At 63.1% G+C, this 56,842-nt stretch carries 53 protein-coding genes (1 of these 53 cut by a window edge); 29 read left to right on the top strand and 24 right to left on the bottom strand.

Annotated elements, in window-relative coordinates; genetic code table 11:
* On the top strand, positions 1 to 633 hold the 3' portion of the coding sequence (gene recF / locus P7228_RS10735; RefSeq protein WP_278015239.1) for a DNA replication/repair protein RecF. Its footprint begins 444 nt before the window's first position; 633 of the gene's 1,077 nt are visible here — the last part of the coding sequence; the start codon falls outside the window, past its left edge; the stop codon is at positions 631 to 633.
* A 4-nt stretch (positions 634 to 637) separates the two neighbouring features.
* Here recF and P7228_RS10730 read toward each other — a convergent pair whose 3' ends face one another.
* On the bottom strand, positions 638 to 1,360 hold the full coding sequence (locus tag P7228_RS10730; RefSeq protein ID WP_278015238.1) for an arylesterase: 723 nt from the start codon (positions 1,358 to 1,360) through the stop codon (positions 638 to 640).
* Positions 1,361 to 1,380: 20 nt separating this feature from the next.
* Between P7228_RS10730 and P7228_RS10725 the strand changes: the two genes are divergently transcribed.
* Complete coding sequence (locus tag P7228_RS10725) at positions 1,381 to 2,073, top strand: ABC transporter ATP-binding protein (RefSeq protein WP_278015237.1); 693 nt, start codon at positions 1,381 to 1,383, stop codon at positions 2,071 to 2,073.
* A complete protein-coding gene (locus tag P7228_RS10720; RefSeq protein ID WP_278015236.1) occupies positions 2,070 to 4,589 on the top strand; it encodes an ABC transporter permease in 2,520 nt (839 codons plus the stop codon). The genes P7228_RS10725 and P7228_RS10720 overlap by 4 nt, the downstream gene beginning before the upstream one ends.
* Before the next feature lie 3 nt (positions 4,590 to 4,592).
* Here the strand turns inward: P7228_RS10720 and P7228_RS10715 are convergent, their stop codons facing one another.
* The gene (locus P7228_RS10715) at positions 4,593 to 5,048 is read right to left on the bottom strand and encodes a DUF805 domain-containing protein (RefSeq protein WP_278015235.1); all 456 of its coding nucleotides are present in this window, start codon (positions 5,046 to 5,048) and stop codon (positions 4,593 to 4,595) included.
* A 118-nt stretch (positions 5,049 to 5,166) separates the two neighbouring features.
* Entirely contained in the window at positions 5,167 to 7,833 is a 2,667-nt protein-coding gene (locus P7228_RS10710; protein WP_278015234.1) for a TonB-dependent receptor, read from the bottom strand.
* Positions 7,834 to 8,099: 266 nt separating this feature from the next.
* Between P7228_RS10710 and typA the strand changes: the two genes are divergently transcribed.
* Positions 8,100 to 9,923: a translational GTPase TypA gene (typA, locus tag P7228_RS10705; RefSeq protein WP_278015233.1), complete on the top strand. Its 1,824-nt coding sequence runs from the start codon at positions 8,100 to 8,102 to the stop codon at positions 9,921 to 9,923.
* Positions 9,924 to 9,969: 46 nt separating this feature from the next.
* Positions 9,970 to 10,446: a MaoC family dehydratase gene (locus P7228_RS10700; RefSeq protein ID WP_278015232.1), complete on the top strand. Its 477-nt coding sequence runs from the start codon at positions 9,970 to 9,972 to the stop codon at positions 10,444 to 10,446.
* A gap of 22 nt (positions 10,447 to 10,468) precedes the next feature.
* Here P7228_RS10700 and P7228_RS10695 read toward each other — a convergent pair whose 3' ends face one another.
* From P7228_RS10695 to P7228_RS10685, 3 genes are read right to left on the bottom strand one after another with little or no spacing between them, the layout of a single operon-like run.
* A complete protein-coding gene (locus tag P7228_RS10695) occupies positions 10,469 to 11,125 on the bottom strand; it encodes a TadE/TadG family type IV pilus assembly protein (RefSeq protein ID WP_278015231.1) in 657 nt (218 codons plus the stop codon).
* Entirely contained in the window at positions 11,104 to 11,736 is a 633-nt protein-coding gene (locus tag P7228_RS10690; protein ID WP_278015230.1) for a TadE/TadG family type IV pilus assembly protein, read from the bottom strand. Before P7228_RS10690 ends, P7228_RS10695 begins: the two co-directional genes overlap by 22 nt.
* A complete protein-coding gene (locus tag P7228_RS10685; protein ID WP_278015229.1) occupies positions 11,733 to 13,280 on the bottom strand; it encodes a TadE/TadG family type IV pilus assembly protein in 1,548 nt (515 codons plus the stop codon). The genes P7228_RS10690 and P7228_RS10685 overlap by 4 nt, the downstream gene beginning before the upstream one ends.
* 392 nt (positions 13,281 to 13,672) lie before the next feature.
* Between P7228_RS10685 and P7228_RS10680 the strand changes: the two genes are divergently transcribed.
* The gene (locus P7228_RS10680; RefSeq protein ID WP_278015228.1) at positions 13,673 to 14,050 is read left to right on the top strand and encodes a VOC family protein; all 378 of its coding nucleotides are present in this window, start codon (positions 13,673 to 13,675) and stop codon (positions 14,048 to 14,050) included.
* Between the two features lie 105 nt (positions 14,051 to 14,155).
* On the top strand, positions 14,156 to 14,830 hold the full coding sequence (locus P7228_RS10675) for an extensin family protein (protein ID WP_278015227.1): 675 nt from the start codon (positions 14,156 to 14,158) through the stop codon (positions 14,828 to 14,830).
* A 50-nt stretch (positions 14,831 to 14,880) separates the two neighbouring features.
* Here the strand turns inward: P7228_RS10675 and P7228_RS10670 are convergent, their stop codons facing one another.
* The 7 genes from P7228_RS10670 to P7228_RS10640 form a co-directional block, all read right to left on the bottom strand.
* Entirely contained in the window at positions 14,881 to 15,510 is a 630-nt protein-coding gene (locus P7228_RS10670; RefSeq protein WP_278015226.1) for a response regulator transcription factor, read from the bottom strand.
* Between the two features lie 177 nt (positions 15,511 to 15,687).
* Positions 15,688 to 16,431 (bottom strand): proteasome-type protease, encoded by a 744-nt coding sequence (locus P7228_RS10665; RefSeq protein WP_278015225.1) that lies wholly within the window; start codon positions 16,429 to 16,431, stop codon positions 15,688 to 15,690.
* A gap of 4 nt (positions 16,432 to 16,435) precedes the next feature.
* The gene (locus P7228_RS10660; RefSeq protein ID WP_278015224.1) at positions 16,436 to 17,251 is read right to left on the bottom strand and encodes a transglutaminase family protein; all 816 of its coding nucleotides are present in this window, start codon (positions 17,249 to 17,251) and stop codon (positions 16,436 to 16,438) included.
* Positions 17,251 to 18,195, bottom strand: a complete 945-nt coding sequence (locus P7228_RS10655) for an alpha-E domain-containing protein (protein ID WP_278015223.1) — start codon at positions 18,193 to 18,195, stop codon at positions 17,251 to 17,253. Before P7228_RS10655 ends, P7228_RS10660 begins: the two co-directional genes overlap by 1 nt.
* Positions 18,195 to 19,622 carry a circularly permuted type 2 ATP-grasp protein gene (locus P7228_RS10650; RefSeq protein ID WP_278015222.1) on the bottom strand — a complete coding sequence of 476 codons (1,428 nt, stop codon included), beginning with the start codon at positions 19,620 to 19,622 and terminating at the stop codon, positions 18,195 to 18,197. Before P7228_RS10650 ends, P7228_RS10655 begins: the two co-directional genes overlap by 1 nt.
* Before the next feature lie 67 nt (positions 19,623 to 19,689).
* A complete protein-coding gene (locus P7228_RS10645; protein WP_278015221.1) occupies positions 19,690 to 20,463 on the bottom strand; it encodes an alpha/beta hydrolase in 774 nt (257 codons plus the stop codon).
* A 63-nt stretch (positions 20,464 to 20,526) separates the two neighbouring features.
* The gene (locus tag P7228_RS10640) at positions 20,527 to 21,081 is read right to left on the bottom strand and encodes a DUF3617 family protein (RefSeq protein WP_278015220.1); all 555 of its coding nucleotides are present in this window, start codon (positions 21,079 to 21,081) and stop codon (positions 20,527 to 20,529) included.
* A gap of 100 nt (positions 21,082 to 21,181) precedes the next feature.
* Between P7228_RS10640 and uvrB the strand changes: the two genes are divergently transcribed.
* Together uvrB and P7228_RS10630 are read left to right on the top strand one after the other, a co-directional pair.
* Positions 21,182 to 23,365 carry an excinuclease ABC subunit UvrB gene (gene uvrB / locus P7228_RS10635; RefSeq protein WP_278015219.1) on the top strand — a complete coding sequence of 728 codons (2,184 nt, stop codon included), beginning with the start codon at positions 21,182 to 21,184 and terminating at the stop codon, positions 23,363 to 23,365.
* A gap of 216 nt (positions 23,366 to 23,581) precedes the next feature.
* Positions 23,582 to 23,881, top strand: coding sequence for a hypothetical protein (locus P7228_RS10630; protein ID WP_278015218.1), 300 nt, complete (start codon positions 23,582 to 23,584; stop codon positions 23,879 to 23,881).
* A 3-nt stretch (positions 23,882 to 23,884) separates the two neighbouring features.
* On the opposite strand, the gene P7228_RS10625 is transcribed toward P7228_RS10630, so the two are convergent.
* Complete coding sequence (locus tag P7228_RS10625; RefSeq protein WP_278015217.1) at positions 23,885 to 24,439, bottom strand: hypothetical protein; 555 nt, start codon at positions 24,437 to 24,439, stop codon at positions 23,885 to 23,887.
* 141 nt (positions 24,440 to 24,580) lie between these two features.
* Here P7228_RS10625 and P7228_RS10620 point away from each other — a divergent pair, with 141 nt between their 5' ends.
* The 5 genes from P7228_RS10620 (at position 24,581) to P7228_RS10600 (ending at position 29,638) form a co-directional block, all read left to right on the top strand.
* On the top strand, positions 24,581 to 26,041 hold the full coding sequence (locus tag P7228_RS10620) for an amidohydrolase family protein (RefSeq protein WP_278015216.1): 1,461 nt from the start codon (positions 24,581 to 24,583) through the stop codon (positions 26,039 to 26,041).
* Between the two features lie 53 nt (positions 26,042 to 26,094).
* Positions 26,095 to 27,600 (top strand): S10 family peptidase, encoded by a 1,506-nt coding sequence (locus tag P7228_RS10615; protein ID WP_278015215.1) that lies wholly within the window; start codon positions 26,095 to 26,097, stop codon positions 27,598 to 27,600.
* Positions 27,601 to 27,726: 126 nt separating this feature from the next.
* Positions 27,727 to 28,443, top strand: a complete 717-nt coding sequence (locus tag P7228_RS10610; protein WP_278015214.1) for a hypothetical protein — start codon at positions 27,727 to 27,729, stop codon at positions 28,441 to 28,443.
* Positions 28,444 to 28,532: 89 nt separating this feature from the next.
* Positions 28,533 to 29,033 carry a MarR family winged helix-turn-helix transcriptional regulator gene (locus P7228_RS10605; protein ID WP_278015213.1) on the top strand — a complete coding sequence of 167 codons (501 nt, stop codon included), beginning with the start codon at positions 28,533 to 28,535 and terminating at the stop codon, positions 29,031 to 29,033.
* A gap of 35 nt (positions 29,034 to 29,068) precedes the next feature.
* A complete protein-coding gene (locus P7228_RS10600; RefSeq protein ID WP_278015212.1) occupies positions 29,069 to 29,638 on the top strand; it encodes a hypothetical protein in 570 nt (189 codons plus the stop codon).
* Here the strand turns inward: P7228_RS10600 and P7228_RS10595 are convergent.
* Positions 29,616 to 31,664 (bottom strand): protein-disulfide reductase DsbD family protein, encoded by a 2,049-nt coding sequence (locus P7228_RS10595; protein WP_278015211.1) that lies wholly within the window; start codon positions 31,662 to 31,664, stop codon positions 29,616 to 29,618. The two genes, P7228_RS10600 and P7228_RS10595, sit on opposite strands and share 23 nt — an antisense overlap.
* A gap of 28 nt (positions 31,665 to 31,692) precedes the next feature.
* On the opposite strand from P7228_RS10595, the gene P7228_RS10590 reads away from it, so the two are divergent.
* Complete coding sequence (locus P7228_RS10590; protein ID WP_278015210.1) at positions 31,693 to 32,907, top strand: UbiH/UbiF/VisC/COQ6 family ubiquinone biosynthesis hydroxylase; 1,215 nt, start codon at positions 31,693 to 31,695, stop codon at positions 32,905 to 32,907.
* A 14-nt stretch (positions 32,908 to 32,921) separates the two neighbouring features.
* On the opposite strand, the gene P7228_RS10585 is transcribed toward P7228_RS10590, so the two are convergent.
* From P7228_RS10585 to hemC, 3 genes are read right to left on the bottom strand one after another with little or no spacing between them, the layout of a single operon-like run.
* Positions 32,922 to 33,824 (bottom strand): MICOS complex subunit MIC60, encoded by a 903-nt coding sequence (locus P7228_RS10585; RefSeq protein WP_278015209.1) that lies wholly within the window; start codon positions 33,822 to 33,824, stop codon positions 32,922 to 32,924.
* Positions 33,825 to 33,882: 58 nt separating this feature from the next.
* The gene (locus P7228_RS10580; protein WP_278015208.1) at positions 33,883 to 34,560 is read right to left on the bottom strand and encodes a uroporphyrinogen-III synthase; all 678 of its coding nucleotides are present in this window, start codon (positions 34,558 to 34,560) and stop codon (positions 33,883 to 33,885) included.
* A complete protein-coding gene (gene hemC, locus P7228_RS10575) occupies positions 34,557 to 35,501 on the bottom strand; it encodes a hydroxymethylbilane synthase (protein ID WP_278015207.1) in 945 nt (314 codons plus the stop codon). Before hemC ends, P7228_RS10580 begins: the two co-directional genes overlap by 4 nt.
* Before the next feature lie 44 nt (positions 35,502 to 35,545).
* Between hemC and tsaD the strand changes: the two genes are divergently transcribed.
* The 11 genes from tsaD (at position 35,546) to P7228_RS10520 (ending at position 47,905) form a co-directional block, all read left to right on the top strand.
* A complete protein-coding gene (gene tsaD, locus P7228_RS10570; protein ID WP_278015206.1) occupies positions 35,546 to 36,592 on the top strand; it encodes a tRNA (adenosine(37)-N6)-threonylcarbamoyltransferase complex transferase subunit TsaD in 1,047 nt (348 codons plus the stop codon).
* Positions 36,589 to 37,596 (top strand): NAD(P)H-dependent glycerol-3-phosphate dehydrogenase, encoded by a 1,008-nt coding sequence (locus P7228_RS10565; protein ID WP_278015205.1) that lies wholly within the window; start codon positions 36,589 to 36,591, stop codon positions 37,594 to 37,596. Before tsaD ends, P7228_RS10565 begins: the two co-directional genes overlap by 4 nt.
* Positions 37,593 to 39,125 carry a lipopolysaccharide biosynthesis protein gene (locus tag P7228_RS10560; RefSeq protein ID WP_278015204.1) on the top strand — a complete coding sequence of 511 codons (1,533 nt, stop codon included), beginning with the start codon at positions 37,593 to 37,595 and terminating at the stop codon, positions 39,123 to 39,125. The genes P7228_RS10565 and P7228_RS10560 overlap by 4 nt, the downstream gene beginning before the upstream one ends.
* Before the next feature lie 160 nt (positions 39,126 to 39,285).
* Positions 39,286 to 41,001: a vWA domain-containing protein gene (locus P7228_RS10555; RefSeq protein WP_347402836.1), complete on the top strand. Its 1,716-nt coding sequence runs from the start codon at positions 39,286 to 39,288 to the stop codon at positions 40,999 to 41,001.
* 50 nt (positions 41,002 to 41,051) lie between these two features.
* Positions 41,052 to 41,792, top strand: a complete 741-nt coding sequence (locus P7228_RS10550) for an OmpA family protein (protein WP_278015203.1) — start codon at positions 41,052 to 41,054, stop codon at positions 41,790 to 41,792.
* Positions 41,793 to 41,925: 133 nt separating this feature from the next.
* Positions 41,926 to 42,453 (top strand): hypothetical protein, encoded by a 528-nt coding sequence (locus P7228_RS10545; protein ID WP_278015202.1) that lies wholly within the window; start codon positions 41,926 to 41,928, stop codon positions 42,451 to 42,453.
* Between the two features lie 69 nt (positions 42,454 to 42,522).
* Complete coding sequence (locus tag P7228_RS10540) at positions 42,523 to 42,882, top strand: response regulator (protein WP_278015201.1); 360 nt, start codon at positions 42,523 to 42,525, stop codon at positions 42,880 to 42,882.
* A 99-nt stretch (positions 42,883 to 42,981) separates the two neighbouring features.
* Positions 42,982 to 44,808 carry a gamma-glutamyltransferase family protein gene (locus P7228_RS10535; RefSeq protein WP_278015200.1) on the top strand — a complete coding sequence of 609 codons (1,827 nt, stop codon included), beginning with the start codon at positions 42,982 to 42,984 and terminating at the stop codon, positions 44,806 to 44,808.
* A gap of 88 nt (positions 44,809 to 44,896) precedes the next feature.
* Entirely contained in the window at positions 44,897 to 46,072 is a 1,176-nt protein-coding gene (locus P7228_RS10530) for an acyl-CoA dehydrogenase (RefSeq protein ID WP_278017751.1), read from the top strand.
* A gap of 181 nt (positions 46,073 to 46,253) precedes the next feature.
* Complete coding sequence (gene maiA / locus P7228_RS10525; RefSeq protein WP_278015199.1) at positions 46,254 to 46,898, top strand: maleylacetoacetate isomerase; 645 nt, start codon at positions 46,254 to 46,256, stop codon at positions 46,896 to 46,898.
* The gene (locus tag P7228_RS10520) at positions 46,895 to 47,905 is read left to right on the top strand and encodes a fumarylacetoacetate hydrolase family protein (protein WP_278015198.1); all 1,011 of its coding nucleotides are present in this window, start codon (positions 46,895 to 46,897) and stop codon (positions 47,903 to 47,905) included. Before maiA ends, P7228_RS10520 begins: the two co-directional genes overlap by 4 nt.
* A 4-nt stretch (positions 47,906 to 47,909) precedes the next feature.
* On the opposite strand, the gene P7228_RS10515 is transcribed toward P7228_RS10520, so the two are convergent.
* The 6 genes from P7228_RS10515 to ald form a co-directional block, all read right to left on the bottom strand.
* Positions 47,910 to 48,491 (bottom strand): GNAT family N-acetyltransferase, encoded by a 582-nt coding sequence (locus P7228_RS10515; RefSeq protein WP_278015197.1) that lies wholly within the window; start codon positions 48,489 to 48,491, stop codon positions 47,910 to 47,912.
* On the bottom strand, positions 48,488 to 49,330 hold the full coding sequence (gene fghA / locus P7228_RS10510; RefSeq protein WP_278015196.1) for an S-formylglutathione hydrolase: 843 nt from the start codon (positions 49,328 to 49,330) through the stop codon (positions 48,488 to 48,490). Before fghA ends, P7228_RS10515 begins: the two co-directional genes overlap by 4 nt.
* A complete protein-coding gene (locus tag P7228_RS10505) occupies positions 49,330 to 49,830 on the bottom strand; it encodes a prolyl-tRNA synthetase associated domain-containing protein (protein WP_278015195.1) in 501 nt (166 codons plus the stop codon). The genes fghA and P7228_RS10505 overlap by 1 nt, the downstream gene beginning before the upstream one ends.
* Before the next feature lie 3 nt (positions 49,831 to 49,833).
* Positions 49,834 to 50,190 carry a cupin domain-containing protein gene (locus P7228_RS10500; protein WP_278015194.1) on the bottom strand — a complete coding sequence of 119 codons (357 nt, stop codon included), beginning with the start codon at positions 50,188 to 50,190 and terminating at the stop codon, positions 49,834 to 49,836.
* Positions 50,190 to 51,302, bottom strand: a complete 1,113-nt coding sequence (locus P7228_RS10495) for an S-(hydroxymethyl)glutathione dehydrogenase/class III alcohol dehydrogenase (RefSeq protein ID WP_278015193.1) — start codon at positions 51,300 to 51,302, stop codon at positions 50,190 to 50,192. Before P7228_RS10495 ends, P7228_RS10500 begins: the two co-directional genes overlap by 1 nt.
* Before the next feature lie 84 nt (positions 51,303 to 51,386).
* Positions 51,387 to 52,469, bottom strand: coding sequence for an alanine dehydrogenase (ald, locus tag P7228_RS10490; protein WP_278015192.1), 1,083 nt, complete (start codon positions 52,467 to 52,469; stop codon positions 51,387 to 51,389).
* Positions 52,470 to 52,587: 118 nt separating this feature from the next.
* Between ald and P7228_RS10485 the strand changes: the two genes are divergently transcribed.
* From P7228_RS10485 to P7228_RS10475, 3 genes are all read left to right on the top strand, one after another.
* On the top strand, positions 52,588 to 53,070 hold the full coding sequence (locus P7228_RS10485; protein ID WP_278015191.1) for an Lrp/AsnC family transcriptional regulator: 483 nt from the start codon (positions 52,588 to 52,590) through the stop codon (positions 53,068 to 53,070).
* A gap of 92 nt (positions 53,071 to 53,162) precedes the next feature.
* Positions 53,163 to 54,611: an NAD-dependent succinate-semialdehyde dehydrogenase gene (locus P7228_RS10480; RefSeq protein ID WP_278015190.1), complete on the top strand. Its 1,449-nt coding sequence runs from the start codon at positions 53,163 to 53,165 to the stop codon at positions 54,609 to 54,611.
* A 960-nt stretch (positions 54,612 to 55,571) separates the two neighbouring features.
* On the top strand, positions 55,572 to 56,842 hold a 1,271-nt coding region (locus P7228_RS10475), incomplete at its 3' end, for a hypothetical protein (RefSeq protein ID WP_278015189.1).

Here is a 56,842-nt window from a genome sequence, read left to right as displayed (position 1 = left end):
CAACATGCCAGCCGCGTTTCCCGGTTCGAAGCCGCCTTGCGCGAGAGAAACAGGTTGCTCGAACGCGGTGGCGACAGCACCTGGCTCGACGCGATCGAGGCGCAGGTCACCGAGCACGGCGAACGCGTCGCCTTCGGGCGGTCACAACTGGTTGCCGCGCTCTCGGACGAATTATCGGCCCTGCCCGACGGCCCCTTTGCGAAGCCCATCCTGACCTATCGGCCAGGAGGCCCAACCGAGTTCGAGGCCCTCCGCGCCGAATTCCGATTACAGCGTGGCCGCGATCGCGCCGCCGGGCGCGCGCTCACCGGTCCGCAGCGCGACGAACTCGAGGTGATCATGGCCGGGAGCGGGCAATCCGCCGCAGCCTGTTCGACCGGCGAACAGAAGGCCATGCTGATCGCCATGACATTGGCCCACGCGGTTCTCGCGGCCGAAGGTCGCCCTGGCGTCCTGCTGCTCGACGAAGTCGCCGCGCATCTCGATCCTGTGCGCCGCAGCGCACTGTTCGACCGTCTTCGTCAGGGCCGCGCGCAGGTCTGGTTGACGGGCACGGAGGAAGGGCCGTTCGCAGAGATCGTCGACGAGGCGGCAGTCTGGCGTGTGGCAGCGGGAACGGTGGAGCGGCTGTAACGCATCAGTCCAGCGCGTCTTCGACCTCGTCCACGGTATCAGTCACCAGTTCCTCGATACCCTCGACCGTCGGATGAATACGGTCGCTCTGGAACAGGTTCCTCTTGGTATAGATCGATTCGAGGAAGAAGGGCACCAGTTCGGCGTCATGCTCGTTTGCCAGTTCGGGATAGATGTCGTCGAATTCCGAGGAAAAGACGGAACCCAAATTGGGCGGCGAGCGCATGCCCATCACGAGGACGTCAATGTCGCGCTTGCGGATTTCGGTCAGGATTGCGTCGAGATTGGCGCGGGTTTCGGTAGGCGGCAGGCTCCGCAAGATATCGTTACCGCCCAATTCCACGATGACGAGGTCGGGCTTCACTGCCTGGGAGTCGAGCGTGTAGGCAATTCGCTGACGACCGGCGGCGGTTGTATCCCCCGAGACCCCCGCATTGACCACGATGGCGTTGGTACCGCGTGCGCGCAGGGCATTCTGGAGTTTTGCCGGATAGCTGTTCTCAAGCCCGACGCCGTAGCCAGCGAAGAGACTGTCGCCGAACGCGAGGATCCGCTTCTGCGGCCCCATCACCGGGACTTCCTGCTCGACACCAGCGAGGGCACCGTCTTCCACTGCTTCGGCAGGGGCTTCGCTGCCACATGCCGCCAGTGCGAGCGTCGCCGCCGCTACCAAAACCTTCGACCAATCGCCGATCACCATCTGCAAGCCTCCTTGTGCGGAGGCCATGCCTATGCCAACCAGCGAGCGTGACAAGTCCCTCTCTCGCGATTTCCGCCCGAAACCTGACCCTGACCCTCGGAACCAAGGCCGCTCCGGTCGAAATTCTGCGTGGGATCGACCTCGATGTCCATGAAGGAGAGGTGGTTGCCCTGCTCGGCCCCTCCGGCTCGGGCAAGAGTTCGCTCATGGCCGTCCTATCCGGACTGGAACGAGCGAGTTCGGGATCGCTCCAGGTCGCAGGCCAGGATTTCTCTACGCTCGACGAAGACGCGCTGGCCTTCGCCCGGCGTGGCCGGATCGGCATCGTTCTGCAGGCATTCCACCTCCTGCCGACGATGACCGCAGCCGAAAACGTCGCGACGCCGATGGAGCTTTCGGGCGCGGAGGGCGTTCGCGCCCGCGCCGAGGAGGAGCTTAAGGCGGTCGGTCTCGGCCACCGGCTCGATCATTATCCGACCCAGCTATCGGGCGGCGAACAGCAACGCGTCGCCATCGCCCGCGCCACGGCTCCCCGTCCCACGCTGATTTTTGCTGACGAGCCGACCGGCAATCTCGACGCTGCCACCGGCCACGAGATCATCGACCTGCTGTTCAACCGGCGCGAGGAGACCGGTGCAACGCTGCTCATCATCACGCATGATCCGGAACTTGCCGAACGGTGCAAGCGAGTGATCAGCATGGCCGACGGCAAGATCGTATCGGACAATCGCTCCGCATGACGGAAAACCTTCCCTGGAGCGCGGCCTGGCGGATCGCGCGGCGCGATCTCAATGCCCGTTTCCGCGGCCTGCGCCTGCTGCTGGTGTGCATCTTCCTGGGCACCGCCGCTCTCGCAGCGATCGGTACGCTGAGCGCGGCGATCGAGCGCGAATTGGCGACACGCGGGCAGGAATTGCTCGGCGGCGATCTCGAAATCGAAGTCTGGCAGCGCGACCTCTCCGACGAGGAAAAGGCGGCGTTGACCGAGTATGGTGCGATCTCGGGCGGTACGCGCTTGCAGGCAATGGCCACCACCGACGAAGCGGCAGCACCGGTCGAGCTCAAGGCCGTCGACGAACGCTGGCCGCTCTACGGAACTCTGACCCTGGCCGACGGTCGCACAATGGCAGCGCCCACCGGCAATGATGCGTGGCTGGGCCAGGGTGCCATCGACCGGCTCGATATCAAGCTCGGCGACCGTTTTACGGTCGGCACGATCGAACTCGTCGCGGCAGGGATCATCGGCAATGAGCCCGACAGGCTTTCGGAAGGATTTCAGCTCGGCCCGACTGTAATCGTCGCCGAAGATGTCCCAGCGCGAGCGGGACTGCTGGCCCCCGGCTCGATGTACCAGAGCAAATACCGCATCGCTTTCGATCCGCAGCGCAATCCCGAGAATGTGCAGGAGGCGCTGGCGGAACAGTTTCCCAACGCCGGGTTCGATTTCCGCACACGCGACCGCGCCTCGCCCGGAGCCGACCGGTTCGTCCAGCAGATGAGCGATTTCCTGACCCTTGTCGGACTCGCGGCGCTGGTCATCGCCGGCATCGGGATCGGCGGAGGCGTGACTTCCTATCTCGAGGCGCGCCGCACCAGCATCGCCACGCTCAAGGTGCTGGGTGCCAGCAGCACCGATATCCTGCGCATCTACGCGCTCCAGATCGCGGCGGCAGCGCTGGTCGGGAGCGTCGCCGGGATCGCAACCGGGATCCTAGTGACGCCGGTACTCGGCGCGGCGCTGGAAGGCCTGCTGCCGGTCGAGGCCGGTCTGATCCTCGATCCAAAAGCGCTCCTGCTCGCCGGTGCCTATGGCGTCCTCGTCGCCTTCACCTTTGCGGCAACTCCGCTGCTGCGCGCACGGCAGTTTCCAGCCATGGCGTTGATGCGCGCAAGGATTTCCCCCCTCGCCCGAGATCGCCGTGCGATCGCCTGGACCGCTGGCGGCGTGGTGGCGATCTGCGCCCTGGCCTTGTTCACGACCGCCCAGCCCCAATTGGCGGCGGGCTTCCTCGCGGGGGCTGCTGGAGCACTGCTGCTGCTGGCGCTAATCGCTCTCGGTATCCGGACCCTCGCCCGGCGGCTGCCGCGAAGCAGCAATCCAATCATGCGCAATGCGCTCGCCAATCTGCACCGCCCTGGTGCCTCGACTGCGGCATTGGTCACGGCGCTCGGCTTCGGACTGGCGAGCTTCGTCCTGCTGGCGGGCGTCCAGAGCGCGATCGACGGCAATATCCAGAAGCGGGTGCCGCAACAGGCGCCAGACTACTTCGTTCTCGACGTACCGCGCGATCGCGTCGAAGCCTTCGAAGGCCTGGTCCGCGAGCGATCGCCCCATGCCGATATCCGGACAGTGCCTGCGCTGCGCGGAGCCGTGCTGGCCTTTGGCCCGCGCGACCGGATGACCCGCGTCGCCGAGATGGAGGAAATTCCCGAGGGCGCCTGGCCGCTGCGAGGCGAGCGCGGCCTCACCTATGCCGATGAGTTGCCCGACGGCAATGTCGTGACCGAGGGTGAATGGTGGTCAACAAACCACTCCGGCGAGCCATTGCTATCGATCGACGAGGAGTTTGCCGAGGCGGCTGGCATTGCGATCGGCGACTACATCACCGTTGGCGTCCTCGGCGTCGAGAAGACCGCGCGCGTCCACAATTTCCGCCGGATCGACTGGGAGACGATGGGCTTCAACTACGTCTTCGTCTTTTCTTCCAATGCGCTTGACGATGCCCCGCACAATCTGGCGGCGACGATCGAACTGCCTGATGATGCGATGAGCGGCACTCTGTTGCGCGATCTCGTTCGGGAGTTTCCTTCGAGCTCGGTCATCGAGGTAGGCCAGGTGCTGACCGAAGCGCGCACGATCCTCGAACAGGTGGGGCTTGCGACTCTTGCTGCGGCATCGGTAGCGGTCCTGGCCGGTCTTGCAGTGCTGCTCGGCGCGATTGCGGCGGCGCGGGCCGCACGCACCTATGACACCGTGGTGCTAAGGGTTCTCGGGGCCAGCAGACGGCAAATCCTGTTGATGCAGCTGGCCGAATATGGGCTGTTGGCGCTGCTCCTGGCAGGGGTCGCTCTGGCGCTCGGCAGCACGCTTGCCTGGGTGATCGTCACGCAGTTGTTCGAGTTCGACTGGTTACCCGATTGGGGCGCCGTACTGGCGGTGCTCGCGCTGGGGTTGGCGCTGGTGCTCGGCTTTGCCCTGGCCGGCTCGCTCCCCTTGCTGAGAGCGAAACCAGCACAGGCGCTACGCGAACTCTAGGCGTTATTCGAAGACATCCGCGCTGGTCGGGTTCTTCGGATCCGGGCCGAAACGGTTCGGTCCCGGCGTACCGGGCAGCGCCATGATGACGAGCAACGCGATCGAGACGATGAACCCGATGTAGGGGATCATCCCGCCGACGAGGAAGCCGAGATACCACCAGCCCGACATATCGCGGTCATGGAACCGGCGCACGGTCACCGCGATCGAGGGGATAAACACGGCGAGCACCCACAGCAGCACGAGAATACCCAATCCTCCGCCGAAGATTGCGCCCATCGTTTCCATCTCGCTCGCATCCGGATCAGCCACCGCAGCGAGCCCCGCTCCTCCGAGGGAGACCAGCAGCAAACCCATGATCACGACCACGTTGAGCAGCGTGAACAACCAGTATTCCTTGCGCCGCGAGCGACCCTGAAAATCGAAATACCGCTTAAACGGCAGGAACATGTATTCCATCGAGAATTCCCCTCCGGTTCGATCTGCGCTGGAAGCGACCACAAAAACACCAGCACTGCAACGAGAAAGGGGCCGGTTTTCACCGACCCCTTTCCGAATGCATCTGATCTCAGGCTGATCAGAACTTGTAGCGGATCGTCCCACCGTAGGTGCGCGGCGCATCGGTGTAGCCCGAGATCGACTGGGTCTGCGCGACCGAATCGAACACGCCGGTAACGTTCCGGTCGTCGAGGATGTTGCGACCCCAGATCGTGAATTCGAGCCCCATGTCCATCGCGTAGGTAAGCGACGCGTTGAGGTTATTGACCTCGTACTGGAACGCGCGTGCTGCCGCGAAGGCCGGTCCGAAGTCGATCGGATTGCCGGCTGCATCGCGCACGATGTAGTCGAGCAGGCCATCGTCGGGCACCTGCGTGGACTCATAGCCATAGTCGGCTCGCAGGATGAGGCGGTCGAAATTGGCCAGTTCCTGATCCCATTGGAAACCGAACACGGCCCGCAGTTGCGGGATGTCGGGGATTTCCTGACCCGACACGTCGCCCAGCGGCGATCCTACATAATTCTCGAAGATGGAATCGAGATAGGTCACTGCCAGGCTCAGCGTGAGCTGGGGAATCGGGTTTACCCGACCGTCGAACTCGATGCCCTTGGTCTCGCGCGAACCCGCGTTGCCGAGGATGAAGCCGGTTCCGGTAAAGGTGTTGTCCTGGAAGTTCTTGAGCTTCTGCAAGAACAGCGTGAGATTGGCCGAAGCGTATTCCCAGTTGCCCTTGAGGCCCAGTTCCCAAACTTCCGATTCCTCTGGGAATGCGAAACGCGAACCGGCCCGCAGATTCGGAACCGCGAGCCCCGCATTCCGAAGTGCCGTCACATCTGCCGCAGTCGGGCTGCTGTCGCGAGAGAGGTTGAACGAGGCACCCTTGTAGCCGGTCGACCAGCTCGCATAGCCATTGAGCGTCGGCGTGATGTCGTACGCAAGACGCACCGTCCACGACATATCGTCATCACTGAAGGAGCAATCCTCGACCGAATTGGGGCAATTCTGGAATGGCCGCAGGAACTGCAGTGACTGGAAACCGAGCAACGGTGCAGTCTGTGCATTCACGCCCGCGACAACCTGCTGGTATCCGGCCGGGAAATTGGTCTGGAAGAAGGCGATCTGCGCCGGGGTCGCCAGCGTTCCCGGGGGGTTAAGCCCGAGCAGGCCGCCGACTGTCTGCGCGATGAAGAAATTGTTGAGCCCGGTGATCGCACCAGGGATGTCCACCGACGAGAACAGGTCGGTGCTGACCGAGTCGGTCACGATGCTCTTCTTGTCGTGGGTGTAGTTGGCGCCCAACGTCAGGACGAGACCGTCGATGAATTCGAAATCGACGTTCCCGAAGATCGAATAGGCTTCGTTCTTCTGCTCGATCGCATTGAAGAAACCCTGCCCCGCTTGCCAGAAGGTGTTTGGCGGAGCCCCGAAAGTCGCTTCGATCGAATTGGCCGTCTGCGTATTGCCCGTCAGGTCGCGGATCAGCAGGTCGACATAGCCGCGGAAGTCCGAACCGTAGATGATCTGGTCGGCGGTATCGACGGTTTCGTCGAAGTAGTAACCACCCAACAGGAAATTGACCGGGCCGTCGAAGTTCGAGGCCAGCCGGAGTTCCTGAGTGAAGGTGTCGAGCTTGGCCTGGCCAATGTTCGCGCCGGTCGCCAGTGCCGCGCTGGTGAAGTCGACATCCTGATCGGCGTTCATCTTGGTTTCGCGATAGGCGGTGATCGAAGTCAGCGTCAGAGTATCGCTCAGATCATAATCGATCTGGCCCGACAGGCCCCAGTTCTTGATCTTGTTGAACGGGACTACGTCGGAATAAACCTCGTCGGCATCTGGCACGCCGTTGAAGTCATTGACCTGGCCGCCGAGCAACTGGATAGCTCCGGTCGCAGCCGAGGGACGCAAGTTGAAAGCGGCGCAGCAGACTTCGTCGATCTCGTCATAGTCGGCAATGAAGCGGACCTTGAGCGCCTCGCCATTGTCGAACATCACCTGCCCGCGGCCGAACCAGCGGTTGCGATCGTTGACGTCCTGGCCGTTGAAGAGATTGGTGACGTAACCGTCGCGGCGGTTGTAACCGCCGGCAAGACTGGCCGCGATGTTGTCGCTGAGCGGACCGGTGAGGTAGCCCTTCACCACAATCGCGTCGTAATTGCCGTAACTCGCTTCGACACTGCCGCCAAAGTCGAACGAAGGCTCCTTCGTCACAAGCGAGATCACACCGGCGCTGGCGTTCTTGCCGAAGAGGGTCGATTGGGGACCGCGCAGCACTTCCACGCGCTGGATGTCGGGCAAGTCGCTGATCTGTGCGATCGAGCGGCTGCGATAGACACCATCGACGAACATGGCGACCGACGGTTCAAGCCCGATGTTGTTGCCGCTCGTGCCGAAACCACGCACCGAGAAGGTCGTAGCGAACTGGCTCTGGCTCTGGCTCACAGTGAGCGAGGGAACGACGGACGAGAGATCGGCCACGTCGCGAATCTGGGCGCGTTCGATCGTCTCGGCGGTCGTGACGCTGACAGCGACTGGGGTTTCCTGCAGCGTCTGTTCGCGCTTGGTTGCAGTAACGATGATGACATTGCCAAAGCCGTCGTCGGAATCCTCGGCTGCGGCTTCTTCGGCTGCATCTTCAGCTTCGTCCTGAGCCTGGGCGACTGCGGGCAGGGACATGGCGACTGCGGCTGTACCGGCCAGCAGTGCAAAGCGGGTGGAACCGGCGACCCCGGTCTTTATCGAACGCATGGAAACTCCTCTCAAAATAGTGACTTGCCGCCGAAGCATCCCCACGTGCCTTAAGTCCGCGACAAAGCTCTGCTGGGATAGGCTGCGGGGGAAATCATCACAAGGTGCAATGGAATCATAGGGGTGGGCGAATCCCACCTGTTGCAACACCGTCACACCTCAATTCGGGCCGCGAAGCTTGCCGATCCGGCCCACCCCTGCTAACCGCGCCCGCGATTGTGCGACGCAACAATGTGCGGCGCCCTCCCATATCTACAAGGCCCCTTATGTCCCGCTCCCTTCGCAACGTGGCGATCATCGCCCACGTCGACCACGGCAAGACCACGCTCGTCGACCAGCTGTTCCGCCAATCCGGCACTTTCCGCGACAACCAGCGCGTGGAAGAGCGTGCCATGGATTCCAACGACCTCGAGAAGGAGCGCGGGATTACCATTCTCGCCAAGTGCACCTCGGTCGAATGGAACGGCACGCGGATCAACATCGTCGACACTCCTGGCCACGCCGACTTCGGTGCCGAGGTCGAGCGCATCCTCAGCATGGTCGACGGCGTCATCCTGCTGGTCGACAGCGCCGAGGGCGCGATGCCGCAGACCAAGTTCGTGACTGGCAAGGCGCTGGCCCTGGGCCTGCGTCCGATCGTCGTCGTCAACAAGATCGACCGCCCCGATGGTCGCCCGCAGGAAGTGCTCGACGAGGTATTCGACCTGTTCGTCAGCCTCGATGCCAACGACGAGCAGCTCGATTTTCCCGTGCTTTATGCCTCGGGCCGGGACGGCTATGCAAGCGAGGACCAGGAAGCGCGCAGCGGCACACTCGATCCGCTATTCGAGCGGATCGTTGCGCACGTACCGGAGCCGGGCCTCGACACCAGCGGCCCCTTCTCCTTCCTTGCGACGCTGCTCGACCGCGACAACTTCATGGGCCGCGTACTAACCGGCCGCGTCCAGTCGGGCACGATCAAGATCAACGATCCGATCCACGCGCTCGATATGGACGGCAAGGTCGTCGAAGTCGGCCGCGCCACCAAGCTGATGAGCTTTGACGGGCTCGAACGCGTTCCGGTGGAAAGCGCACAGGCCGGCGATATCATCGCGCTGGCCGGTCTCGAGAAGGCTACCGTTGCCAACACCATCGCCGATCCCGCGGTGAAGGAACCGATCGCAGCGCAGCCGATCGATCCGCCCACGCTGGCGATGCGTTTCGCGGTCAACGATTCTCCTCTCGCCGGACGCGAGGGCAGCAAGGTCACGAGCCGCATGATCCGCGATCGCCTGTACCGCGAGGCGGAAACCAATGTCGCCATTCGCATCACCGAAAGCGAAGACAAGGACAGCTTTGAAGTCGCCGGTCGCGGCGAGCTCCAGCTCGGCGTGCTGATCGAAACCATGCGCCGCGAAGGCTTCGAGCTTGGCATCAGCCGCCCGCGGGTGCTGTTCCGCGAAGAAGGCGGCCAGCGCATGGAACCCTACGAAACCGTCGTCATCGACGTCGATGACGAGCACTCGGGCACGGTCGTCGAGAAGATGCAGCGCCGCAAGGCCGAGCTGGTCGAAATGCGTCCGTCGGGCATGGGCAAGACGCGCATCACCTTCTCCGCGCCCAGCCGCGGCCTGATCGGCTATCACGGCGAGTTCCTGTCGGACACGCGCGGAACCGGGATCATGAACCGGTTGTTCGAAAGGTATGGCCCCTACAAGGGTCCGATCGAAGGCCGCATCAACGGCGTGCTGATCTCCAACTGCGGCGGCGAAGCGGTGCCCTATGCGCTGGGCGCACTGGAGGAGCGCGGCGAGCTGTTCATCGGCGGTGGCGCGAAGATCTACGAAGGCATGGTAATCGGCGAGAACGCCAAGCCGGAAGATCTCGAAGTCAACCCGATGAAGTCGAAGCAGCTCACCAACTTCCGCTCGACCGGCAAGGATGACGCCATCCGCCTCACTCCGCCGCGCCGGATGAGCCTCGAGCAGGCCATTGCCTATATCGACGACGACGAGATGGTCGAAGTGACGCCGGAATCGATCCGGCTACGTAAGGCAATCCTGTGCCCGCACGAGCGCAAGAAGGCCCGGCGGAAGATGGAAACGGCATAGACGCAGCGCGCTTGTAAGCCTGTCATCGCCGCGATAGCTTCGCGCGATGACAGGCGAGCTTCCCCCGATTTACGGCACACACCGGCTCGTACCACAGCGTGGTTTCGCCGAGCTGCAAGTGGGGGAGCGATTTCCGCTGCCCTCACGCACGCTGGGGGATGGCAACTTCGCCGCGTTCCAGGCGGTCAGTCTCGACAACCACCCGATCCATTACGACGCCGAATACTGCCGGTCACTGGGCCATCCGGGCCCGCTTGCCCACGGGCTGCAAGTGCTTTGCTTTACGGCGGCTGGCGCCGGAACGTTCCCGCATTTGGTCGGCGAAGCGCTGATCGGCATGATCGAGGTCAGCGCGAAGATTCTCAAGCACGCCTATCCGGGCGACACGCTCTATCCGTGCCTCGAGATCACCGAACTGACGCCGCAACGCACGACCGGGGTGGTGAAGATGCGAGCGACCGTCGAGAATCAGCACGGCGAGCGCGTGCTCGATGGCGAGCACAGCTATTTGCTGAAGCTCTGACGACTCTCGACCGGTAGTCCGCTCAATCGCAGGTCAGCTGCGTCAGGCTCTGCGTGTTGGTGATATTGTTGTTCATCCGGCCGCGGACGTTGAACGCGCTTTCGTAGCGGATCTGGGGAGGCGTGAACCAGCCCGTCCCGACAATCGGCTGGTAGTCATAGGTCGCCTCGACGAACATCACCGCAGTGTCCGGCAGCGCCATGATCTGATTTCCGGGTTCACCCAGACCGTCGGGCAATGAGTCATCGTCCGCCCCGTCCCCCTGCACGCCATAAGCCGGATCGATATCGAGGTCGCCCCAGCAACGCTGCCAAACGATCGTCTGTCCTTCGTTGCCGCCGTTGCGACCATTATGTTCCAGCGACGACAGGACAAGCCGTCCGTTTTCCTCGAATTCGATGCCGGATCCAATGACCCCGGCCCCGGCGAAAACTTCATAGACGTGCGCCTCGTCGACCCCGGAGGTGGTTCGGCCGGCATTGTCGGCCACTGTCATGGCAAGATGGCTTACACGAAGGTGCGCCAGCGCGAGATTGGCTGTCTCGATCCCGACGAGGATCAGGACGAGGAATACCGGGGCAGCATAGGCGAATTCGATAAAGGCAACGCCGCTGTCTTCGCGCCAGATACGACGCAGGAGGTGTCTTGCCCGCGCGATCATGGCGTCGGCACCGCGCACAGGACTGCCGGCGTACCCTGATTGGAATAAGGCTGGTTGCGGATTGCCGTCTCGAGCTCCATCTCGATCTTCTCCGACACGCTGACGAATTTGTGCAGCGGAACGAGGCGCGGCATGCTGATGTCGGCAGTATAGAACACGACGTCATTGGCCCCGCCGATCCCCGACGTGCCCGAGTCCGTATCGAACTCGCCATTGTCGTTGAGATCTTCCCAGCAGTCGCCATCTTCCTCATCGAACTGGCCATTGCCGTTGAAATCGGACATCAAAGTTTCCGGATTGCCGATATCCGAGAAATCGAAGTAGCTTTTCTGGGAAACCTGGATGTCGGCGTCGCGCGCGATCGTACCAGCGATTTCGCGCACAAGGTTTGCGACCTGCTCCTCGACCGTGTCGCCCTTGTAGGCAAGCTGGGGATCCTCCACCGCCGCGAGACGAGCCGCGTCATTGAGCGCGCCCTGCATCAGGCTGCGCGTGTACTGCTGGTATCCCAGGTCGACGCCGCCCAGGATGATTGCCATCAGCGGGATCGAAAGCAGCGCAAACTCGACGATCGTGGCGCCGCTCTCGTCCTTCGCGAACCGGGCTAGCAGGTGGTCTTTACCGGTCATTTCGTGAGCCTCAGATTGCCGATACCCTGGCCGATCGAGGTGAATTTATCCTCAAGATCGGTCCCGTCGCTCTCGAAGAAGTGCGAGGAGCTGGTGGCGCAATTCAGGTGGTCGGCGTTGGTCGGAACGTCCAGCGTCACGACCCATACGGTGATGCCCATCGATTTCGCCAGCGTGCAGAGGTTGCGGAACCGCTCGCGATGGTTTGCGGTGGTCTCGACGGACGCCCCGGCATTGTCGGCATAGACGCCGCTACCCAACAGCCGGTTCTGGTAGCGCTCGAGCCCGAACGACGAGTAGTGCATGTTGGTGCCGTAGGTGTAGCCATCGGTGAAGTAGATGATGTGCACGTTGATCGGGATATCATCGACCTCTTTGGGATTGGTCGCGGCCAGGAAGCCGTCGCGCGACGAGAAGCGCAGACCCCACAGCATGCCGATATCCGAGTAGGTACCGCCGACGACCCGGGCGGTTGCCTCGTCGACCGCAGTCTCAAAGGCGCTTTCAGAGTCGTAGGTCGCAAAGGACTTGGCTTCCGATACGCAAGCGTCCCACCACTCGCCTTCCATCGTCACCGGCTCGTACCGGCCGAACTGCTTGTCGACGTCCACCGCGTTGCCGGGCGTTTCGTTGATGTCGTCCAGCGTCATCATGGTGGTGATGGTGAACTGGCCGTCATTATAGGAGGTGCCGACGGTCGGGCGTTCCTCGATGCAGCCATTGCCGCTGGTGCGGAAGCCCTGGATGATCGCGTTCTCGTTGGCAGCGCCGTTCTGGCCGTTGTTGTAGTAGGAGTCTTTCGGTCCCACCAACCTACGGCCGACCGGCGTCGTGGTGCAGGTGGTGACACCCTTCGACTTGGTGCAGGTCTGCATGTTCAAGTCGACAAAATATTGCGGGCGAACGATATCCTGGTTGGACAGGTTGCGAGCGACATTGACCGTTTGCGAAAACGGGACGAAGCCGTACCGCGTAATCGAGCCGCCAGTCCCGGTATCGAGCGCACGATAAAGGCCCATCACGCCCTCGCGCAGCAGGTCGATCTTGGGCACGCCGCCCCCGGTCGACGGTTCGTTGAGCATCGAACTGGTCACGTCGAGCACCAGCATCACGTCATTGTGACCGAGATCGCGCGTGGCATCGCAGGCGACCGAGATGTCGATGGAATCGTATCCGACCATATACATAATAGTGGTGGGCACGGTTCCGGTTGCGCTCCCAATCAACATGGTCGGGTCATTGGGGTCCTGGTCGATCGAAAACTGGACGTTATCGACCCCGTTGGTGCCAGCCGGGAAGTTGAAGTTGAAGAACTTGCGGGCCTCGGCCTCGGTATCCGTCGTCCAGCTGGTGCCGATCATGGCCAGTCGCCCGGCCAATGCGCCAGCGTCGCAAGCGTTCTGCATCTTGTTGCGCGCCATGTAGGTGATGGACGCATCGAGCCCGCTGCCGATCATCAACAGGATCGGCACGAGGGCTGCGGCGAACATCATCAACGCGTTGCCTGCAGTATCGCGGGCGAGATTGCGTAGGAACTGGCTCATATCTAGAACTCCGGAACTGCCCGCGAGTTAGCGATTTAGTCTTACCAGCCTGTAAAGGACTGCAGCCCGCGGAAACGCGCGATTCGGGTCGCGCGGAGCCGATTTTTTCGGCCGCGTATTTTCGTAGCGCCTGGTTAACCATCGTCAGGCGCGAAACAGGCGGGATTGCTGCGTGACCCGCACTTCCGACCGACTGTTGGTTAACGGATTGAGCCCGCTTTCCGGGGTGATAAAATTTTACATCCTCGGGCGCCGTTTTTCGCTTGGTGGAGGGCCCCGGCGCGTCGAATCGGGGCGAACTCGATTCTCTTTCGCGGCGCGGACATTGCCTTTGCCAAGACCTCTATCGCGCAGTAGCGTGGTCGCGCATTCGCAGATTGGTGGAGGTTCGAATGGCCAAGATAACCGGGCTCGGCGGAGTGTTCTACGTGGTCAAGGATCCCGAGGCGACGCGCGCCTGGTATCGCGACAAGCTAGGCATCGATGGCGCATATGGACCCCAGTTGCCGTGGTCGGAAGAAACCAAACCCAACCCCTATTCGCTGATCAGCCACTTTACTGATGCGCAATATCTCAAGCCCGGCAATCCGCATTTCATGATCAACCTGCGCGTCGACGATCTCGACGGCTTCGTTGAGGGCTTGCGCGCAAAGGACGTCGAAGTGCTCGACACCGCCGACGAAGGCTATGGCAAGTTTGCCTGGGTGCTCGACCCGGATGGTGTGAAGATCGAACTGTGGGAGCAGGTTGCCGAAGAACTGCCCAGCTAGGCGCTACAGTCGGCCGGTCGCCCGGGGCCCACGACGCGTCTCATGCCAGGCGCACCTGCGGCGATGTTAGGATTTCGTTAACCATAATATTGCAGGCTCGCCGCCATGAACACGCGCGCGATCCTGATTTGTGCCCTTCTCGGCCTGACCGGCTGCGGGATGGTCCCTGCCGGGGACTCGCAGCCGACACGTCGCTCGAGCGCTCCCGTATCGGCGCCTGCGCCGGTTGCAGTCACCAAGGAAGCGCAGATGTGCCTCGCGGGATTGGGTGAAACGGGCAGCCGTTTCTCTCCCCTCCCCGACCGCTACTACGGAGCGGGATGCCAAGCGGTGAATTCGGTCCAGTTGTCCGCGCTCCAAGGAGACCGCGGGCAATTCGGATTGAGCAATATCGGCCCGGTCACCTGCCCGACTGCGCAAACCCTGTCGGGCTGGGCTCGCTTCGGGGTCGATCGCGCAGCGCGCCAGATACTCGGCAGCCCGCTTGCAAGAATAGAGACCATGGGCAGCTATTCGTGTCGCAACGTCGCCGGAACCTCGCGTCGCTCGGCGCATTCGCAAGCCGCCGCAATCGACGTCGCCGCCTTTGTGCTCGAAGATGGGCAGCGGATCGAGGTGAAGTCGGATTGGAGCGAGGGCAGCGCGAAAGAGCGCGAGTTCCTGCGTGTGGTCCACCAGAGCGCCTGCAAGCGCTTCGGCACCGTGCTCGGCCCCGATTACAACGCGGCGCATCGCGACCATTTTCATCTGGAACATGGTGACGGGCGGTTCTGCCGCTGACCGAAGGGCCCTGACGAACTGCGACAAACCCGGCTGCTGCCGAGCCGCGGTCAGACCGCCCTTATCTCCATGCGCGGTTCCATCTGCGCCTCCAGTTTCAACCTTACCGCCTCTGCCGCGTGCCGCGCGCCGAGCTTGGACATCATGTTGGCGCGATGGATCTCCACCGTCCGCGGGCTGATTTCGAGCTCGCGCGCGATAACCTTGTTGCTGCTGCCCTCTGCGAGCCAATCGAGCACTTCGCGCTCGCGCCGTGACAGGTTGGAGATGCGATTGCGCGCCTCGATCATGCGCTTGCGCGCCTCGCCGAACACCTCGGCTTCTCCCTCGATACGAGCGAGGCAACGGGCGAACTTTTCCGGATCGAGCGGCAGTGACAGGTAATCGAGCGCGCCAGACTTGATCGCTTCCACGATCCTGCCCGGCCGCGGCTGCGCATCGAAGGCGATCAGCGGCAGCCAGATCCCCAGTCTTCCGAGCCGCTCAAGCGTCATCGCGACCCCGCCTTCCTCCACCGCGTCGCGGGCGACGATGATACCAACGCGGGGCGGATGGACCGACAACTCGCCGATGTCCCCATAGACCTCGGCATGGTGCCCGAGATCAAACCCTGCCCTTGCCAGTTCCGCCCGTGTGCGGCTGGAACTGTCGATGAAGTGAAGAGTGGCCTTGCGTGTCATGGGCAAAGCCTGCCCACTTTGGTTCCGGCTTTCACGCTGTACTGGAGCCGTATTGGAGCAATATTTGAGTAATTATTGGCGCAGTTACTAGTGAAATAGCGCCAAATTTTACCTCCGAAACGAACCAGTATTACGCAATCCCCCCTGCGGGAAACCGCTTATTGACCCGCTCTGCGGCTATTCCGAATAGAAAGTGTAGTCGGGAAGCGAGTGAAAAGCGTTCTTCAGCGCATCGCCCCAACCAGACGATATCGCCTGGAAATAGGGATCGTCATGCATGACGCGATGCTGGTGGATCGGCGCAAACTCGTCCCGCCCGATCACCATGACGTCGAGCGGCAGCCCGACCGAGAGGTTGGCCTTGAGCGTGGAATCGAACGATACCATCAGCAGCTTCACCGTATCTTCGAAACTCATCTCGCGGTCGTAACCGCGGATCAGGATCGGGCGCCCGTACTTGGTCTCGCCGATCTGGAAGAAGGGCGTGTCGTGGCTGGCCTCGATAAAATTGCCCTCGGGATAGACCATGAACAGGCGGGGCTCCATGCCGGCAATCTGCCCCGCGACGATGATCGAAGCGGTAAAGCGTCCCTTGCCCTTCTCTCCATTGGCGTTCTGGCGTTCGGCAATGGTCTTGCGCAGCAGCCGCCCGATGTCGGTAGCGACCTGAAACATGCTTGGCGCGGTAAGCAGCGAGTTGTCGCGTTCGTCGGGAACCTTGGCCCGTTCCTCGAGCTGGCTCACGACCGCCTGTGTGGTGGCGAGATTGCCGGCTGTCATGACCGCGATCATCCGTTCGCCCGGCACGCTCCAATGAAACATCTTCTTGAAGACAGAGATGTTGTCGACGCCCGAATTGGTGCGCGTGTCGCTCATCAACACGATCCCGCGATCGACGATCATTCCCACACAATATGTCATTTGGTTATTGCTCTACCTGTTGCTGTTCGACCGCGATGTCCACGCGGAGGGCGCCTTCGGTACCGCCATAGCTGATGCCCGTGATCGGGGCTGCATCGCGATAATCGCGTCCTGTGGCAACCCGCACATAGCGTGGATCGGGGCTGATCCCATTCGAAATGTCGAACCCGACCCAGCCGAGGCCATCGATGTGGGCTTCGGCCCAAGCATGCGACGCCTCCTGTTCGATCCGATCGTCCATCATCAGGTAACCACTGACATAGCGCGCCGGGATTTCCATCGAGCGCGCGGCGCCGATGAAGATATGCGCGTGATCCTGGCACACCCCATGCCCGGCCACGGCTGCTTCCTCACCAGTCGTATCGACCCCCGTTCGCCCGATCTCGTAGCTCACCCAGTCACGTATTCGGGAAGAGAGCGCGTGAAGGAATGCCAGCTTGTCCTCGTCCGGATCGGGCAGTTCGCGCACGATATTGCGGATCGCCTGGCCGGGCTTGGTCAGCTTCGTCTGGCTGAGAAAACACCACAGCGGCAAGTGGCCCGAATGCCGGCCGATGATCCCGGCGCTGTCCTGGGTGTCGACGGTGCCGTGGCAGGTAATCACGACCTCGCTGGCCCCGCTCTCCACCGATACCAGCGTGACGGTGTTGCAATGCTGGTCTTCGTACTGGAGTTCCGGTGACGCGTTCTCATACTCCATCTGCCAGTCGAGGATCTTCTGACCCTGTGTCTCCTTGGGCGTCAGCCGCAACCGCTGCAGCGCGTGCACGACGGGCTGCGTGAAGGAATAGCGGGTCGTATGGCGGATCGAGAGGCGCATCACGCGTAGAACCTGTAGTCATCGGCGATGGCCTGGCCAATCGCCGCGTTACGCCGGGTGAACTGGTTGAGGAATTCGTGCAGCCCGTTCTCGAAAATCTCATCGACGGTGAGTTCGGATATCTGCATGTCGGCCTCGCGGATTATGGCGTTGCAATTGCCCTCCTTGCCGTGAATGCGGGCCAGCGCCGCCAACTGGTCGCGCAATTCTCCGTGGCAGAACGCCAGGCTGCGCGGAAACCGCTGGTCGAGCACCAGGAACTCGACGATCCCTCGCGCATCGAGGTCGCCCGAGTTGAGCCAGGTATAGACCCGGTCACCCGCGACCGAGCGCAGAATCTGGTCCCACTGGCCGCTGTCGAGGCTGGTGCCGACGTAGGATAGCGACGGCAGCAGCAAATAGTACTTCATGTCGAGGATGCGCGCGGTGCTGTCCGCGCGTTCGAGGAAAGTGCCTGCGCGGGCGAAGTGATAGCCCTCGTCGCGCAGCATCGATCCGGTCATGGCGCCATGCGCCAGCGTACCTGCGCGGCGGATGGTGCGAATGACTTCGCCGACATGACCTTGCGAGACCGAGCGCGAGAGCATCTTGTCGAGGCTCATCCAGCTCGTGTTGATAGCTTCCCAGACTTCGTCGCTGATCGCGGTGCGAACCAGCCGGGCATTGGTGCGCACGGTCTTGAACATCTCGCGGACATTGGCCGGATTGTCCTTGTCGCGCAGGATGAAATTCCACACCTGGATGCCCGTATAGGTGCCGTGATGGGCCTCATACCCCGACTTCTGGCCCGAGGTTGCGATGACCGACCGCCATTCATCCTCGGCCGTGTCGATGTCGCGGGTCAATGCCATCCGCAGCCCGGCATCGATCAGGCGCGCGGTGTTTTGCGCCCGCTCGAGATAGCGGAACATCCAGAACAGTCCGTTGGCGGTCTTGCCCAGCATCAGTCTTTCAACACCCAGGTGTCCTTGGTCCCGCCGCCCTGGCTCGAATTGACCACCAGCGAGCCCTTCTCCAGCGCCACGCGGGTCAGCCCGCCCGGCGTGATGTCGATGCCGTTGGGCGACACGAGGACGAAGGGCCGCAGGTCGACATGGCGCGGCGCCAGCCCCTTCTTGGTGAAGATCGGGCAGGTCGAGAGCGACAGGGTCGGTTGCGCGATGTAGTTTTCGGGATGCGCCTCAAGCTTCTTGCGGAAGTCGGCGATCTCCCGCCGAGACGCGGTCGGCCCGATCAGCATGCCGTAGCCGCCCGAACCGTGCACTTCCTTCACCACCAGCTCGGCGAGATTGTCGAGCACGTATTTCAGGCTCTCCCTGTCCGCGCAGCGCCAGGTTTCGACATTGGGGAGCAACGGCTTCTCGCCGGTGTAGAATTCCACGATCTCGGGCATGAAACTGTAGACCGCCTTGTCGTCGGACACGCCGGTCCCGGGCGCATTGGCGATGGTGATGTTGCCCGCGCGGTAGACGTCCATGATCCCGGGAATGCCGAGCACGCTATCCGGGTTGAAGGTCAGCGGATCGAGGTAGTCGTCATCGACCCGGCGATAGAGTACGTCGATCGGCTGATATCCGGCGGTGCAGCGCATCTGGACCTTGCCATCGACGACGCGCAGGTCGCTCGCCTCGACCAGCTCTGCCCCCATCTGATCAGCCAGGAAGGCGTGTTCGAAATAGGCTGAATTGTAGATGCCCGGAGTCAGAACGGCGACGTTGGGCTTGCCCTCGGTGGACTGCGGCGCACAGGCCGCGAGGCTGCGCGCCAGCCGGCGCGGATAATTCGAAACGGTCTCGACCCCGACCCGCGTGAACAGCTCGGGGAACATCGACATCATCGTCTCGCGATTCTGCAACATGTAGCTGACGCCGGAGGGCGTGCGCGCATTATCCTCGAGCACGAAGAATTCGTCCGGGCCGGTGCGGACCAGATCGATGCCGACGATGTGGGTGTAGATTCCGCCCGGCGGGGTGAAGCCGACCATGTTCTGGAGGAAGGCTTCATTGTTGCGCAGCAGCCGTTCGGGGATCCGGCCAGCACGAATGATTTCCTGGCGGTGATACAGATCGTAAAGGAAGGAATTGAGCGCCGACACGCGCTGCTCGATCCCGCGGGTCAGCTTGCGCCATTCGTTCGCGGTGATGATCCGCGGCACCATGTCGAAGGGGATCAGGCGTTCCTCGGCCTCATCCTCGCCATAGACATTGAAGGTAATGCCGGTTCGACGAAAGTTCTCGTCGGCTTCGGCATCCTTTCGCTTGAGCGACTTGGTGTCCTGCTCGTGGAACCACTCGCAATAACCGGAATAGGCCTCGCGCACGCCACCTTCGGCATCGTGCATTTCGTCAAATTTGACCGAGCCCCGGTTCATTCATCCCCATCGATCGCGGATTAGGTTCAAGCGCCGGAATTGGCGCGCCCCACCCAATTGAAAGCAATCAGGAGCGATCGAGTTCCCGTAATACCGCGTGAACGGCCTCTGGCGAGTAGGAAAATCCGATATGGGTACAGCGCAGGGCGATGGCCCGGTCGCGCTCGTGCGCCTGCCCGCAGGCCGAGCGGGGGGAGACCACGCCATCGCGCGGGCTCCAAAGTGCCACCGTTTCGACCGGAGGCTTGAGCGATAGTTCCGCCTCGATTGGAGGGGCATCGACGCTGTGCCCGGCGATAAACTGGTAGATCCGCCAGACGTTGTTGGCGCGCGGATCGCCCGAGAAGGGCGAGCCCATGGTGATCACCTTGCCGACCGCGGCCGGATGACGCTTGGCCAGTTCGCGCGCGAAAATCCCGCCGAGACTCCAGCCGAGCAGTACCACCGGGCGGCCGCTGCGGCGGCGCAGGTCGAGCAACCGACGTTCGAGCCGGTCCATCGTGTCCGGGCGGACACCCAGGTTGAATCCCATGCCCCAGCGCTTGGCGGTGTGCCCCGCTGTCTCGAGCTGCCGCGCGAGGTAGCGCATCCGAACGGGATGGGTGGCGAAACCGGGCAGCAGCATCACCGTCTGCTTGTTCGCGGCCTCGACTATCTCGAGCCGGCGGAACGGGCGCCGCATCGGTTCGGCGATGACATCGAATTCGCCCAGCATGCGACGTACGCTTGGGCGGGGCGCCTCGGTTTCGACCGCCTCGCGTGCAAGGGCAAAGCGTCGCGCAAGCTCGGCGCGGACGCCAAAAGGCGCGTTACCCGGTTGAAGTTGCGCTTGCACAGTCATTGGCCTGAATCATCCATCCACCCGGTGAATGCATGCTTAAGCGAAAGGTTTCGGCCGATCTCCCTACGGCGCGACCGTTTGGCTGCAGTCGCCCACTCGCTCGTGCTTGGCCTTCATGCGGAAAGTCGAATCTCCCATTCCGGTCATGTTGCCTTTCATGGTCATGTCGACTTCGGAACTGGTCGGCGTACCCCGGCCGCTCATGGTCATGGTCATGGTCCCCTGCCCCTCGGCCTGGCAGGTCATCTGCGCGTCGAAATTTCCGCCATCGATGTCGAAGCGCTGGAAAGTGCAATCGCTGTTGTCCTGTGAGTTGCGCACCATCTCTTCATAGCCCTTGTCGACGTCGGCCTGGGTCAGGCAGTAGCTGTGCGATTGCTGGCCCATCATGTTGCGCATCATGTCTGCGGCCTGTGGCGGCGCGCCTGGGACATCGACTTCGAGCACCTCCATCGTCACGCGATACTGGCCCGGTTCGGGCTTCATCGCGTTGGCCTTCGCCCGTTCGGCGACTTCCTCCATGCTCAGGTCTTCGCCGGGATCGCTTGCCTCCGGCTCCGAACTGCAGGCAGCAAGCGCTAGAGGCGCGAACGAAAGGAGCAGGGCAATCTTACGCATGGTGGAGTTCTCCGAATAAACTGGCTTCAGACTATCAAGCCTGGTGGCCAGTGCCAACGCGGCGTTGCGATCCCGGCATTTGTTCCCCATATGTGCGCGCATGGCAGAATTGGTAATCCGGCGCGGACTCGAAGAACCCGACACCAGCGGAGAGTTCGTCCCCCACAAGCCCGCGCGTCCGGAGAAGGCCGATGGCGGCAAGGCCTTCAAGCTTGTCTCCGAATACGAACCTTCGGGCGACCAGCCCACCGCCATCGCAGAACTGGTCGCGGCGGCGCGCGAAGGTGAGCAGACCCAGACGCTGCTTGGCGTGACCGGCTCGGGCAAGACCTTCACCATGGCCAAGGTGATCGAGGAGCTCCAACGCCCCGCGCTGGTGCTCGCGCCCAACAAGATTCTCGCCGCACAGCTCTATGGCGAATTCAAGAGTTTCTTCCCCGAGAACGCGGTCGAGTATTTCGTCAGCTATTACGACTACTACCAGCCCGAAGCCTATGTACCGCGCAGCGACACCTACATCGAGAAGGAAAGCTCGGTGAACGAGGCGATCGACCGGATGCGCCACTCGGCCACCCGCGCGCTGCTCGAACGCGACGACGTGATCATCGTCGCCTCGGTCTCATGCCTCTACGGCATCGGCTCGGTCGAGACCTATTCGGCGATGGTGTTCGACATCAAGAAGGGCGAGACGGTCGACCAGCGCGAGCTGATCCGCAAGCTCGTCGCGCTCCAGTACAAGCGCAACGACACCGCCTTCGCGCGCGGATCATTCCGCGTGCGCGGCGACAGCCTCGAGCTGTTCCCCTCGCACTACGAGGACATGGCCTGGCGGATCAGCTTCTTCGGGGACGAAATCGAGGAAATCAGCGAGTTCGACCCGCTCACAGGCAAGAAGGGCGCGAGCCTCGACAAGGTGCGGGTCTACGCCAACTCGCACTACGTGACCCCCGGCCCGACGATGAAGCAGGCCGCCGAGGCCATCAAATTCGAGCTGCAGGAGCGGCTCAAGGAACTGCACGAGGAAGGCCGCTTGCTCGAGGCCCAGCGGCTCGAGCAACGCACAAATTTCGACCTAGAGATGATCGCCGCGACCGGCTCTTGCGCGGGAATCGAGAACTACAGCCGCTTCCTCACCGGGCGCCTGCCGGGCGAGCCGCCGCCCACGCTGTTCGAATACCTCCCCGAAAATGCATTGCTGTTCGTCGACGAAAGCCACCAGACGGTGCCGCAAATCGGCGCGATGGCGCGCGGGGACCATCGCCGCAAGCTGACGCTCGCCGAATACGGCTTCCGCCTGCCGTCCTGTATCGACAACCGGCCCTTGCGCTTCAACGAATGGGACGCGATGCGCCCGCAGACCTTCTGCGTTTCGGCGACGCCGGGCGGCTGGGAGATGGAGCAGACCGGCGGCGTCTTTGCCGAACAGGTCATCCGTCCCACCGGGCTGATCGACCCGCCGGTCGAGATCCGGCCGGTCGAGGACCAGGTGCAGGACTGCATCGAGGAGTGCAAGAAGACTGCGGCCAAGGGCTACCGTACGCTCGTCACCACGCTGACCAAGCGCATGGCCGAAGACCTGACTGAATTCATGCACGAGGCGGGCGTGCGCGTGCGCTACATGCATAGCGACGTTGAGACGCTCGAACGCATCGAGCTGATCCGCGACCTCAGGCTCGGCGTTTACGATGTGCTTGTCGGCATCAACCTCCTGCGCGAAGGCCTCGACATTCCCGAATGCGGGCTGGTGTGCATTCTCGATGCCGACAAGGAAGGGTTCCTGCGTTCGGAGACTTCACTGATCCAGACCATTGGGCGCGCCGCGCGCAACGTGGATGGCCGCGTGATCCTCTACGCCGACCGCGTGACCGGCAGCATGGAGCGCGCGATCGCCGAGACCGATCGCCGCCGCGAGAAGCAGCGCCAGTACAACGAGGAACACGGCATCACGCCCGAGACGATCAAGCGCGATATCGCCGATATCGTCGCGCATACCGCGTCGAAGGATAGCGTGGTCGTCGGCACCGGCGACGACGAGCGCAACAACCTCGTCGGGCACAATCTCCGCGCCTATATCGAGGACCTTGAAAAGCGCATGCGCGCCGCCGCTGCCGATCTCGAATTCGAGGAGGCCGGCCGCTTGCGCGACGAAATCCGCCGGCTCGAAAACGACGAGCTCGGCCTGCCTGACATGGAGCACAAGGCCCCGCGCGTCGGTCGTTCGAACGAAGGCAAGCCGGGCACGCGCAAGCTGCGCTACGGCAAGACCCAACGGAAGATGCGGTAATTCGGCCAACTTTCGACCGGCAGTGCCGCCTCTACCGACCATAGCGCCCTGATTGCCGCATCGGTCGCAAAATCCAACCGGCCCAAGGCTGCGCGCGCGCTCGACGAAAGTCACGAGCCGGCCGAAGTACTGGCCTTCATTGGTCTCAAGCCGGGCGATGACGCTGTCGATCTCGTCAGCGGTGGTGGATATTGGGCTGAAATTCTTGCTGGCGCGGTGGGCCAAGGCGGCACCGTTACCGCACTCGAACCCGAGCAGTTCTATGACGAAGAGGTTTGGAATGCGCTCAAGGAGCGCCATCCCGATATCAAACTCGAATCCTATCGGTTCGAGAAGCTCCACCGGATCGATCCCGCCGATGCACGCAAGGATTTCGAGGAGGCTGGCTTCGTATTCGAGGCTGAAAGCGACATGCTCGCCAACGCAGACGATCCCCGCGATATCTCGGTCTTCGATCCTGCCATCCGCGGGAAGACCGATCGGTTCGTATACCGTTTTCGCAAGCCGGCGAGCTAGTTCCTAGCCTTCCGGAGCCGAGCGGCGGAGAAATACCTGGTGGTTCCCCTTTACCCAGGTCACGCCTCCGTCGGTCGAGCGCTCCATCCGCGATTCGAACCGATCCGGCGTAACGTTGAAGCGGGTGAAACGCAGCTTAAGCGTCGTGCCATCGGGCATGTCGACGACCGGAGTCTCGCGCGTCTCGCTGTCCTGCGGCCCAGCCATCGTCCACAACTGGCCGTCGGGCCCGACCGAGACCATCTCGATCTCGCTCGTGGCGGGGCGCAGGTAGAACAGGATGCCCGAGGCCATCTCGAATTCGGGGATCACGCTGACCCCCTGCACTACCTTGTCCTCCATCACCCAGTCGAAGGTGTAGGTGCCAGCGAAGGACCCGGCCTCGCTCCCATCCGGGCGCAGGAATGTCGTTTCGACGTCCCATTCGCCGATGACATGGCGCAATTGCTCCAGGGCCGGATTGGGCGCCTCGACCGAGGCTGTCTGGTCCTGTGCGTTTAGCGACGAAAGCGAGCCGCCGAGCGCGAAGGCAGCAGCGGCGAAAGCGAATGATCTCATGGCAAGCCCTCCCAGTCCTTCACTTTCCTAGCACCAAGCCGCATGATCGGGGTGCCACTTGTCGGTCGATTGCAGCGATTGGTCGATACACTCTACCTGGTCAATTCTAGTGGAATTAGTGAAGAGGAAGGGAGGGACATCATGGCAAAGCACGATCTCGACCCGGATGGTTCTCGGCTACCGATCCGGATTGATTCCACCAGCAATGGCGAATTCCTGCCGACCGCACTGACCGCAGCGCAAGAACTGACCAACCGGTTTGCCCATGACGCGGCAAGCGAGAACGCGCAGCGCTTGGGCCTCGGCCGGCGTGCCTTCCTTGTCACGAGCGCCGGTGCCGCCACAACGCTGGCCGCATGCAACGCGGCCAATCCCGGCGCTGGGGGACGCTATGCCCTGCCCGCCGAAGCGGTGCTCGACGAAGCCGCCGCTGCAAGCGTACTGACCGGCGACGAGTTCATCTTCGACGTCCAGACCCATTGCGTCGATCCATCGGGCGCGTGGCGGGTCGGGCGCGATGGCGAGATCTGGGATGCGGTGCTGCGGCAGGCCTTCGGGCAATACGCCAAATGCGGCGAGAGCGGGTTCGACTGCTATTCGGCCCAGACGCTAGCCAAAGAGGTCTATCTCGACAGCGATACCGATGTCGCAGTGGTAAGCGCGCTGTGGGGCAGCCAGAAAAGCAACCCCACCCCCACCCATTATGCGGCCGAGGCACGCGAGATCATCGAGGCGATCGGCGGCGACGGTGCGCGCTGCCTGATCCACGGCGGGCTGCTGCCTAACGATCCGGGCGACTTCGAGGCGATGGAGGAGAAAGCCCGCGTCCATCGGGTCGATGCCTGGAAGATGTATCCACAATGGGGCCCGGAGGGACGCGGCTTCTTCCTCGACGAGAGCGATTATGCCGCACGCGCATTCGAAGAGGCCCGCCGGCTCGGCGTGACGACCATCGCGGTCCACAAGGGCATCCCGCTGTTCGGGCTCGAATACGAATATTCCTCGCCCAAGGACATGGGCCCGGCCGCGAAGCAGAACCCCGACCTGACTTTCCTCGTCTACCATTCGGGGATGGAGCACGGGAAGGTCGAGGGGCCGTACAATCCCGAAGCGCCGGTTGGAATCGATCGCCTGATCAAGAGCCACCAGGATGCTGGGTTCAAGCCAAATGAGGGCAATCTCTATGCCGAGCTCGGTTCGACCTGGCGGCACTTCATGGGCCGCCCCGACGAAGCGGCGCACGTCTTGGGCAAGCTGCTCAAGTACTTCGGCGAAGAGCGAATCATGTGGGGCAGCGACAGCATTTGGTTCGGCAGCCCGCAGGACCAGATCCAGGCCTTCCGCGCGTTCGAGATCAGCGCGGAATACCAGGAGCGTTTCGGCTACCCCGCGCTGACGGCAGAGGCCAAGCGCAAGATCTTCGGTCTGAACGGCGCCCGGGTCTACGGACTCGACGTTGCCCGGCTGTCTGCCCGCAACGGATTGACCGACCGCCGTCTCGAGCGGCGCGAGCGACAGAACCCGAGCTTCGCCACCTACGGCCCCAAGACCCGCCGCGACTTCATGGCCTTGTGGCAGGAGTATCGCGGGCGTCCGGGATGAACCTGCCCTGGCGGCGGATTGCTGGAGTCGAGCGTTGGTGGCATAGCGCAGCCATGATCCCACGACACATCGGCGCCGCCTTCGCCGCACTCGCCCTCGCCATGCTTCCAGCAACCGTCCACGCCAAGAACGAGGCGGAGAGCAAGGGTCACAGCGCCTCCGCCGACTACGAGGCCAATTCCGCCTCGCGCAGCTTCACCGGCACCTTTGGCGGGCGCAGGGTCCGCTATTCGGCGACGGTCGAGGAGCAGGTGCTCAAGGACGACAAGGGCACGCCCAAGGCCGCGATCGTCACCACCGCCTATGTCGCCGAACCGCGCGACACCAACCGCCCCGTGACCTTCCTGTTCAATGGCGGCCCCGGATCGGCTTCGCTGTGGCTCCAGATGGGGGCGTTTGGTCCGATGCGCGTCGCGATCCCTTCCGATGCGCGCGACGATGGCAGCCCACCCTACCCGATCCTCGACAATCCGGATTCGCTGCTCGACGTGACCGACCTAGTGTTCATCGATCCGGTCGGCACAGGCTTCAGCCACGCCATCGGTGACACCGACCCGAAGGATTATTGGGGGGTGACAAAGGATGCGAAGTCGGTCGCCCAGGTAATCCGCAAATGGCTGAGTGAGAACGGCCGCTGGAACAGCCCCAAATACCTTGGCGGCGAGAGCTACGGCACGACCCGCTCCGCGGCGGTCGTGAAAGAGCTCGAAGGCAGCTACAACGACGTAGCATTGAACGGCGTCATCCTGATTTCGACCGTGCTCGATTTCGGCGCCGGTGCGGAAACCGAAGGCAATGAGCTGGGCTACATCACGACCCTGCCGAGCATGGCGGTGACGGCGCTCTACCACGGCAAGGCGCAAGGCTCTTCGCCAGCCGCCTTCGCGCAGGAAGCGCGCGAATTCGCACTTGGGCCCTATGCCGCATTCCTGCTCAAGGGCCAGATGGCGAGCCAGGCCGAGCGGGACGCGATCCGGCCCCAGCTCGCACGGTTCACGGGCCTGTCCGAGCGTTTTCTCGAGTTGGCGGACATGCGCGTCAGTTCCGCTCGCTTCTACAAGGAACTCCTGCGCGATCGCGGGTTGACGGTCGGCCGCCTCGACGGTCGCTACACCGGCAGGGACTACGACAATGCGGGCGAAGGTCCCGACAACGATCCGAGCTTCTACGGCATCGACGCCGGCTACACAGCAGCCGCCAACAGCTATCTGCGCGATACGGTCGGCTACGATACCGAACGAAACTATGTCACGATCGGCGGTGTCAGCGATTGGGACTGGCGTCTCGCTGGTGGACGCGACTTCAACGCCTATCTCACGGTTGCACCCTATCTCGGTCGGGCAATGCGCGAAAATTCCGGTTTGCGGCTGTTTGTCGCGCAGGGCTGGTACGATTTCGCGACGCCGTTCTTCGCGGCAGAATATGCCCTCACCCGCACCGGCATTCCTCAAGACCGGGTCCAGTTCGAATATTACGATTCAGGCCACATGATGTATGTGCGCAACGAGGATCGCCGCAAGCTGTCCGAGGATGTCCGCGCCTTCATCCGGGGGCGCTGAGCCGCACCGAGCGCGACGCGGGACCGCACCGTTTCAATCGACGAATGACGTCTACCGCCCGACGATCGACCTCGCTTCACCGAGATACATGTATATACATGTTCATCTCAAGGAGAGGGAGTTTCCATGAACATGTTATCGATATATCGCACTGTCACCGCCGCCGCTGCTGCCGCTTTCGTCCTGGCCACGCCTGCCGTGGCGCAAGGCAAGCTGGGCGTGACCGACCCCGCCGCCTACCTGCTCGACGAAGCCGAGGAAATAGAGCTCAGCCGCTCGGCGGCGCCGGCCTCGATCTCGGCCGATGCCACCGTCCTGGTGTTGTCGGCGGATGGTTCGTACCGCACCGCCAGCGAGGGGACCAATGGGTGGACTTGCTTCACCGGCCGCAGCTGGACCGGCCCCGCCCCGATGAAGGACGGCAGGCGCGTGTGGAATGAAGCGCATTTCGACCCGGAACTGCGCGCGCCGCAGTGTTTCAACGCCGCGGCGACGCCTTCGCTGCTGATGCTCCACCGGCTGACGACATGGAAATTCATGCAGGGCGCGTCGACCGAGGAAGTCGATAGTGAAGTCGGTCAGGCACTCGCGGGCGGCAAGATCCAGCCGCCGGGAATGGGTGCGATGTCCTATATGTATTCGCCCAAGCAGGTGCTGACGCCCGGCGGCGGGCGCTTCATGCCCCACGTCATGCTGTACACGCCCTATGTCACCCAGGACGCATTCGGCCCGCGCGACTCCAGCTTGACGGTGCCGCTGGTGACCGAGGGTGGATCGGTCTTTGCGACGACCGTCATCGTGTCGTCGAAATGGTCGGACGGATCGCCCGCCATGGGGCACTGATGATCCGGGGGTAGGCGGCACGGCGGAGAATTTACACGAACGCGAGATTGCATTACCGCCCGCTGCCTACCCACCATGATCGGATACCGATGAAAGCCGCCGAATTCGCATCAGAAATGCTTCTGCATTGCGTCGGCGGCCGGACGCTCCAGATCGCGCGCGTCGTCTCGGCCCGGTTCGATCACGAATTGGCCGAACATGGTTTGACCGCCCAGCAACTGACCTTGCTAAGCATGGTCTGCGTGCTCCAGCCGGTTCGCCCGCGCGACATGCTGCCTTTTCTCAAGATGGAGCAATCGACGCTGAGCCGGAATCTCGAGCGAATGGCTGCGAAGGGGTGGCTTACGCTCGATCCGTCAGAGGACGACCAACGGACCCGGTTGGTCTCGCTGACCCGCGCAGGGACGGAGAAGCTGTCGAGCGCCCAAGGCGCGTGGCAGCGCGCACAGGATGGGCTCGCCGCCGATCTGGGTCCCGAGCGGATCGACCAGCTCAAGGATATCGCGCAGATGTTCAATCCGCTCTTGCCAAGCGACCGCCTGCGCGGACTCGCGGCACTCGAACAATCCGACGAAAACACCGAGAAGTGACAGGAAACTTGCCGAAAAATCTGCAACTGGCTTCCATGGCAGCGCTCCTCCTGCTGGCTGCTTGCAAACCGCCGCCCACCGATGAGGACATCACCCGGTTCGAGCTGGCGGATATCGGGTCCGGCCCCTCGAAACCGATCGACTCGCCCGACACGGAAAATGCGCTGTGGGCCTACAGCACAGCGCGGCCAGGCCGGATCATCTATGGCAATGCAGGCGAGGCGCCGCTGCTGGCGATCACCTGCGATGAGGACGAAGCGACGCCCGCCGTGCGGATCACGCGCTTTGCCGCCGCTGACGAGGGCGCCGGCGCGATGCTGGCTCTCATCGGCAATGGCCACCGTTCACGGCTCAAGGTCGATGCAGTGCCGCTCGGCGACGGGTTCCTGTGGGAAGGAAGCTTCGCGCCCGATGACCCGCAGCTCGAAGTCCTGACCGGTCGGCGCGGGGTCACCGCTACCATTCCGGGGGCGGGAATCCTGACCCTCAACCCCAGCGACAAGCCGAGCGAACTGATCGAGGCCTGCCGCGGCGATGACCAACCGGAAGCCGTCGCCGAAGATTTCTTGCCCGAACCCGATCTTAGCGACGAGCCTTTTCAATAAGCATCTCGGCGGTGAGCACCTGCGGCAGTTGCTCGCCCTCCTGCCCCGGCTCGTACCAGAGGTAGAGCGGCACGCCCGCTGCGCCCTGTTGGTTGAGGAAAGCCGTGATAGCGGGATCGGGCCGAGTCCAGTCGCCGACCATCGAGATCACTCCTGCCTCCTCGAAAGCATCCTTCGTCGCCTCGCGTTCGATCGCCACGCTCTCGTTGACTTTGCAGGTGACGCACCAGTCGGCGGTGAACCACAGGAACACTGGCCTGCCGCTCGCGCGCGCTTCGGCCAGCGAAGCCTCGCTGAAGGTCTGCGGTTGGTGGATCGATTCTGCCGAGGATTCCTCCGGTACTTGGTAACTCGATGGCAGGGCAAAGGCGCCGAACAGCAGGAAGGGCGCAGCGATCAGGCCGAAGGCGGGCCAAGCCAGCTTGCCGGCGCGCTGAAGCCGACCGACGACCAGCAGCGCGATCACGATACCGGCGACCACCACCAGTGCGAATAGGGCGAAGCCCTGTCCGCCAAGACGAGCGGTGAGCCAGACCAGCGCCAGCGCGGTCAGCCCCATCGGGATCGCCATCGCCTTGCGGAATTTTGCCATCCACGCACCCGGCTTCGGCAGCATCGATCGCAGCGCCGGGACGAGGCCGATCAACAGGAAAGGAAGCGCGAGGCCGAGGCCTAGCGCCGCAAACAGCACCAGCGCCGGAATGGGCGGCAGGAGCAGGGCCGCTCCGAGCGCAGCCGCCATGAACGGGCCGGTGCAAGGCGTCGCGACGAAGGCCGCCAGCAAGCCGGTCGAAAACGCGCTGGCCGGCTCGCCACTGCGCGTCATTGACAGCGATGGAAGCTCGAATACCCCTGCAAAATTGGCGGTAATTCCCACCGCCAGCAGCAGCAGGAACACGACGACGCCCGGGCTCTGAAGCTGGAACGCCCAGCCGACCTGCTCACCCGCTGCCCGCAGTGCCAGCATCGCCGCGCCCAGCGCCACGCAAGCGAGCACGACGCCCGCAGTATAGGCCAGCCCCTCGCGCCGCGCCTGGGCCTGGCTCTCGCCCGCCCGGGCCAGGCTGAGCGCCTTGATGCTCAAGATCGGAAAGACGCAGGGCATGATGTTGAGCAGCAGCCCGCCCGCCAGCGCTCCCAGGAGCAAGGTCCAAAGCGGGGGCGCGTCACTTGCAACACCGGCGATCAGTTCACCGCCGCCAGGCACTTCGCCGGGCCGGGCAACGAAACGCACACCGTTCCCGTCGCCGAGCGCCAATATGCCGCCGATAGCCTCCGGTTCGGCCCCGCCCTTGAGCGGGATTTCGGCGACCAGCCAATCGCCCGTCCGGCGGAAGACTTGCGGCGCGGCGTAATCCACCAGCTTGAGTGTCTCGACGAAGACATGCGGATCTTGAAGCGCCATCGAGGCCGGTACCGGGATCGCGAGGCGCAGCGTGCTGGCCGTGAGTTCGAAGCGTCCATCGCTGTCGAGCTGCGGCGGGATCGAAGCGCGCCATTGCGCGAATCGCGGGTCGGCCTCGCCCGTATCCGCCGCAACCCTGATCTCGCCGCGCAGCGTTGCCCATTGCGGCACGCACAACGTATCCGAACAAGTCAGCCACTCGCCATAAACCGCGATCGGATAGCCGCGGCCGGGCTCCGCGGAGGCCGGGACGTCGATCGGGACCAGCACCGCATGCTCGCCTTCGAACACGTGGTTCATGAGCCCCGCGATGGTCAGACGCTGCGGTACCGGAAATTGCGGCTCTCCGGCCGACCACCCCGCGGGCAATTGCCATTCCAGTGTCAGCCCCCGCCCGGCATCGCCCGGGTTCGTCCAATAGCCGTGCCAGCCGGGCAAGGGTTCGAACCGGATCGCTACATTGGCCTCGCCACCGGGAGCAGCCGCACTTTCGGCGACCAGTTCGGCGCTGCCGCGATCCATGTTCTCGGCGCGGGGCCCTTGCGCGTGGAGTGGGCCGGCGCAGGCCAGCAGGATCATCAACCACAATCGAGCGAAGAGGCGTATCGTGCTTGCGCGCATGGTGGCCGACGCTCTAGGGCGATTGGCGATGAGCGACAAGAAAGACCTCCTGATCGTCGGCGGCGGACTCGTGGGGATGGCCCTGGCCCTGGCCGCAGCGCGCAAGGGATTTTCCAGCCACGTCGTCGACCGGGCCGACCCGGCCGATCTTTTGGCCGAGGACTTCGACGGCCGGGCGAGCGCGATTTCGACTGCCAGCTGGAACCTGTTTCGCAATATCGGCATTGCGGACGATCTCGAGCCGCACGCCTGCCCGATCGCCTCGATCGCGGTCACCGACCAGATGAAACCCGGCTGGATCGACTTCACGCCCGGCCCGCACGAGGGGTCGCTGGGGCGGATGTTCGCCAACCGACAGCTGCGCCTGTCGCTGTTCGAAGCCGCAAGGAAGGAACCACTGATCGTTTGGCACGCGCCGGTCGATGTCATTGCGCGCGAGCGGGGCGAGTTCGAGGTTTCGGTCACGCTCGGTGACGGCACCAGGCTGCGAGCAGCGCTGATGGTCGGCGCAGAGGGGCGCCGCTCGCCCACCCGCGAAGACGCTGGATTGATGATGGCGACCTGGGACTACAGCCATCGCGCGATCATTGTCGGGCTCGATCACACCAAGCCGCATGACAATGTCGCCTGGGAGATCTTCTATCCGGCCGGTCCTTTCGCCCTGCTGCCGATGCTCGACGGGCCGGACGGCCAGCACCGCAGCGCGCTGGTGTGGACGGTCGACGAGAAGGATGCAGCAGGCGTGCTCGCCATGTCCGATCGCGCATTCCTGGCGGAAGTGGACAAGCGAATGGGCGACCTGCTCGGCGAGGTCAGCCTCAATTCCAGGCGTTCGTCCTATCCGCTCAGTTTTCAGCACACGGCCAGGATGACGGGCGAGCGATTGGTGCTGGTTGGCGACAGCGCGCACGGCATGCATCCCATCGCGGGCCAAGGTCTCAACCTGGGCCTGCGTGACGTCGGTGCGCTGGTCGAGGTGCTCGACGAAGCGCGGCGGCTGGGGCTCGATCTCGGCGATGCGCAGATGCTCAAGCGCTATGAAGACTGGCGCGCGCTCGATTCACTGATGGTGATGGGCGCTACCGACGGGCTGACCCGGCTGTTCGGCGTGCCCGGCAAGATCGCCTCCGCGATCCGCCGCCTCGGCATGGCCGGCGTCCAGCGCAGCGGCCTGCTCAAGCAGTTCTTCATGGATGAAGCGCGCGGCATGTCGGGCGACTTGCCGGACATGCTGCGGGCCTGAGGCTCCGCTACTGCCTACTCCGTATCGGCCGGGCCAAGCTGGTCGATCGTATTGCCAGCCCCGTCGCGCAGCCGTCGCGGTTCCAGCACCGCTGCCGTCTCGACCAGATCAATCGCGCGCATCGCATCGCCGTAACGCTCAGCATCGGCAATCCACGCTTCTGCCTTGTCGGCGCCCGGGAGATTGCGGACTTCCGCGATAGCAGCGTCAACCCGGCCCGATTCAAGGAACTGGCGCGCCCGATCCAGCCGCCTCTCGGGCTGCGGCGAAGGAGTGCTCTCGCGACGGATCACAAACAATTGGCCGATCTCTCGCTGGATATCAGCCCAGGAATCGACGGTGTCGTTCTGGCTGATCTCCGGGCCCAGCCCTTCGAGCCGCGCCAGCAACTGGTCGAGCGTGACCGGCTGGCGCGAGAAGTTGATGATGGTTCGCACCGCATTGGGCAGCGCGTCACCGAACCGCAGCCGCAATTGATCCGCGAGGTATCCGAGTTCCGCGCCGCGTTCGACCGCGCGCCGCGTGGCAAAGGCGATCAGTAAGCCTTCGGCGCGCGCGGCATTGCCCGCAGCCGCCTGGGCCTGGAGGTCGAGCCGGGCGAGGCGTTGCTCGGCCGCGGCCAGGCGCTGATCCAGCCCGCCCTGCTGTTCGGCCACTCGCTCTACCGCCTCGGCAGCTTCCGCTACCTGGGCCGCTTCGCTGGCCGAAGGTGTCGGCGTCGGCGAGGATTCATCTCCCGGTGCATCGCTCGCGACACCCGAAGTCGGTGCAGCGATCGCGACCGGTTCTTCCGTATCGCCCGAACGCCAAGCGAAATACCCGACGATTGCCCCGCCGAGCAGGAACGACGCCACGGCCGCACCGATAATCGGCTGCATCGAAGGACTTTTGCGGCGACTGCCGAATCTCGATTCCATTACAATCCGTTCTACGACCCCATCAGCGCGCCCTCTCCCGACACGCCATGTAACAGGATTAATGGCACATCTCGCGAGCCAAAGCCAAGAGTGCTGTCTCGCGCGGATTAACCGCGCTACGCGCCTCCGCCCAACCATGACCCGTAGCCGCCAGTATTCGCGGACCCATGGCTGCCAGGGCGATCATCTCGCGCGCCAACCCAAGACGGTCGCATTCCGCCGCAAAATGCGCTGCCGAACCGGCAGAGTGCAATAGAACGAGAGACTTATCCGCCAATTCTCTCGCGAATTCTCGCGGCATGGGGAGTTCGAGCGTACGATAGACGACTTGCTCGGAAATGCTCACTCCGGGAGGCGGATTCAGCGCGACATTGCGTTCACCCGTTAGTCGCAACAGGTGTCGCGGCGAGTCCGGCAATGCATCGAGAAGGGACTGCAGCCCGCCCTCGCCGATCTTTTCCACGGCAAAACCGTGAACCTGCGCCATGTCCGCGGTGATCTTGCCAACGGCTAGAACCGGCAAATCGACCAGTTTTCGGAGTTGTGGGCCGGCGAAGCGAAAGGCATTCGCGCTACCCACCAGCAGTCCGTCGAACGAGGTTTCAGCGGGACAATGCCATTCGACAGGCTCCACGTGCGAAAGCGAATAGCCTGAGATTTGAAGACCCAGCGCTTCTCCAGTCTCGATCGTTGCGCTGAGCCCTGGTTCCGGCCGGATCGCGAAGACGCGGGTCATGCCTTGGTCAGTCCGAACACCGGTTTCATCCCCTCGGTCAGCTCGCCGAGCAAATCCTCTCCGAGCTTCATGACCCAGTCGATGGCATCGGCAGCGCCCGCTCCCGCCCGTTCGATTCTCTGGCTCCCGTCAGGGCTGTAGAGCGCGCAGCGGAGTGTCAGCGTCTCATCTTCGAGTGTACTCAGCATTGCCACCGGGCTGCGGCAATCGCCGCCAAGGCTCGCCAGCAGCCTTCGCTCAGCCAAGACTGCGCAGTGACTTGGCCTGTCGTCGATCGCACCGATCAGTCCGCGGGCACGCTCGTCATCGGTGCGACACTCGATCCCGATTGCCCCCTGTTGCGGCGCAGGGAGCCAATCGCCGGGATCAAGCCGCGTGCCGACCCCGCTTTCACCCAGTCGCAACAGGCCGGCCGCCGCCAGCAGCGTGACATCGGCTTCGCCCGCCGCCAGCTTGGAAATCCGGGTTGCTACATTCCCGCGGAAGTTGACGACCTCGCAATCGGGGCGGGCATTGAGCAACTGAGCCGCACGCCGGGGTGCGCTGGTGCCGATCCGGCTGCCAGGAGGTATCTCGCGGATGCTCGCGGCCCCCACCAGCACATCGGCGACGTCCGCGCGCGGCAAGATCGCGGCAATCGACAGCTCATCGGGTCGGAGCGTCTCGACGTCCTTCATCGAGTGGACCGCGCCGTCGATCCGGCCTTCCGCAAGCCATTCGTCGAGCTCCTTGGTCCACAGCGCCTTACCACCGATTTCGGCCAGGGGCCGGTCGCGGATTTTATCACCGCTGGCGAGGACCGGCACGAGTTCGACGCGGTCTTCATCCCAGCCATGCGCTGCGCACAGGCGGGCACGCGCCTCGTAAGCTTGCGCCATGGCAAGGGGGGAGCGCCGTGTGCCGAGGCGCAGATACGGTTCGGGAGAAACAGGATCGGGCATGGATGCGCTTGCCCTAGCTCCGCAATTCCTTAAGGGAAAGCGCCATGAGCACTAACCCCCGGATCGTCCTGGGCATCGAATCCAGTTGCGACGAAACCGCCGTGGCGCTGGTCGATACCGACCGGCGGATCGTGGCGCAGCGGATCGCCTCGCAAGAGGCCGAGCATGCGCCCTATGGCGGGGTTGTGCCTGAAATCGCCGCCCGCGCGCATGCCGAACGGCTCGCGCCGATGATCGAGGCGGTGCTGGACGATGCCGGAGTCGGGCTGGCGGATTGCGCCGCGATCGCCGCGACGGCAGGGCCGGGCCTGATCGGCGGCGTGATGGTCGGGCTGGTGAGCGCCAAGGCGCTGGCGATGGCCTCGGGCACGCCGTTGCTGGCCATCAATCACCTCGAAGGTCACGCGCTGAGCCCGCGGCTCGCCGATCCCGGCCTCGATTTCCCCTATCTGTTGCTACTGGTCTCAGGCGGGCACTGCCAGATTCTGAGCGTTGAGGGTGTCGGTCGATACCGGCGACTGGCGACGACGATCGACGATGCGCTGGGCGAAGCCTTTGACAAGACCGCGAAGATCCTCGGTCTCGGCTACCCAGGCGGCCCGGCGGTCGAAAAGCTGGCGCTCGAAGGCCAAGCCGATGCCGTCTCGCTCCCCCGCCCTATGCTGGGATCGAAAGAGCCGCATTTCTCCTTTGCCGGGCTCAAGAGCGCGGTTCTGCGGGCGCATGAAAGCGGCGAGCATGCGGCGGCAGACATCGCGGCGAGCTTCCAGCAGGCGGCGATCGCCTGCCTCATCGACCGGCTTGACCATGCGCTCGAACAGATCGATGCGCCCCCCAACCTCGTGGTTGCGGGGGGCGTGGCGGCGAACCAGGCCGTGCGCGGCGCGCTTGAGGCCTTCGCGGGCGAGCGAGGCATGGGGTTTTCGGCGCCGCCCATGGCGCTGTGCACCGACAATGCAGCGATGATCGCCTGGGCGGGCTGCGAGCGATTGCCGCTCGGCGAGTTCGCCCCGCTCGATATCGCGGCAAGGCCGCGTTGGCCGCTCGATCCCGAGGCGGAGCCGGTACGCGGCGCAGGAGTGAAAGCATGAGTGAAGGTAGGCAGGATCGGGTTGGAGTGATCGGCGCGGGCGCATGGGGGACGGCACTCGCCCAGATGCTTGCCAGCGACGGCCGCGAAGTGCTGCTCTGGGCGCTCGAAGCCGAACTGGTCGACGAGATCAACCGGCAGCATTCGAATTCGCTCTACCTTCCCTCGGCAAGCCTGTCCGAGAATATCCGTGCGACCAACGATCTCGGCGAATTCGCCAACATCGACACCGTGCTGGCCGTCACTCCGGCCCAGCACCTAGGCTCGGTCCTGGCGGGGCTCGGTCGTGCGCCGAAGGACCTCGTGCTGTGCAGCAAGGGGATCGAGGCCACCAGCGGGCGTCTGATGAATGAAGTCGCGCGCGACGCCCAGCCGAACAGCGATGTTGCCGTGCTCTCCGGCCCGACCTTCGCACATGAAGTCGCAGCAGGCCTGCCGACCGCGGTGACCCTCGCGTGCAGTGGCGGCGAAGCGCAATGGGCTCGGCTGTCGCCCGCCATCGCCCGGCCGACTTTCCGGCCCTACTATTCTGACGACGTGGCGGGGGCCGAGATTGGCGGTTCGATCAAGAACGTACTCGCCATCGCCTGCGGCGTGGTCGAGGGATTGCGCCTGGGCCAGAACGCCCGCGCCGCCCTGATCGCGCGCGGCTATGCCGAGATGCTGCGGTTCGGCGATGCGATGGGCGCACGGGCGGAAACGCTCGCGGGGCTGTGCGGCCTGGGCGACCTTGTGCTGACCTGCTCTTCGACCTCGAGCCGCAATTTCTCGCTCGGTAAGGCGCTGGGCGAAGGCAGCGATGCCAAGGCACTGATGGCCGATCGCCGTACGGTGGCCGAAGGGGCGCACACCGCCCCCGTACTCAAGCGTCTGGCCGAGGAGAAGCGGATTGCTATGCCGATTGTCGATGCGGTCAACGCCATCCTCGATGGCTCCGATCCGGCCCATGTCGTCGTCAGCCTGCTGTCCCGCCCGCTCACTGCCGAGCAAGGCGCGCCTGCGTGAACTCCGACCGATCCGCCCAGTCCGGGCCCGCTGACGGGAAGGACGATATCCAGGCGCTGGCCAAGGGTGGACGGACGAATTTCTTCGGATTCCTGCTGCGGCTCGCGGCAAGGTTGCCCTTCCTGTTCATTGCCGGCCGTCTCTACGGCGCCGATGCGCTGGGTCGTTTCGCCTCGGCGCTGGTGGTCATCGAACTGACCGCGCTAATCTGCTCGATGGGAGAAAAGCGCGGCCTCGCCCAGCGGCTGACCGAGGGCGAAGGTGAGCAGTCGAATCTGGTTTTCGACGGGCTGCTGCTCGCCCTGCTGTTCTCTACTGCGGTTGCCGCAATCCTGTGGTTGTTCCCGGCCCCGATGTTCCCCAACGGGATGAACGGACCGCTGGACAAATGGCTGGTAATCGCGATCCCCGGTTATGCCCTGACCGAGATCCTGCTCGCGGCACAGGCTTATCGCTACGACATCGCCACCACCGTCCGCGCTCGCGCGGTCGTCGAGCCGTGGACGATTTCGATCATGGCGGGCGTGTTCTACTATACCGCCTACCGCGATTCAGGGCTGGCGCTGGCCTATATCTGTTCGATTTTCGCCGGATTTGCGGCGGCGGCCTGGCCTTTCTTGCGCAGCTACGGACTGCCCAAGGGCTGGCGTCCACACCCGATCGCCATGAGCAAGATGACCGCGCGCGCCATGCCGCTCGCGATAGCCGATACGGTGGAGTGGGGGACGCGGCGGCTCGACATCTTCATCCTCGGCTTCTTTGCAGTGCCTGCCGCTGTCGGTGTCTATTACGTCGCGCAGCAGGTCGCGAGCCTGCCGCAGAAGCTCAAGACCAGCTTCGAGCCGATCCTTGGCCCTGTCATCACCCGCAACCTCAAGGAAAAGAACTACTCCGCGATTGCCGCGCAGGTCCGCCAGGTCGGGTTCTGGATTATCGCCGCGCAGGCCGGGATCGCCCTTGCGCTGGGCGTACCGGGCGAAGCGGTGATGGGGCTCGTCGGTCCGAACTTCGTCGGCGGTACCGGAGCGCTCGCCTTCCTGCTGATGGCGGAAGTCGTGGCGGCGACCGCGGTCGTATCGGAGGCGGCGCTGGTCTATGTCGCGCGCAAGCGCAACCTCGCCATATCGCTGGGCACGATTGCCCTGCAGGCCGGGTTGACGATCGGTGCGATGTATCTGGTCGAGCATCTCGGCTATGGCGAACCGTTCAAGGCCGCGGGCGCAGCAATCGCGCTGATGCTGGCGCTGGGCACGGCGAGCCTGGTTAAGGCATGGCTGCTCAGTCGCATTCTCAAGGCACCGGTAAACAATTGGCGCTGGGCGCTGGTCTGGGCCACCGGGCCTGCCGTGGTGGTCGGATTCCTTGCCACGCTGCTGCCGGAATGGATGGAACTGATCTTCGGCATCCCGGCGATACTCGCGACCTATGGCTTCGTGATCTGGCATCGCGGTTTCGGCCCGGAAGACCGTGTCCTGTTCCGTCGCAACATCAGCGGCGGCAGCGATGAAAGTGCTGCGCCGCAGACCTGACGATTCGTCGCAAGCAGGGAACGTTCAGTCGCCGTTCAGCGCCCGAGGCGGAGCTTGGCCTTGTCGCGGGACTGGCTCAGATTCCCCCATAACCGTGCTGGTTCCGCGACAAATGATAATACGTAATATCATGACAAATCACGGGATGAGGAGGTACATTGTGGGACTGAACTTCGGAATACCCGCCACAGAGCACAGCCGCAGCTTGAAATCCGGCACCATCGCAATCTCGCTCGCCGCATTGCTGCTCGCTTCCTGTGCCAGCCAACAGGGCGAGCAGATCGTCGTGACAGGCAGCAGGGTCGATGAGAAGGCCGCCGGACAGAACGCTCCTCCGCCGCCCCCTCCCCCGCCACCTCCGCCTCCGTCATCGCCCTCCTATGCCTCCGTCGCGAACGAAGCCGTCGCCGATGCCGCGATGGGTCGCCACAGCTATGTTCCGCCAGTCATCGTTCCTGGTGAACCCAATCGCGAACGCTACGACGGCGAAGAAGTATCCCCGGTAAAGCTCGCCCAGGTCGAGCCGGTCTCGACCTTCTCGGTCGACGTCGACACGGGCGCCTATGCCAATACGCGTCGCTTCCTGACCCAGGGTCAGCTCCCGCCGCGCCATGCCGTGCGCACCGAGGAGATGATCAACTACTTCCGCTACGACTATCCCGCGCCGGAGGATCGCTCGCAGCCCTTCACGGTAACGACCGACGTCGCCAAGACGCCGTGGAATGCGAATACCTATCTGATGCGGATCGGCCTGCGCGGCTATGACATCGCCCACAGCGAGCGTCTCCCAGCGAACCTCGTGTTCCTGATGGACGTCTCGGGCTCGATGAACAGCCCCGACAAGCTGCCGCTGGTCAAGACTGCGCTGGCAGGACTAGCCAACGAGCTCTCGCCCAAGGACAAGGTTTCGATCGTCGTTTACGCCGGTGCGGCCGGGCTCGTGCTCGAGCCGACCAGCGACGCGCGCAAGATCAAGGCCGCACTCGACAGCCTCCAGGCAGGCGGCTCAACCGCGGGTGGGGCGGGCCTGCAACTCGCCTACAACATTGCCGAAGACAATTTCATCAAGGGCGGCGTCAATCGCGTGCTGCTCGCCACCGATGGCGATTTCAACGTCGGCATTTCCGATCGCGACGCGCTGGTCGAATTGATCGAGAAGAAGCGCGACAGCGGGATCACGCTGACCACGCTGGGCTTCGGAACCGGCAATTACAACGAAGCGATGATGGAACAGATCGCTGATCACGGTAATGGCAATTACGCCTACATCGACAGTGCGCTCGAAGCCCAGAAGGTGCTGGGCGACGAGATGAACTCGACGCTGTTCACGATCGCCCAGGATGTGAAGATCCAGGTCGAATTCAACCCGGCCGTCGTTTCCCAGTATCGCCTGGTCGGCTACGAGAACCGCGCGCTGCGCGAAGAGGATTTCGACAACGACAAGGTTGATGCGGGCGAGATCGGCGCCGGGCACCAGGTGACTGCGATCTACGAAATCGTGCCAGCCGGGACCAAGGGCTGGATCTCGCCGCGCCGCTATGAGGACAAGCCCTCGGGCGCAGCCACCAGCCGCATGGCGGAGGCCGCGCATGTGAAGCTCCGCTACAAGCTGCCGGGCGGATCGACCTCCAAGCTGATCGACTATGTCGTGCCGCGCAGCGCATTGCTCAACGCACGGCAACCGAGCGGCGACTTTGCCTTCGCCACTTCGGTCGCGGCTTTCGGCCAGCTCCTGCGCGGAGACGAGTTGATGATGAACTTCGGATTCGACGACATCGACCGGCTGGCAGGCAGCCAGCGCAATTACTGGCGCCAGGAGTTCCTGCGCCTCAACGATGTCGCGCGCAGCATGAAGGGCGAACGCAGCGGCGGGTAAGCGGTAACAATACCCTTCCCGTATGGCCGTGCTCTGGCTAGGGCACGGCCATGCCTGTTCGTCCAACCCTTGCCATAATCGCGGGTGCAGTAATCAGCGGCGCGATCGCGCTTACTGGAGCGCGCAACACCGATGCGGCGATGGCCGAGCGATTGACCGATGAGGCCGCGGCCGCAATCGCGGAGGTGGGTGGATCGAGAGTTTCGGCCAGTTTCACCAATGAACTCGGCTGGCCGACCCGGCATCCATTGCTCTCGGGCGGCGAGCCGCTCGACGAAGGGACGCGTGACCGCATCGCGAAGGCGGTTGCCGCGATACCCGGTGTCGGCGGAATCAGCTGGTCCGATGGCACGGTGATGGCAGAAGCGGGCGTGGTCCCGCTGTCCCCGCTCCATTGCCAGGATGACGTCAACGCGCTGCTCCGCGCACGCACAATCCGGTTCGAAGAAGGTTCGAGCGGGATCGATCCAGCCAGCCGCGAATTGCTCGATGAAGTCGCGGCGGCGCTGCGTCCGTGTCTCGGCAGCATTATTTCGATCACCGGCCACACCGATGCTTCGGGGCCCGAGCCGGGGAACATCGAATTGTCGCGTGAACGAGCCCGCGCAGTGCAATCGGCCTTGATCGCGCGCGGTATCCCTGCTGACGGCTTGCGCGCCAGCGGGATCGGATCGAAAGAACCGGTGGAAGGCTTGCAGCCAGATGACCCCGCCAACCGCCGGATCGAATTCGCTGTGGTAGCAACCACCCCCCTGCAACCCACGCCGGTCGATACGCCCGGCCCGCGCTGAAGAAGAAGCGGAAGGAAACCGATGCCGATCTGGGCCGAAGTTCTTGTTCTGACGCTGGCTGCCTATGCGCTGGGCATCGGCATCGGCTGGCTGTTATGGGGCCGCGGAGCCCCGAACGAGGAGTAATTCGCTCATGCCCGAGTTGATCGAAGCCTACTGGCCCTTTCTGCTTGTCGCGCTGGCCATCGGGATCGCGGTGGCGTGGTTCGTGTTCGTTTCGACCCGCCGCGCATCGGTGGCGCTCGAGCGCAAGGACGTGCTCGACGAAGGTGCGGAGCGCGCGGCCCGCAATGAAGCGCTCATCAACGCGCCAGCGGCGTCCGCGAACCTTTCCAGCGCCGCCAATACGCAGGAAGTCGCGCATGCCAGTGCCACTGCCGACGCCGAAGCGGGGGCGCAGGTCGTCCCGACCGCCGCAACGGGCGACGACCTGACCCGGATCAAGGGGCTCGGCCCCAAGCTCGCCGCGCTGCTCAACACGCTGGGCGTTTCGACCTACGCGCAGATCGCGGCCTGGGACGATGCCGAGATCGACCGGATCGACGCGCAGCTCGGTCGCTTCGAAGGGCGCATCCGGCGAGACAGCTGGGTCGAACAGGCCAAGCTGCTGGCAGCAGGTGACGAGAGCGGCTTCACTGCGAAATTCGGCCAAAACGGATAAAAGTTGGGAACCTTCTCACCCCTTGCCGGTTTCCACCTGATTGGTGGAACATAATGGAGGGGACCGGCCATGACCCAGCCGAAGATCCTGGTAGCTGAAGACGAGTTCATCATCGCGTTCGATCTGTGCGACACGGTCGAAGAAGCAGGCTTCGATGTGGAAGGTCCCCATACCGGAATTTCCTCGGCCATGCTGGCCTATCAGAAAGAGAAACCCGATCTCGCCATCCTCGACGTCGAGCTTGACGATGGCAATGTGTTCCCCCTCGCGCAGAAGCTAATCGAGGAAGACATCCCGGTGATCTTCCACTCGGGCCAGTTCTCGAGCGACGAGGTCAAGAAGCGTTTCCCGCATGCGCACACGCTGAGCAAACCCTGCCCCCCTTCTGTGATGTTAAAAACAGTCAACAAGGCACTCGCCGCGCACTGAACGTGGCGGGCCCCGAGCCCTTCGGTCTTTCAACTTCCGGCACCATTCTCTATCGCGTGAGACGCAGCGCGCACGCAGCGCGCGTGAGAGGATCGCCGCATGCCCAAAACCTCGCCCACCCCCTGGCTCGCTGGCCTGGCGCTGGCTTTTGCTCCCGCTGGTACACTCGCCCAGGAGGATGCGCCCCCTGCCGCTGCCGAGCGCCCGCACTTCAGCGAAAGCATTGGCCAGGGTGGCAGGCCGATTGGCGCCGCGTGGTCGCGCAGCCCGGTCCATGCCGAGCACGGCATGGCAGCGACCGCGCATCCGCTCGCAACTCAGGTCGCGCTCGACGTACTCAAGAGTGGCGGCAACGCCGTCGACGCCGCCATCGCCGCGAATGCCGCGCTCGGGTTGATGGAGCCGACCGGCAACGGGATCGGCGGCGATCTGTTCGCAATAATTCTCGACCCTAGGACTGGCAGGCTGCACGGCATCAACGGTTCCGGCCGCAGCCCGAAAGGCCAGACGCTCGATCAGCTCATGGCAAAGCTGAACGGGGCCGATGCCCTGCCCCCTTCCGGTGCGCTTCCGGTCACGATGCCCGGAACCGTCGACGCGTGGTTTGCCATGCACGAACGGTTCGGATCGAAGCCGATGAGCGAGATTCTCGCGCCCACGGTCACATATGCCCGCGAAGGGCATCCGGTCGCGCCGATCATCGCAAGCTATTTCGCGCGGTCGGTTCCGCGTTTCGAACAGTGGGCGCGAGACCACGGTCTCGACTGGTCCAATGCCAAAGAGACGTGGTTCGCGGCGGGACCGCCCCAGGCGGGCGCGATCTTCAAGAACCCCGACCTTGCCGAAACGCTCGAGACGATCGGGCGCGACGGCCGCGACGCCTTCTACCGCGGCCCCTTGGCGCAGGTGATGGTCGATTACCTCCGGCGGCAGGGCAGTGCCTACACGCTGGAAGATTTCGCCAGCCACAAGAGCGACTGGATCGAGCCGACCTGTGTGACCTATCGCGACGGCTACGAATTGTGCGAACTGCCGCCCAACGGCCAGGGCTTTGCGGCGCTGCAGATGGTCAACATCCTCAAACACGTGGACCTGCGCCAGTGGGAGCGCGGCTCGCCCGAAGTGCTGCACTACATCACCGAGGCCAAGCGGCTCGCCTATGCCGACGTCGCGCGTTACTACGCCGATCCGGAGTTCTCACCCTTCCCGGTCGAGTTGCTGAGCGAATCCTATGGTGCCGCCCGCTTTGCCCTGATCGATCCCGCGCGCGCCACCCCCGAATTCCAGCCCGGCGAGATCGAAGTCGAACCCAGGCTGGAGGGTGAAGGCGACACCACCTACATGACCGTCGCCGACAAGGACGGGATGATGGTGAGCCTGATCCAGTCGAACTATCGCGGCATGGGCAGCGGCCTTACGCCAGACGGCCTCGGCTTCATGTTCCAGAACCGCGGCGAACTCTTCAGCCTCGATCCCGACCATCCCAACGCCTACGAGCCGGGAAAACGACCATTCCAGACCATCATCCCCGCCTTCGTGAAAAAGGATGGCAAGCCGTGGATGAGTTTCGGCCTGATGGGCGGCGGCATGCAGCCGCAGGGCCATGTCCAGATCCTGATCAATATCGTCGATTATGGCATGGACCTGCAGGAGGCAGGCGATGCTGCGCGGCTCAACCACGATGGCGGTCGCCAGCCGACCGAACCCCTGACCGGGCCGTCGGCCGATCCCCTCGGGACCCTTCATGTCGAGCCAGGCATTTCCGAGGCAACCATCGCCCGGCTTCGGGCAATGGGCCACAAGGTCGAGGTGGTGGAGGATGGCATCATGTTCGGCGGCTACCAGGCGATCGCCCGCGATGCGCAAAGCGGCGTCTACACCGGCGCCACCGAAATGCGGAAGGACGGGCAGGCAAGCGGCTATTGATTTGCAGGCCGCACACTGCTCTTGCTCCGCGCGGCCCAAGCTGCGAAAGGGGCCGCGAATTTAGTTACAGGAGAAACCAGTGGCCGGAATGGTCCCCTTCAACTGGGAAGATCCCTTCGATCTCGAAAGCCAGCTGACCGAAGAAGAGCGGATGATCCGCGATGCGGCGCATGGCTTTGCCCAGGACGAGCTGCAACCCCGAATTATCAAGGCCTTCGCCGACGAGATCGACGCGCCTGAGCTGTTCCCGTTGATGGGCCAGGCCGGCTTGCTCGGTGCGACCGTGCCCGAGGAATATGGCGGTGCCGGCGCCTCCTACGTCGCCTATGGCCTGATTGCGCGCGAGATCGAGCGGGTCGATTCGGGCTATCGCTCGATGGCTTCGGTCCAGTCATCGCTCGTGATGTATCCGATCCATGCCTATGGCTCGGAGGAGCAGCGCCGCAAGTACCTCCCCGGTCTCGCCTCGGGCGAACTGATCGGCTGCTTCGGCCTGACCGAACCCGATGCCGGTTCCGATCCGGGCGCGATGAAGACCTACGCCAAGCAGGATGGCGACGGTTATTCGATCTCGGGTTCCAAGACCTGGATTTCGAATGCGCCATTCGCAGACGTGTTTGTCGTCTGGGCGAAGAGCGAGGCACACGGCGGCGCGATCCGCGGCTTCGTCCTCGAGAAGGGCATGGCCGGACTTTCCGCCCCGAAGATCGAGGGCAAGATTTCGCTGCGCGCTTCGACCACCGGCATGATCGTGATGGACGAGGTCAAGGTCGGCGCCGATGCGCTGTTGCCCGAAGTGCAGGGCCTGAAGGGTCCGTTCGGCTGTCTCAACCGTGCGCGCTACGGCATCAGCTGGGGCGCATTGGGTGCAGCGGAATTCTGCATGCACGCCGCGCGCCAATATGGGCTCGACCGCAAGCAGTTCGGCGTGCCGCTTGCCAGCAAGCAGATCTACCAACTCAAGCTCGCCAACATGCTGACCGACATCGCGCTCGGCCTGCAGGGCTCGCTGCGGGTCGGCCGATTGATGGACGAGGGTCGCTTTGCGCCCGACATGATCAGCGTGGTCAAGCGCAACAATGTCGGCAAGGCGCTCGAAATCGCGCGCCACGCCCGCGACATGCACGGCGGCAACGGCATCAGCGAGGAATACCAGGTCATCCGGCACATGGTGAACCTCGAGACGGTCAACACCTACGAGGGTACGCATGACGTCCATGCCCTGATCCTCGGCCGCGGTATCACGGGCATCCCGGCGTTTTGATGCAGGGCGGAGCGCGCATGCTGTCCTACGCTGCCACCTTGTGGCAGGAAGCGGCGATGCGCTCTCCGGTTTCCCGCGATGCAGGCCGTTTCCAATGGCGCCGTGCGACCCGCGTGAGGGCGCCCTTTTTTGGCGCCATGAACCGTGTTCCAAGTGTTCCATCCAGTAGGATTTCGGCACAATGAAGCTCTACGGATATTATCGCAGTTCGACCTCCTACCGCCTGCGCATCGCGCTGGAACTAAAGGGGATCGCGTTCGAGAATATCCCGGTTAACCTGCTCCAATCCGAACAGAAGGGTGCGGCCTATACGAGCCGCAACCCCTTCGGCTCGGTGCCGATGCTGGAAGCCGACGGGCGCGACCGCGCGCAATCGATGGCGCTGATCGAATGGCTCGACGAGGCCCATCCTGAGCGCCCGCTCCTGCCCGCAGATCTGGAAGATCGCTACACCGCGCGCGAACTGGCCTATGCCATTGCGACCGAGCTGCATGCGCCACTTAACCTGCCGGTGCTCAAATATCTGAAGAACCCGCTCGGTCATTCGCAGGATGAGATCGACACCTGGTATCGCCACTGGCTCGCCCGCACGCTCGGACCTGTCGAACAGCGCCTGGCACAGCTGGGCACCGGCGATTTCCTGTTCGACCGCCCCGGCTTTTTCGAGGTCGTGCTGCTGCCGCAGGTCTACAACGCGCGCCGCTTCAGTTTCGACTTCGGCGACAAGCCGCATATCGAGCGGATCGAAGCCGCTTGCCTCGCGCTGCCGGAATTCCAGCGCGCGCACCCTGACAATCAACCGGATAATCCAGAGAGGTCTCAATGAAACTCGCCACGCTCAAGGACGGCACTCGCGACGGAAAGCTGGTCGTCGTCTCGAAGGACCTCACCCGCTACTGCGCCGCCGACAACATCGCGCCGACGCTGCAGGCGGCGCTCGACAATTGGGAAGAGGTTGCGCCCAAGCTTGAAGTGCTTGCCATGGATGTGGAGCATGAAGCGGTGCCGTGCGAGCGCTTTCACGAGCGGGAGGCGCATTCGCCCCTGCCCCGCGCCTATCAATGGGCCGATGGCAGCGCCTACATCAATCACGTCGAACTGGTGCGCAAAGCGCGCGACGCCGAGGTGCCCGAGAGCTTCTATCACGATCCGCTGATGTATCAGGGCGGCAGCGACAGCTTCCTCGCTCCGCGCGAGGACATCCCGCTGGGTGACGTCGCCTGGGGCTGCGACATGGAAGGCGAAATTGCGGTCATCACCGACGACGTGCCAATGGGTGTTTCGGCGGAAGATGCCGCCGGTCACATCAAGCTGGTCATGCTGGTCAATGACGTATCGCTGCGCGGCCTGATCCCGGGCGAACTCGCCAAGGGGTTCGGCTTCTTCCAGTCAAAGCCGGCGAGCGCCTTCTCGCCCGTCGCGGTGACGCCTGACGAGCTGGGCGATGCGTGGAAGGACAGCCTGATCCACCTGCCGCTGATGGTCGATTACAATGGCGCAGCGTTCGGCCGCGCAGAGGTCGGCGTCGATGCGACCTTCAACATGGCGCAGCTCGTCGCCCATGCGGCCAAGACCCGCAAGCTCGCCGCGGGCACGATCATCGGCTCGGGCACGATCAGCAACAAGGGCGAAGATGGCGGACCGGGCAAGCCGGTCAGCGAAGGTGGCCTTGGCTATTCCTGCATCGCGGAGATCCGCATGATCGAGACGATCTACGAGGGCTCGCCCAAGACCCGCTTCATGCGCCCAGGCGATACGGTGCGCGTCGAGATGCGCGACAAGGCGAACCATTCGATCTTCGGCGCGATCGAGCAGAAGGTGGTCGAAGCCTGACCGGCTAGAGTTCGCGCATCCAGAACTGCAGGGGCTTGGGCGTTTCGGCATCCTCGCCATGGTCCTGCCAGGCGATCTGGCAGGTGAGGCCTTCGACTTTCTCGTAACTCCGCCCGCGCCAGAAGGCATCGAGCGGACGGTAGCCTTGAGGTTTCGCCGGGTGGTCTTGGGGCCGGATAACTCCGGCAAACATCGAGAACTTCGCCTCGCTTGCCCGCGCATGCGCCTCGCGATGGTCGAAGAAGGCATGCCCCAGTCCGCGACCGCGATACTCGGGCAGGAGGACGCTCTCGCCGAAGTAGAAGATCTCTTCAGGATCCAGGCCATAGGCCGCGACCGGCTCGCGGATTTCGGATTCCTGCGCGACGAGCGGTGATGCGGTCGATGCGCCGACGATCTGATCGCGCTCACAGGCCGTGACCAGCACGGCATCCGGGGCGGCGGCGAAGGCGCGGAGATAGTCTTCCTCATAAGCGAGATCGCCGGAATAGAGGTATGGCCACTCAGCAAAGACCGCGATCCGCAAGCGGGCAAGCGCCGGGATGGCGTGTTCGATTGCCGCTCCGGTCAATACTTCGAGCTTCAAGCCTTGAGCCTCGCCGCATGCCAGGCGACATGCTCGGCCATGAAGGTCGAGATGAAATAATAGGAGTGGTCGTAGCCTTCCTGCATGCGGATTTCGGCGTCGATCCCGGCGTTCTCGCAAGCCTCGGCAAAGCGATGCGTTTGTAGCTGGTCGTCGAGGAAATTGTCAGCCGTGCCTTGGTCGACGAGGATGTGATCGTGCCTGGCACCATCCTCGATCAATGCGCAGGCGTCATATTCGCGCCAGGCCGTGCGGTCCTCTCCGAGATATCGGCCCAAAGCCTTTTTGCCCCACGGCACCTGGCTGGGCGCGACGATCGGGCTGAAGGCGCTGATGGAGCGGAAGCGTTCGGGGTTGCGGAGGCCGACCGTCAGCGCACCATGTCCGCCCATCGAATGGCCGGTGATCCCTTGCCGCTCCATATCGACCGGGAAATTGGCGGCAATTACTTCCGGCAGTTCGCGCTCGATGTAGCTGCGCATCCGGTAATGCTTGCGCCACGGCTCGCGGGTCGCATCGACATAAAAGCCCGCGCCTTTGCCAAAATCGTATTCATCCGCCGCGTCGGGCACGTCATCGCCGCGCGGCGAAGTATCGGGCGCAACGAATATCACGCTATGTTCGGCGCAGGCGGCGCGAAACTCGCCCTTCTCGGTCACGTTCGCATGAGTACAGGTGAGGCCCGAGAGATACCACAACACCGGCAGCTTAGCGCCGCTCGCGCGGTCGGGGACGAAGACCGAGAAAGTCATGTCCGTCCCGGTCTCTTCGGACGCATGCGAATAGACGCCCTGCACCCCGCCGAAGGCCTTGTTTTCGCTGACAGTCTCGAGCGCCATCATGCCTCCTTCTTGGGTATTGCGGCCACGACCGGCTCGTGCCCCCAGTGGCGGGTCAACCGCAGGATGTGTTCGCCCGGCAACCCCACCGTGGCAGTGTTGCGCAGCGGATGGACATTGACGCGATCCGCTTCAGACAGGGCCTGGTCCAGAACCAGCGTGATGGCACCGGGCGCCGCATTGATCATCGCCAGCGGCGTGACCGACCCCGGCTCGATCCTGATCAGGCGTATCATATCTTCCGCCTTGCCAAAGCTCACCCGCTTGCAACCGATCGCATGCGGCAAGGCCTTGAGGTCGACCGGATCGTCGGAAGGAACCGTTACCAGCAAAAAATCACCAGCAGCGTCCTTCAGGAACAGGTTCTTGGTGTGCTCGCCAGGTATGCCCGCCTTGATCCCACGACTTTCCTCGACCGTGAACACGGCCTCATGTTCGTGGTTTTCGTAGGCGATCCGCAACGCGTCCAGATCGGACCAAAGCTTTTCTTCACCTTCCATGCGTCAAATCTCGACAGCGACAGTCGCTGTCGCCGGATCGCCGGTATTCGGCATCTCCTTCGGGTCGATCAGCAACAGTTTGACCTCACCCTTGCGCGCGCAAGGGCGATGCTCGGTCGCGCGCGGAACGACGATCAACTCGCCCTCCCCCAGAACTTCGGTCCGGTCGCGAAACTCCATCTCGAGTTCGCCTGCGAGCACCAGGAACAGTTCGTCCGTATCCTCGTGGCTGTGCCAGAGGAACTCGCCCTCGACCTTCACCAATCGCACTTCATTGTCGTTATAGCGCGCGACGATGCGCGGCGCCCAATGATCCTCGAAGCGGGACAGCTTCTCCGCAAGATTGATCTTCGTCGCCATCAAAAGACGACCACGCCGCGGATGCTCTCGCCCGCATGCATCAGGTCGAAGCCCTTGTTGATCTCCTCGAGGCTGAGCACGTGGGTGATCATCGGGTCGATCTGGATCTTGCCGTCCATGTACCAGTCGACGATCTTGGGCACGTCGGTGCGGCCCTTTGCCCCGCCGAAGGCCGTGCCGCGCCAGTTGCGACCCGTGACGAGTTGGAACGGGCGAGTGGCGATTTCCTTGCCCGCCTCGGCAACGCCGATGATGACGCTGGTGCCCCAACCACGATGGCAACATTCGAGCGCGGTCCGCATCACCTCGGTATTGCCGGTGGCGTCGAAGGTGTAGTCGGCTCCGCCATCGGTCATCTCGACAACCTTGGCGACGATATCGTCGCGGCTCATGCCCTTGGTGTTGAGGAAGTCGGTCATGCCGAATTTGCGGCCCCATTCCTCGCGGTCGCCATTGATATCGATGCCGATGATCTTGTTCGCGCCCGCGAGCCGTGCGCCCTGGATTACGTTGAGACCGATCCCGCCGAGGCCGAAGACGACGACATTGTCGCCGACCTGCACCTTGGCGGTGTTCGTTACGGCACCAACACCGGTGGTAACACCGCAGCCGATGTAGCAGCTGGTTTTGAAGGGTGCGTCCGCGCGGATCTTGGCGACCGCGATCTCGGGCAACACGGTGAAGTTCGAGAAGGTCGAACACCCCATGTAGTGGAAGATCGTCTCGCCCTTGTAGCTGAAGCGGCTGGTGCCATCGGGCATCAGCCCCTTGCCCTGCGTCGCGCGGATCGCGGTGCACAAATTGGTCTTGCCGCTGAGGCACGACTTACACTGGCGGCATTCAGGAGTGTAAAGCGGGATTACGTGATCGTCCTGCGCCACGCTGGTGACACCGGGGCCGACCTCGCGCACCACGCCGGCCCCCTCATGTCCGAGGATGGAAGGGAAGATACCCTCGCTGTCGAAGCCGTCGAGAGTGTAGGCGTCGGTGTGGCAAATGCCGGTCGCCATGATCTCGACCAACACCTCGCCTTCCTTCGGGCCCTCAAGGTCGACCTCGACGATTTCGAGCGGTTTCTTGGCTTCAAAGGCGACGGCGGCGCGGGTCTTCATAGCTGGCTCCCTGATGGCAAACTGCCATTCAGGGAGACATCAGCCCCGCACCTCCGTCAAGTCAAACCTGCCGAGAAAGCGGCATCAGAAGCCAAGGCTTTCCTTGACAGTAGCGTTGACGATTTCGCCCTTGTGGACGTTCAGCCCTTCCATCAGGTGCGGATCCTGTTCGCAAGCCGCAATGCCGTGGTTCGCAAGCGCCAGGCCGAATGGCAGCGTGGCGTTGTTGAGCGCATAGCTGGACGTCAGCGGCACTGCGCCCGGCATGTTGGCGACGCAGTAATGGATGATGCCATCGACTTCATAAGTCGGATTTTCATGCGTGGTCGGCTTCGAAGTCTCGAAGCAGCCGCCCTGGTCGATCGCGACATCGACGAGGACCGCGCGATCTTTCATCGTCCCGAGCATTTCTCGAGTGACAAGGTGCGGCGCCGCTGCGCCAGGGATCAGCACCGCGCCGACGACGACATCGGCTTCGGCGACCGCGTCTTCGATCGTCGACATGGTCGAATAGCGGGTCGAGGCGCGCCCCTGGAACATCTCGTCGAGCTGGCGCAGGCGCGGCAACGACTTGTCGAAAATTTCGACATTTGCGCCGAGGCCAACTGCCATGCGCGCGGCATGGGTGCCGACCACGCCGCCGCCGAGTACCACGACTTTGGCCGGCAGCACCCCGGGCACGCCGCCCATCAAGGTCCCGCGCCCGCCATTGTTGGCACGCAGGGCCATGCCGCCCGCTTCGATCGAAAGGCGCCCGGCGACTTCGCTCATCGGGGCGAGCAGCGGCAAGCCTCCGCCGGGAGCGGTCACGGTTTCATAAGCGACCGCAGACGCGCCCGATTCCATCAGCCCGCGGGCCTGGTCGGGATCGGGGGCGAGATGCAGATAGGTGTAGAGGATCTGGCCTTCGCGCAACTGCACCCATTCGTTGGGCTGCGGTTCCTTGACCTTCACGATCATGTCGGCCCTCGCGAACACCTCTTCGGCGGTATCGACGATCTCGGCACCGCATTTGCGGTAATCATAATCGGTCTTGGCGATGCCCTTGCCGGCGCCGGCCTCGACAATAACCTTGTGCCCGGCTGCGCAATATTCGCGCGCCGCTTCGGGGGTCAGGCCGACACGGTATTCGTGGTTCTTGATTTCCTTGGGTACGCCAACAAGCATGGGATCTCTCCTAATTCCCTAACCCACGCAGAATACAGGCAATCGAGCCTTGTTTCTCATCAAAGAGTGGTGATAATTGGAACAATAATGGGCAATATCTGCGTAGAGGGCGATTATCTTGCAGCTTTCCATCAACCAACTCGACGCTATTGACCGCAAGCTGCTCGAAGCATTGGCGGAAAACGGCCGCGCTTCGCACCAGCAACTGAGCGAGTCGATTGGCCGTTCACCGACCGCGATCGCGCGGCGACAGCGCCAGCTGGAGGACAGCGGGATCATTCGCGGATACTCCGCCGACATGGACCTGGCGGGTCTGGGGTATGGCGTCACCATTCACCTCAAGATCACGCTCGCCAGTCAGAGCAACGAGATGCTCGATGCCTTCGAACGGGCGATCGCCGCGAGCCCATCGGTCATACAGTGCGACCTGATGTCCGGCAGCGACGATTATTACGTCACGGTGATGGTTCGCTCGCTCGATCACTTTGCGCAGATCCACCGCGACGAACTGTCACGCTTGCCCGGCGTGGTTCGTATGGAGTCGGGCTTCGTGCTGAGGAAAGTCGTCGAACCGCGCCTGCCGCCTGGCTGGGCCGATTGAAAGCCGAGAAAAGCTCGCTATCTGGTTGCAATCGAAATCAAGCGCCGCCATGCGCCGCGCATTCCCCGGCCCAAAGCTCAAAAGGATCCCCCATGTCGAACTACCCCCAGCTCAAGATGCTCATCAATGGCGAATGGGTTGCAGAGGGCGGCGACGGGACAATGGAGGTCATCAACCCGGCGACCGAAGAAGTCTTGGGCCTGATGCCGAAGGCTTCGAGCGAACAGCTCGATGCAGCGCTTGCTGCCGCCGATGAAGGCTTCCGCGTATGGAGCGCCAAGCCCGCGATTGAACGCTTTAACGTGCTCCGCCGGGCAAGCGACTTGATCCGCGAGCGCAAGGACGCAATTGCGCGGATCATCACCGCCGAAATGGGCAAGCCGATGGCTCAATCGCTCGGCGAAGTCGCCAGTGCCGCGGACGTGATCGATTTCCAGGCTGAAGAGGCCAAGCGCGCGGGTGGCCGCATGGTGCCGCCGCGCAGCGCGCATATCCTGTCGCAGCAGGTTCACCACATCCCGGTCGGCCCGTCCGTGCTGCTCACGCCGTGGAACTTCCCGGTCAACCTTCCCGCGCGCAAGCTCGGCGGCGCGCTCGCCGCAGGCTGTTCGGTCATTCTCAAGCCGGCCGAAGATACGCCCGCCACCGCTCAATTACTGGTCGAGACCTTGGTCGATGCCGGCGTTCCCAAGGGTGTCGTCAACCTTGTCTACGGCGATCCGGGCAAGGTTTCCGAACATCTCATCGCCTCTCCCGTGACCCGCAAGGTGTCCTTCACCGGTTCGACGGCGGTCGGGAAGCACCTTGGCGCCCTTGCCGCTCAGGGCATGAAACGCTTCACCCCCGAACTCGGCGGACATGCGCCCGTGATCGTGTCGGAGAATGCCGACTTCGCCACCGCCGTTGCCAATTGTGCGACGGTCAAGTTCCGCAACGCCGGGCAGGTCTGCGTTTCGCCGACCCGTTTCCTCGTCGCGCGCAGCATCTACGACAAGTTCGTGGCGGAGTTCACCGAGCGGGTGAAGACGATCAAGGTCGGCGACGCCGGTGCGGATGACACCGTGGACATGGGCCCCCTCGCCCATGCCCGCCGTATCCCGGCGATGGATCACATCCTGGGTGATCTCGGCGGCAATCGCGGCGAGATCCTCACCGGTGGCAAGGCGATCGAAGGGCGCGGATTCTTCTACGAACCGACCGTTGTCGCAGCTCCGGCGGCCGACAGCCGGCTGATGAATGAGGAGCCGTTCGGTCCGATCGCCGGCATCGTCCCGTTCGACGATCTCGAAGATGCCGTGGCGACCGCCAACTCTCTGCGCTACGGCCTTGCCGCATACGCCTTCACCACCTCGCAGGACGAAAGCTATTACCTCGGCAAAGCGCTGCATGCCGGGATGGTTGCGATCAATCACCTGATTGTCGCTTCACCTGAAACGCCGTTTGGCGGCATCGGCGACAGCGGTTTCGGCTCTGAAGGCGGTGTCGAGGGTTACCTTGGCTACACCGACACCAAGTTCGTGACGGTGGCGAAGTCCCGTTAGTTAGTCGCCCAACGCGAGCACGCGTTCAAACACGCGCAGCAACCGGTGTCCGGCACGCATCGGCCTGATCCGGCCAAAAGTCGCACGCCGTAAAGACAGATCTTCTATCGCCACGGTCCTGCCGAATAGGTCAGGCCCGCTCGACCGATATGTCGGACGCTCCATTTGTGGAATTCCCCCGAATCGCTCCCGTAAAGTGGAGGGCACTCTAATCTTGTGGAAAAACCTGTCGAGTCAGAAGTCGTAACGCAAATTCAGCGGCTTCTATGGGCACTTTTTGGTCGGACTTTCCGCCCCCAAGGGCTGGCCACCGGCTTTCCGGTAGCTGCAAGTGCTCCGAAAACGACTCGGGCGCGACTCGCGCGCTCCTGGTCAGGTTTGGCAGCCGGGATCGAGCGATTGGCGACAATGAACCGCCCGAGAGGCAAATTTTCTTCCAAGACGACGTGGCGCAAAATGGGCATGACGCCGCGAGGCAACACCGATCGCAAGTCTGCCAAGCCATTGAATCTCCGATTAAGTCTCTCGATCAAGGGAAAATCCTGAAATTTCCGTGAGTCGATATCAATTATCTCCAAGAATCAATCTATTGCGGGAAATCTCCCGACCTACCCAGATGGGTAATTTTACATGACAGTCCAGTAACTTAGCGCAGTCTCCACTCTATTGACTCGCCTCCCTCCCCACCTAACATCCGATTAACCAAAGAAATGGCGGGCGTGTTCGGTCTGTACCGAAACCTCGCAACGCCAAATCGCCCTCGGGCCGCTTTTCGAATGTATGGGGTACAGAAAAGGGTCGTCTTCAGCCGACATGCAGCGGCAGCATTTGCGCCGCTCCTGCCGACTTTCTCCCAAATGTTCGATCGAACGTAGCTGACATAACAGGCGGCACGCCAAGCCGTCGGGGTCGAGTTGTTGTTCGCGCGCGGGACGCAGCCCGCGAGAGTGGAGAGAGAAAATGGCTGAATTCCAGTATGTCGATGGCGACGGCGAAGTCTATTACGACCTTACCGAAACCGGTAACGATGCAACCATCGATAGCGCGATATTTCGCACTCTCTCGGCTGAGGGTTCTTCTGGTACCGGCCTGATCCAGGCTTTCGTTCGAGTCCAGGCCACGGGTACGGAGCAAGGCTACAACACAGACGGCCGCGGTGTACCCTACGACGAAAATAGCTCACCACAGTTCACGACATCGCTGCTGCTGAGCGACGTACCGATCGTCGAAATCGACGGCACTTCCTATTACGAGTTCAGGCTCGATATCAACGAGGCGAACAGCACACCGCTTCTGTCGCTTAATGAACTCAAGCTCTATACCACGACCAATCCGAATTTGACGGCCGAACTCGGCTCTGCTGCCTTCGATGCAGCCACGACCCCGATCTGGGATCTCGACGACCAGAATCTCGACGGCACCGACGATACTGACAACACCCTATTGCTCGACTATTCGCTTCAGGCCGGCAGCGGCAAGTCGGACATGTTCTTCTACATACCGGTTGATGATTTTGGCGGTGCCGATCCGGAAACCACCAACGTCCTGCTTTATTCGGAGTTCGGCACCACCGGCACCCTCGACGATACTGACGGCGGTGACTTCGCCGGCGGTGGATCGGGCGTAGGATTATGGGGCGACTACACCTCGGAATCCGGGTTTGAGGAGTGGTCGGTGTCAAAGGTCGCCGATGGCGTCTTGACCGGTTTCAAATGGGACGACCTCGACGGCGACGGCATGTGGGACGTCGCCATGGGAGAGGACTCCGGCGAAGAAGGTATCGGGGATTTCTGGCTCAAGTATTCCTACACTACCGGGAATGGCAACAATGCGATCCTCCACGAAGGGGTCGTCAATACGAATTCCATTGGCCAGTATTTCATCCCATTGGTTGACGGGAACAATCAGGATTACACGGTAACGATTACCGAGCTTGGATTTGCGCTCGAAATTCCAGTCAATGACAACCCTCTCGATCCAGCCAATTATACCCTCGAAGGTTGGGCGTTCACCTTTGACGGAGATGGTACGCTCGACGGGGTGACCCAAGTTATCATCGACAAGGATCTCGAAGGGTTGCCCGAGGGTGAGTTCCAGGTAACCGAGCAGCTCAACTTCGGTAATGTCGAGTACGGCTCGATCTCGGGCACCAAGTTCGTCGATGGCGACGGCGATCTTGAGACGACGGATGACCAGAGCGCCTATACCGAGGCGGGCGGGTGGACGATCTA

This window comes from Altererythrobacter sp. CAU 1644, assembly GCF_029623755.1.
GTDB classification, from domain to species: Bacteria; Pseudomonadota; Alphaproteobacteria; order Sphingomonadales; family Sphingomonadaceae; genus Erythrobacter; species Erythrobacter arenosus.
The sequence above is the reverse complement of the archived record's forward strand: the minus strand, read 5'-3'. Positions and strand labels throughout refer to the sequence as shown.

What these genes read in the sequence shown, in the direction of transcription:
- P7228_RS10530 (WP_278017751.1), top strand. Translation starts at nt 44,897, where the DNA reads ATGGTCCCCTTCAACTGGGAAGATCCCTTCGATCTCGAAAGCCAGCTG.
- P7228_RS10580 (WP_278015208.1), bottom strand. Translation starts at nt 34,560, where the DNA reads ATGACCCGCGTCTTCGCGATCCGGCCGGAACCAGGGCTCAGCGCAACG.
- P7228_RS10495 (WP_278015193.1), bottom strand. Translation starts at nt 51,302, where the DNA reads ATGAAGACCCGCGCCGCCGTCGCCTTTGAAGCCAAGAAACCGCTCGAA.
- P7228_RS10680 (WP_278015228.1), top strand. Translation starts at nt 13,673, where the DNA reads ATGGCCAAGATAACCGGGCTCGGCGGAGTGTTCTACGTGGTCAAGGAT.
- P7228_RS10585 (WP_278015209.1), bottom strand. Translation starts at nt 33,824, where the DNA reads ATGGAATCGAGATTCGGCAGTCGCCGCAAAAGTCCTTCGATGCAGCCG.
- P7228_RS10625 (WP_278015217.1), bottom strand. Translation starts at nt 24,439, where the DNA reads ATGAGATCATTCGCTTTCGCCGCTGCTGCCTTCGCGCTCGGCGGCTCG.
- P7228_RS10720 (WP_278015236.1), top strand. Translation starts at nt 2,070, where the DNA reads ATGACGGAAAACCTTCCCTGGAGCGCGGCCTGGCGGATCGCGCGGCGC.
- P7228_RS10690 (WP_278015230.1), bottom strand. Translation starts at nt 11,736, where the DNA reads ATGACCGGTAAAGACCACCTGCTAGCCCGGTTCGCGAAGGACGAGAGC.
- P7228_RS10545 (WP_278015202.1), top strand. Translation starts at nt 41,926, where the DNA reads ATGCCCGAGTTGATCGAAGCCTACTGGCCCTTTCTGCTTGTCGCGCTG.
- P7228_RS10640 (WP_278015220.1), bottom strand. Translation starts at nt 21,081, where the DNA reads ATGCGTAAGATTGCCCTGCTCCTTTCGTTCGCGCCTCTAGCGCTTGCT.
- fghA (WP_278015196.1), bottom strand. Translation starts at nt 49,330, where the DNA reads ATGGCGCTCGAGACTGTCAGCGAAAACAAGGCCTTCGGCGGGGTGCAG.
- P7228_RS10660 (WP_278015224.1), bottom strand. Translation starts at nt 17,251, where the DNA reads ATGCGCCTCTCGATCCGCCATACGACCCGCTATTCCTTCACGCAGCCC.
- P7228_RS10500 (WP_278015194.1), bottom strand. Translation starts at nt 50,190, where the DNA reads ATGGCGACGAAGATCAATCTTGCGGAGAAGCTGTCCCGCTTCGAGGAT.
- P7228_RS10595 (WP_278015211.1), bottom strand. Translation starts at nt 31,664, where the DNA reads ATGCGCGCAAGCACGATACGCCTCTTCGCTCGATTGTGGTTGATGATC.
- P7228_RS10645 (WP_278015221.1), bottom strand. Translation starts at nt 20,463, where the DNA reads ATGACTGTGCAAGCGCAACTTCAACCGGGTAACGCGCCTTTTGGCGTC.
- maiA (WP_278015199.1), top strand. Translation starts at nt 46,254, where the DNA reads ATGAAGCTCTACGGATATTATCGCAGTTCGACCTCCTACCGCCTGCGC.
- P7228_RS10650 (WP_278015222.1), bottom strand. Translation starts at nt 19,622, where the DNA reads ATGAACCGGGGCTCGGTCAAATTTGACGAAATGCACGATGCCGAAGGT.
- P7228_RS10710 (WP_278015234.1), bottom strand. Translation starts at nt 7,833, where the DNA reads ATGCGTTCGATAAAGACCGGGGTCGCCGGTTCCACCCGCTTTGCACTG.
- P7228_RS10600 (WP_278015212.1), top strand. Translation starts at nt 29,069, where the DNA reads ATGGCAGCGCTCCTCCTGCTGGCTGCTTGCAAACCGCCGCCCACCGAT.
- P7228_RS10665 (WP_278015225.1), bottom strand. Translation starts at nt 16,431, where the DNA reads ATGACATATTGTGTGGGAATGATCGTCGATCGCGGGATCGTGTTGATG.
- P7228_RS10655 (WP_278015223.1), bottom strand. Translation starts at nt 18,195, where the DNA reads ATGCTGGGCAAGACCGCCAACGGACTGTTCTGGATGTTCCGCTATCTC.
- tsaD (WP_278015206.1), top strand. Translation starts at nt 35,546, where the DNA reads ATGAGCACTAACCCCCGGATCGTCCTGGGCATCGAATCCAGTTGCGAC.
- P7228_RS10540 (WP_278015201.1), top strand. Translation starts at nt 42,523, where the DNA reads ATGACCCAGCCGAAGATCCTGGTAGCTGAAGACGAGTTCATCATCGCG.
- P7228_RS10730 (WP_278015238.1), bottom strand. Translation starts at nt 1,360, where the DNA reads ATGGCCTCCGCACAAGGAGGCTTGCAGATGGTGATCGGCGATTGGTCG.
- P7228_RS10670 (WP_278015226.1), bottom strand. Translation starts at nt 15,510, where the DNA reads ATGACACGCAAGGCCACTCTTCACTTCATCGACAGTTCCAGCCGCACA.
- P7228_RS10715 (WP_278015235.1), bottom strand. Translation starts at nt 5,048, where the DNA reads ATGGAATACATGTTCCTGCCGTTTAAGCGGTATTTCGATTTTCAGGGT.
- P7228_RS10675 (WP_278015227.1), top strand. Translation starts at nt 14,156, where the DNA reads ATGAACACGCGCGCGATCCTGATTTGTGCCCTTCTCGGCCTGACCGGC.
- P7228_RS10565 (WP_278015205.1), top strand. Translation starts at nt 36,589, where the DNA reads ATGAGTGAAGGTAGGCAGGATCGGGTTGGAGTGATCGGCGCGGGCGCA.
- P7228_RS10620 (WP_278015216.1), top strand. Translation starts at nt 24,581, where the DNA reads ATGGCAAAGCACGATCTCGACCCGGATGGTTCTCGGCTACCGATCCGG.
- P7228_RS10480 (WP_278015190.1), top strand. Translation starts at nt 53,163, where the DNA reads ATGTCGAACTACCCCCAGCTCAAGATGCTCATCAATGGCGAATGGGTT.
- hemC (WP_278015207.1), bottom strand. Translation starts at nt 35,501, where the DNA reads ATGCCCGATCCTGTTTCTCCCGAACCGTATCTGCGCCTCGGCACACGG.
- P7228_RS10505 (WP_278015195.1), bottom strand. Translation starts at nt 49,830, where the DNA reads ATGGAAGGTGAAGAAAAGCTTTGGTCCGATCTGGACGCGTTGCGGATC.
- P7228_RS10535 (WP_278015200.1), top strand. Translation starts at nt 42,982, where the DNA reads ATGCCCAAAACCTCGCCCACCCCCTGGCTCGCTGGCCTGGCGCTGGCT.
- P7228_RS10610 (WP_278015214.1), top strand. Translation starts at nt 27,727, where the DNA reads ATGAACATGTTATCGATATATCGCACTGTCACCGCCGCCGCTGCTGCC.
- typA (WP_278015233.1), top strand. Translation starts at nt 8,100, where the DNA reads ATGTCCCGCTCCCTTCGCAACGTGGCGATCATCGCCCACGTCGACCAC.
- P7228_RS10550 (WP_278015203.1), top strand. Translation starts at nt 41,052, where the DNA reads ATGCCTGTTCGTCCAACCCTTGCCATAATCGCGGGTGCAGTAATCAGC.
- P7228_RS10605 (WP_278015213.1), top strand. Translation starts at nt 28,533, where the DNA reads ATGAAAGCCGCCGAATTCGCATCAGAAATGCTTCTGCATTGCGTCGGC.
- P7228_RS10590 (WP_278015210.1), top strand. Translation starts at nt 31,693, where the DNA reads ATGAGCGACAAGAAAGACCTCCTGATCGTCGGCGGCGGACTCGTGGGG.
- uvrB (WP_278015219.1), top strand. Translation starts at nt 21,182, where the DNA reads ATGGCAGAATTGGTAATCCGGCGCGGACTCGAAGAACCCGACACCAGC.
- P7228_RS10520 (WP_278015198.1), top strand. Translation starts at nt 46,895, where the DNA reads ATGAAACTCGCCACGCTCAAGGACGGCACTCGCGACGGAAAGCTGGTC.
- P7228_RS10615 (WP_278015215.1), top strand. Translation starts at nt 26,095, where the DNA reads ATGATCCCACGACACATCGGCGCCGCCTTCGCCGCACTCGCCCTCGCC.
- P7228_RS10700 (WP_278015232.1), top strand. Translation starts at nt 9,970, where the DNA reads ATGACAGGCGAGCTTCCCCCGATTTACGGCACACACCGGCTCGTACCA.
- P7228_RS10685 (WP_278015229.1), bottom strand. Translation starts at nt 13,280, where the DNA reads ATGAGCCAGTTCCTACGCAATCTCGCCCGCGATACTGCAGGCAACGCG.
- ald (WP_278015192.1), bottom strand. Translation starts at nt 52,469, where the DNA reads ATGCTTGTTGGCGTACCCAAGGAAATCAAGAACCACGAATACCGTGTC.